Annotated in this window: 55 protein-coding genes (2 of these 55 only partly in view); 25 read left to right on the forward strand and 30 right to left on the reverse strand. The window is 63.7% G+C overall.

Annotation, left to right across the window (positions count from 1 at the left end):
• Positions 1-224 carry the 3' portion of a trehalose-phosphatase gene (gene otsB, locus MHK00_RS05530; RefSeq protein WP_250410790.1) on the forward strand. The gene continues 559 nt to the left of window position 1, outside the view, so the window shows 224 of its 783 coding nt (coding positions 560-783); the start codon falls outside the window, past its left edge; its stop codon occupies positions 222-224.
• A gap of 26 nt (positions 225-250) precedes the next feature.
• Here otsB and MHK00_RS05535 read toward each other — a convergent pair whose 3' ends face one another.
• Positions 251-1348 (reverse strand): LacI family DNA-binding transcriptional regulator, encoded by a 1098-nt coding sequence (locus MHK00_RS05535; protein WP_208853871.1) that lies wholly within the window; start codon positions 1346-1348, stop codon positions 251-253.
• A gap of 80 nt (positions 1349-1428) precedes the next feature.
• Here MHK00_RS05535 and MHK00_RS05540 point away from each other — a divergent pair, with 80 nt between their 5' ends.
• The 5 genes from MHK00_RS05540 to MHK00_RS05560 all read left to right on the forward strand — a co-directional run bounded on the left by MHK00_RS05540 (position 1429) and on the right by MHK00_RS05560 (position 5909).
• On the forward strand, positions 1429-2394 hold the full coding sequence (locus MHK00_RS05540; protein ID WP_250410791.1) for a metal ABC transporter solute-binding protein, Zn/Mn family: 966 nt from the start codon (positions 1429-1431) through the stop codon (positions 2392-2394).
• Positions 2394-3095: a metal ABC transporter ATP-binding protein gene (locus tag MHK00_RS05545; protein WP_150850867.1), complete on the forward strand. Its 702-nt coding sequence runs from the start codon at positions 2394-2396 to the stop codon at positions 3093-3095. Before MHK00_RS05540 ends, MHK00_RS05545 begins: the two co-directional genes overlap by 1 nt.
• The gene (locus tag MHK00_RS05550) at positions 3073-3987 is read left to right on the forward strand and encodes a metal ABC transporter permease (protein ID WP_208853870.1); all 915 of its coding nucleotides are present in this window, start codon (positions 3073-3075) and stop codon (positions 3985-3987) included. Before MHK00_RS05545 ends, MHK00_RS05550 begins: the two co-directional genes overlap by 23 nt.
• Before the next feature lie 11 nt (positions 3988-3998).
• The gene (locus MHK00_RS05555; RefSeq protein WP_250410792.1) at positions 3999-4835 is read left to right on the forward strand and encodes a CE1 family esterase; all 837 of its coding nucleotides are present in this window, start codon (positions 3999-4001) and stop codon (positions 4833-4835) included.
• 63 nt (positions 4836-4898) lie between these two features.
• On the forward strand, positions 4899-5909 hold the full coding sequence (locus MHK00_RS05560) for an HNH endonuclease signature motif containing protein (protein ID WP_250410793.1): 1011 nt from the start codon (positions 4899-4901) through the stop codon (positions 5907-5909).
• A 15-nt stretch (positions 5910-5924) separates the two neighbouring features.
• Here MHK00_RS05560 and rlmB read toward each other — a convergent pair whose 3' ends face one another.
• From rlmB to MHK00_RS05585, 5 genes are read right to left on the reverse strand one after another with little or no spacing between them, the layout of a single operon-like run.
• On the reverse strand, positions 5925-6872 hold the full coding sequence (gene rlmB, locus MHK00_RS05565; protein WP_005325725.1) for a 23S rRNA (guanosine(2251)-2'-O)-methyltransferase RlmB: 948 nt from the start codon (positions 6870-6872) through the stop codon (positions 5925-5927).
• A 22-nt stretch (positions 6873-6894) separates the two neighbouring features.
• Complete coding sequence (gene cysS, locus MHK00_RS05570; RefSeq protein WP_250410794.1) at positions 6895-8283, reverse strand: cysteine--tRNA ligase; 1389 nt, start codon at positions 8281-8283, stop codon at positions 6895-6897.
• A gap of 44 nt (positions 8284-8327) precedes the next feature.
• Positions 8328-8810 carry a 2-C-methyl-D-erythritol 2,4-cyclodiphosphate synthase gene (gene ispF / locus MHK00_RS05575; RefSeq protein ID WP_250410795.1) on the reverse strand — a complete coding sequence of 161 codons (483 nt, stop codon included), beginning with the start codon at positions 8808-8810 and terminating at the stop codon, positions 8328-8330.
• The gene (gene ispD, locus MHK00_RS05580; protein WP_250410796.1) at positions 8803-9552 is read right to left on the reverse strand and encodes a 2-C-methyl-D-erythritol 4-phosphate cytidylyltransferase; all 750 of its coding nucleotides are present in this window, start codon (positions 9550-9552) and stop codon (positions 8803-8805) included. Before ispD ends, ispF begins: the two co-directional genes overlap by 8 nt.
• On the reverse strand, positions 9524-10108 hold the full coding sequence (locus MHK00_RS05585) for a CarD family transcriptional regulator (protein WP_005325718.1): 585 nt from the start codon (positions 10106-10108) through the stop codon (positions 9524-9526). Before MHK00_RS05585 ends, ispD begins: the two co-directional genes overlap by 29 nt.
• A 192-nt stretch (positions 10109-10300) precedes the next feature.
• On the opposite strand from MHK00_RS05585, the gene MHK00_RS05590 reads away from it, so the two are divergent.
• Together MHK00_RS05590 and radA are read left to right on the forward strand one after the other, a co-directional pair.
• Positions 10301-10888, forward strand: a complete 588-nt coding sequence (locus MHK00_RS05590; RefSeq protein WP_250410797.1) for a hypothetical protein — start codon at positions 10301-10303, stop codon at positions 10886-10888.
• Between the two features lie 73 nt (positions 10889-10961).
• The gene (radA, locus tag MHK00_RS05595; protein ID WP_005329963.1) at positions 10962-12332 is read left to right on the forward strand and encodes a DNA repair protein RadA; all 1371 of its coding nucleotides are present in this window, start codon (positions 10962-10964) and stop codon (positions 12330-12332) included.
• Between the two features lie 3 nt (positions 12333-12335).
• Here radA and MHK00_RS05600 read toward each other — a convergent pair whose 3' ends face one another.
• Both MHK00_RS05600 and MHK00_RS05605 read right to left on the reverse strand, forming a co-directional pair.
• The gene (locus MHK00_RS05600) at positions 12336-13040 is read right to left on the reverse strand and encodes a hypothetical protein (protein ID WP_179386975.1); all 705 of its coding nucleotides are present in this window, start codon (positions 13038-13040) and stop codon (positions 12336-12338) included.
• A gap of 64 nt (positions 13041-13104) precedes the next feature.
• Positions 13105-13719: a carbonic anhydrase gene (locus tag MHK00_RS05605; protein ID WP_250410798.1), complete on the reverse strand. Its 615-nt coding sequence runs from the start codon at positions 13717-13719 to the stop codon at positions 13105-13107.
• A 35-nt stretch (positions 13720-13754) separates the two neighbouring features.
• Between MHK00_RS05605 and MHK00_RS05610 the strand changes: the two genes are divergently transcribed.
• Positions 13755-14615 carry an HhH-GPD family protein gene (locus MHK00_RS05610; RefSeq protein WP_250410799.1) on the forward strand — a complete coding sequence of 287 codons (861 nt, stop codon included), beginning with the start codon at positions 13755-13757 and terminating at the stop codon, positions 14613-14615.
• A gap of 56 nt (positions 14616-14671) precedes the next feature.
• Here the strand turns inward: MHK00_RS05610 and MHK00_RS05615 are convergent, their stop codons facing one another.
• Both MHK00_RS05615 and MHK00_RS05620 read right to left on the reverse strand, forming a co-directional pair.
• A complete protein-coding gene (locus MHK00_RS05615; RefSeq protein ID WP_080970400.1) occupies positions 14672-14842 on the reverse strand; it encodes a DUF4236 domain-containing protein in 171 nt (56 codons plus the stop codon).
• A 196-nt stretch (positions 14843-15038) separates the two neighbouring features.
• Positions 15039-17807, reverse strand: coding sequence for an ATP-dependent Clp protease ATP-binding subunit (locus tag MHK00_RS05620; protein WP_005329940.1), 2769 nt, complete (start codon positions 17805-17807; stop codon positions 15039-15041).
• Positions 17808-18026: 219 nt separating this feature from the next.
• On the opposite strand from MHK00_RS05620, the gene MHK00_RS05625 reads away from it, so the two are divergent.
• Positions 18027-19226, forward strand: a complete 1200-nt coding sequence (locus MHK00_RS05625; RefSeq protein WP_250410800.1) for a serine/threonine protein kinase — start codon at positions 18027-18029, stop codon at positions 19224-19226.
• 13 nt (positions 19227-19239) lie between these two features.
• Here the strand turns inward: MHK00_RS05625 and MHK00_RS05630 are convergent, their stop codons facing one another.
• Positions 19240-20661: an MDR family MFS transporter gene (locus MHK00_RS05630; protein ID WP_250410801.1), complete on the reverse strand. Its 1422-nt coding sequence runs from the start codon at positions 20659-20661 to the stop codon at positions 19240-19242.
• 113 nt (positions 20662-20774) lie between these two features.
• On the opposite strand from MHK00_RS05630, the gene MHK00_RS05635 reads away from it, so the two are divergent.
• From MHK00_RS05635 to crtI, 3 genes are read left to right on the forward strand one after another with little or no spacing between them, the layout of a single operon-like run.
• Entirely contained in the window at positions 20775-22211 is a 1437-nt protein-coding gene (locus MHK00_RS05635; RefSeq protein ID WP_250410802.1) for a GuaB1 family IMP dehydrogenase-related protein, read from the forward strand.
• A 25-nt stretch (positions 22212-22236) separates the two neighbouring features.
• A complete protein-coding gene (locus tag MHK00_RS05640) occupies positions 22237-23112 on the forward strand; it encodes a phytoene/squalene synthase family protein (protein ID WP_250410803.1) in 876 nt (291 codons plus the stop codon).
• 10 nt (positions 23113-23122) lie between these two features.
• On the forward strand, positions 23123-24652 hold the full coding sequence (gene crtI, locus MHK00_RS05645) for a phytoene desaturase family protein (protein ID WP_250410804.1): 1530 nt from the start codon (positions 23123-23125) through the stop codon (positions 24650-24652).
• A gap of 4 nt (positions 24653-24656) precedes the next feature.
• On the opposite strand, the gene MHK00_RS05650 is transcribed toward crtI, so the two are convergent.
• Positions 24657-25580: a hypothetical protein gene (locus MHK00_RS05650; RefSeq protein ID WP_250410805.1), complete on the reverse strand. Its 924-nt coding sequence runs from the start codon at positions 25578-25580 to the stop codon at positions 24657-24659.
• A gap of 132 nt (positions 25581-25712) precedes the next feature.
• Positions 25713-27290: a lysine--tRNA ligase gene (gene lysS, locus MHK00_RS05655; protein WP_250410806.1), complete on the reverse strand. Its 1578-nt coding sequence runs from the start codon at positions 27288-27290 to the stop codon at positions 25713-25715.
• Between the two features lie 190 nt (positions 27291-27480).
• Here lysS and MHK00_RS05660 point away from each other — a divergent pair, with 190 nt between their 5' ends.
• From MHK00_RS05660 to MHK00_RS05685, 6 genes are all read left to right on the forward strand, one after another.
• Entirely contained in the window at positions 27481-29583 is a 2103-nt protein-coding gene (locus tag MHK00_RS05660) for a PhoX family protein (RefSeq protein ID WP_250410807.1), read from the forward strand.
• A gap of 227 nt (positions 29584-29810) precedes the next feature.
• Positions 29811-31523: a carbon starvation CstA family protein gene (locus tag MHK00_RS05665; RefSeq protein WP_250410808.1), complete on the forward strand. Its 1713-nt coding sequence runs from the start codon at positions 29811-29813 to the stop codon at positions 31521-31523.
• Positions 31507-31764, forward strand: coding sequence for a cory-CC-star protein (locus MHK00_RS05670; protein ID WP_200435736.1), 258 nt, complete (start codon positions 31507-31509; stop codon positions 31762-31764). The genes MHK00_RS05665 and MHK00_RS05670 overlap by 17 nt, the downstream gene beginning before the upstream one ends.
• Complete coding sequence (locus MHK00_RS05675) at positions 31755-32696, forward strand: ArsA family ATPase (protein WP_250410809.1); 942 nt, start codon at positions 31755-31757, stop codon at positions 32694-32696. The genes MHK00_RS05670 and MHK00_RS05675 overlap by 10 nt, the downstream gene beginning before the upstream one ends.
• 49 nt (positions 32697-32745) lie before the next feature.
• Positions 32746-34044, forward strand: a complete 1299-nt coding sequence (locus MHK00_RS05680) for a C1 family peptidase (RefSeq protein ID WP_250410810.1) — start codon at positions 32746-32748, stop codon at positions 34042-34044.
• 13 nt (positions 34045-34057) lie between these two features.
• Positions 34058-35359 (forward strand): C1 family peptidase, encoded by a 1302-nt coding sequence (locus MHK00_RS05685; RefSeq protein WP_250410811.1) that lies wholly within the window; start codon positions 34058-34060, stop codon positions 35357-35359.
• Positions 35360-35371: 12 nt separating this feature from the next.
• On the opposite strand, the gene MHK00_RS05690 is transcribed toward MHK00_RS05685, so the two are convergent.
• From MHK00_RS05690 to dacB, 13 genes are read right to left on the reverse strand one after another with little or no spacing between them, the layout of a single operon-like run.
• Positions 35372-35992 (reverse strand): GNAT family N-acetyltransferase, encoded by a 621-nt coding sequence (locus MHK00_RS05690; protein WP_005325668.1) that lies wholly within the window; start codon positions 35990-35992, stop codon positions 35372-35374.
• The gene (locus MHK00_RS05695; RefSeq protein ID WP_250410812.1) at positions 35992-36882 is read right to left on the reverse strand and encodes a pantoate--beta-alanine ligase; all 891 of its coding nucleotides are present in this window, start codon (positions 36880-36882) and stop codon (positions 35992-35994) included. The genes MHK00_RS05690 and MHK00_RS05695 overlap by 1 nt, the downstream gene beginning before the upstream one ends.
• The gene (locus MHK00_RS05700; protein WP_005329912.1) at positions 36879-37553 is read right to left on the reverse strand and encodes a Rossmann-fold NAD(P)-binding domain-containing protein; all 675 of its coding nucleotides are present in this window, start codon (positions 37551-37553) and stop codon (positions 36879-36881) included. The genes MHK00_RS05695 and MHK00_RS05700 overlap by 4 nt, the downstream gene beginning before the upstream one ends.
• Complete coding sequence (locus MHK00_RS05705; RefSeq protein ID WP_250410813.1) at positions 37554-38591, reverse strand: cytochrome P450; 1038 nt, start codon at positions 38589-38591, stop codon at positions 37554-37556. It lies immediately after the preceding gene.
• Positions 38592-38596: 5 nt separating this feature from the next.
• The gene (locus MHK00_RS05710) at positions 38597-39070 is read right to left on the reverse strand and encodes a DUF3180 domain-containing protein (protein ID WP_005325664.1); all 474 of its coding nucleotides are present in this window, start codon (positions 39068-39070) and stop codon (positions 38597-38599) included.
• Entirely contained in the window at positions 39067-39552 is a 486-nt protein-coding gene (gene folK / locus MHK00_RS05715; protein ID WP_005325662.1) for a 2-amino-4-hydroxy-6-hydroxymethyldihydropteridine diphosphokinase, read from the reverse strand. Before folK ends, MHK00_RS05710 begins: the two co-directional genes overlap by 4 nt.
• Positions 39552-39932, reverse strand: coding sequence for a dihydroneopterin aldolase (gene folB, locus MHK00_RS05720; protein ID WP_250410814.1), 381 nt, complete (start codon positions 39930-39932; stop codon positions 39552-39554). The genes folK and folB overlap by 1 nt, the downstream gene beginning before the upstream one ends.
• 3 nt (positions 39933-39935) lie before the next feature.
• Entirely contained in the window at positions 39936-40898 is a 963-nt protein-coding gene (gene folP, locus MHK00_RS05725; RefSeq protein WP_250410815.1) for a dihydropteroate synthase, read from the reverse strand.
• Positions 40899-40935: 37 nt separating this feature from the next.
• On the reverse strand, positions 40936-41529 hold the full coding sequence (gene folE / locus MHK00_RS05730; protein ID WP_250410816.1) for a GTP cyclohydrolase I FolE: 594 nt from the start codon (positions 41527-41529) through the stop codon (positions 40936-40938).
• Positions 41529-43886: an ATP-dependent zinc metalloprotease FtsH gene (gene ftsH, locus MHK00_RS05735; RefSeq protein ID WP_250410817.1), complete on the reverse strand. Its 2358-nt coding sequence runs from the start codon at positions 43884-43886 to the stop codon at positions 41529-41531. The genes folE and ftsH overlap by 1 nt, the downstream gene beginning before the upstream one ends.
• A 12-nt stretch (positions 43887-43898) precedes the next feature.
• Positions 43899-44486 carry a hypoxanthine phosphoribosyltransferase gene (gene hpt / locus MHK00_RS05740; protein WP_200435727.1) on the reverse strand — a complete coding sequence of 196 codons (588 nt, stop codon included), beginning with the start codon at positions 44484-44486 and terminating at the stop codon, positions 43899-43901.
• 12 nt (positions 44487-44498) lie between these two features.
• Positions 44499-45449: a tRNA lysidine(34) synthetase TilS gene (gene tilS / locus MHK00_RS05745; RefSeq protein WP_250410818.1), complete on the reverse strand. Its 951-nt coding sequence runs from the start codon at positions 45447-45449 to the stop codon at positions 44499-44501.
• The gene (gene dacB / locus MHK00_RS05750; protein WP_250410819.1) at positions 45439-46725 is read right to left on the reverse strand and encodes a D-alanyl-D-alanine carboxypeptidase/D-alanyl-D-alanine endopeptidase; all 1287 of its coding nucleotides are present in this window, start codon (positions 46723-46725) and stop codon (positions 45439-45441) included. The genes tilS and dacB overlap by 11 nt, the downstream gene beginning before the upstream one ends.
• A gap of 82 nt (positions 46726-46807) precedes the next feature.
• On the opposite strand from dacB, the gene MHK00_RS05755 reads away from it, so the two are divergent.
• Positions 46808-47281 carry an inorganic diphosphatase gene (locus tag MHK00_RS05755; RefSeq protein ID WP_005329894.1) on the forward strand — a complete coding sequence of 158 codons (474 nt, stop codon included), beginning with the start codon at positions 46808-46810 and terminating at the stop codon, positions 47279-47281.
• 210 nt (positions 47282-47491) lie between these two features.
• On the opposite strand, the gene MHK00_RS05760 is transcribed toward MHK00_RS05755, so the two are convergent.
• From MHK00_RS05760 to MHK00_RS05770, 3 genes are read right to left on the reverse strand one after another with little or no spacing between them, the layout of a single operon-like run.
• Positions 47492-48067 carry a S41 family peptidase gene (locus MHK00_RS05760; protein ID WP_239659035.1) on the reverse strand — a complete coding sequence of 192 codons (576 nt, stop codon included), beginning with the start codon at positions 48065-48067 and terminating at the stop codon, positions 47492-47494.
• Positions 48009-49409, reverse strand: coding sequence for an FtsX-like permease family protein (locus MHK00_RS05765; RefSeq protein ID WP_250410820.1), 1401 nt, complete (start codon positions 49407-49409; stop codon positions 48009-48011). Before MHK00_RS05765 ends, MHK00_RS05760 begins: the two co-directional genes overlap by 59 nt.
• Positions 49406-50092, reverse strand: coding sequence for an ABC transporter ATP-binding protein (locus MHK00_RS05770; protein WP_086588220.1), 687 nt, complete (start codon positions 50090-50092; stop codon positions 49406-49408). Before MHK00_RS05770 ends, MHK00_RS05765 begins: the two co-directional genes overlap by 4 nt.
• 110 nt (positions 50093-50202) lie before the next feature.
• Between MHK00_RS05770 and MHK00_RS05775 the strand changes: the two genes are divergently transcribed.
• A complete protein-coding gene (locus MHK00_RS05775; protein WP_250410821.1) occupies positions 50203-50895 on the forward strand; it encodes a sensor histidine kinase in 693 nt (230 codons plus the stop codon).
• A gap of 3 nt (positions 50896-50898) precedes the next feature.
• The gene (locus MHK00_RS05780) at positions 50899-51555 is read left to right on the forward strand and encodes a LuxR C-terminal-related transcriptional regulator (protein ID WP_086588222.1); all 657 of its coding nucleotides are present in this window, start codon (positions 50899-50901) and stop codon (positions 51553-51555) included.
• A gap of 289 nt (positions 51556-51844) precedes the next feature.
• Here the strand turns inward: MHK00_RS05780 and MHK00_RS05785 are convergent, their stop codons facing one another.
• The gene (locus tag MHK00_RS05785; protein ID WP_250410822.1) at positions 51845-52672 is read right to left on the reverse strand and encodes a hypothetical protein; all 828 of its coding nucleotides are present in this window, start codon (positions 52670-52672) and stop codon (positions 51845-51847) included.
• A gap of 434 nt (positions 52673-53106) precedes the next feature.
• Between MHK00_RS05785 and MHK00_RS05790 the strand changes: the two genes are divergently transcribed.
• The 3 genes in view from MHK00_RS05790 to MHK00_RS05800 are tightly spaced (at most 37 nt apart) and all read left to right on the forward strand, a layout consistent with a single transcriptional unit that may run on beyond the window.
• Positions 53107-53403: a rhodanese-like domain-containing protein gene (locus tag MHK00_RS05790; protein WP_023019946.1), complete on the forward strand. Its 297-nt coding sequence runs from the start codon at positions 53107-53109 to the stop codon at positions 53401-53403.
• Positions 53404-53440: 37 nt separating this feature from the next.
• Positions 53441-53899 carry a MarR family winged helix-turn-helix transcriptional regulator gene (locus MHK00_RS05795; RefSeq protein ID WP_023019947.1) on the forward strand — a complete coding sequence of 153 codons (459 nt, stop codon included), beginning with the start codon at positions 53441-53443 and terminating at the stop codon, positions 53897-53899.
• Positions 53900-56680 carry the 5' portion of a Pls/PosA family non-ribosomal peptide synthetase gene (locus MHK00_RS05800; RefSeq protein WP_250410823.1) on the forward strand. It continues 1122 nt past the right edge of the window, so 2781 of the gene's 3903 nt are visible here — the first part of the coding sequence; its start codon is at positions 53900-53902; its stop codon lies off the right edge, out of view.

A 56680-nucleotide genomic window follows, 5' to 3' on the forward strand; every position in this document is an offset into this window, starting at 1 on the left:
GCACCGGAGCCACCGCCATGGTCTTCTTGGGCGATGACGTCACCGATGAGGACGGTTTCCGCGCCCTGCACCAGCCGCCAGACGTTGGCGTCAAGGTCGGCGAGGGCGATACGGCGGCCGTAGTGCAGCTTGCCGACGTCGACGCCGTCGCCCACTTCCTCACCGAACTCGCCGCCGCCCGCGCGGCTCATGTCGGCCGTCCCAACAACGGCGGCGCTGCCTAACACGCCGCAGCCTAACGAAGCGGCACCTAGCGCGGCGGCGCCACCGTCCGCCCGGCCGCGAAGCTGGTCTGCAGCACGCGCCGTAGCATCGCGGCTTCGCTCGCGTCCGAGCCCTCCGCGCCGGCGATAAGCTTGGCGAGCATGTGGCCGGCGGCCGCGCCCTTGGCCTTATTGGGCTGGACGATCGTCGTCAAGCCAAGGCGCTGCGCCGCATCAATGCCGTCGAAGCCGGTAACGGACAGCTCGCCGGGGACGTCGATGCTCCGCTCGCGCGCATAGGTCATCACGCCTAGCGCCATGGAGTCGGTGGTGCACAGGACGGCGGTGAGGTCTGGGTGGGCGTCGAGAAGCAACTGCGCGGCCGCACGCGTGGTCTGCGCATCGTTGATGTGCTGGGTAACCACGGGCACGGTCTCGGGCGCGATGCCCGCCTGTGCAAAGACGTCCATGGCTCCCATGACCCGGGCGCGCTGCACGTGCATATCGGCGCCCTGGAGCTCACCCCACGAAATGGGGCCATCGTGGCGCTCGCGCTTGAGGCGAATCGCCAGCACGCCGATCTTGCGGTGGCCGGCCTCCACCAGCGCGCGGGCGGCCGGGGCAATCGCCGCGCGGTCATCGATGCCCACGAACGGCAGGCCCGAATCCGTCGGCTGATCGCAGACCACCACCGGCAGCCCGCGGCCGCGCGCCGCCTCGAGGTAGGCGTCCCCGGCCGCCACGGAGTAGACCACAAAGCCATCCACCGCGGCCGAGCCCACCAGGCTGGCCGCCTCCGCCTCGCCCTCCGGACCGGCCGGGATGAGGGTGAGCGTGGTCTGCGCGCCGGCCGAGGCTTCTGCCATGCCGGCCAGGAAATCCACCGAGGCCATGTCCTCGAAGGCATAGGACAGGTGCTCGGTCAGCAGCACGCCCACCGAGCCCGCGCGGCGGGTGCGCAGGCTGCGGGCCGTGGGGTCCGGCCCGGGATACCCCCGCGCCTTCGCCGCCGCCAGGATGCGCTCGCGTGTTGCGGCCGAAAGCTGGTCCGGCCGGCTATAGGCATTGGATACCGTCGTGCGCGAAACACCCAGCTCGGCGGCCAGCGAGGCCAGCGTTTTGCGGGTGGGGCTGCGTTTCACCATGACCGCAAGCATACCCCGCGGCTGTATTTTCAATACATATTCAATTGACAATGGTTCCCATCAAACGCACACTGGAAACTATGCATACCTCACTTCGCGCATCCGCAGCCCTCCTCGCGGCCGGTGGCCTCCTGCTGACCGCCACCGCCTGCTCCTCCGACACCGAGGACTCGGCCGCCGAGCCGGGCGCCCAGAAGAAGATCTCCATCGTCGCGTCCACCTCCATCTGGGCCGACGTCGCCGAAGCCGTGGCCGATACCGCCTCCGGCGTGGACATCGAGGTCAAGCCCATCGTCGAGGGCAACGGCGTTGACCCGCACCACTTCGAGCCTTCCGCGGCCGATATCGCCAAGGCCGAGGACGCGGACCTGCTCGTAGTCAACGGCGGCGGCTACGATTCCTGGATTTACCAGGCCGTCTCCGACCAGGACAATATCGTCTCCGCCCTGCCGCTCACCGACCACGGCAAGCTGGCCGATGACCCCAATGTCATGACCATCGACGCCGCCAAGGCCACCGCCAAGAAGGACCCGAAGAAGGTCACCAATATCGAGGGCAACGAGCACATTTGGTACGACCCGGCAGCGCTCGACGAGGTCGCAGGAAATATCGCTGACCAGATCAACGAGCTCAATACCGATGCCAACGCCAGCACCGAGCGCGTGGATTCCCACGTCGACCGCCTGCGCGACAAGCTCAAGGAACTGCCGGGCGACCTCTCCTACGCACAGACCGAGCCGATTGCGGACTACATCATGAAGTACACCTCCGGCAAGGACGTCACCCCAGAGGGCTACCGCAAGGCCACCATTTCTGAGGGCGAGCCCACCGCGGCCGACCTCGCCGCTTTCACCAAGGCCATCAAGGAAGACAAGGTAGACCTGCTCATCTTTAACCCGCAGACCGAAACCGATACCGCCGGCCGCATCAAGTCCGCCGCGGAGGATGCGGACGTCTCTATCGTCGAAATCGGCGAAACCCCGCCGGATGGCAAAGAATTCTGGACCTACTATGACGAGGTCACCGATTCCCTGGGGAAGCTCTAGTGCTCATCCACTTCCATGACGCAGCGGTTGCCCCGCTGTGGTCCAGCCTTAACCTCGCCGTTGACCGCGGCGAGTTTATCGCCGTTTTGGGCCCCAATGGCGTGGGCAAATCCACCCTGCTCGGCACCATCTTGGGCACCCGCAAGCTCACGGCCGGCAGCGTCGACGTTAACTGCCGCGTCGGCTTCATCCCGCAGCAACGCATGTTCCCGGCCGACCTGCCCCTGCGCGCCCGCGACTTAGTCTCGCTCTCCCTTGCACACGGCGCTTTCCGACGCCGCCGCCCGCCCCGCCACCGCGTCGACGAGCTGCTCGCCGAGGTCGGCGCCACCGGCCTGCGCGACCGCCGCGTCGGCCAGCTTTCCGGCGGCCAGCAGCAGCTCATCCGCCAAGCCCAAGCGCTAGCCAACGACCCCGAGCTCATCCTCGCCGACGAGCCGCTGCTCTCGCTCGACCCGGCGCGCCAGCAGGACACCGTGGACAAGCTAGATGCGCTGCGCCGCGAACGCGGCACCTCCATCATGTTTGTCACCCACGGCATCAACCCGGTGCTCGGCGTGACCGATAAGGTGCTCTACCTCGCCCCCGGCGGCCATACCTTCGGCACGGTAGATGAGGTTATGCGCTCCGATGTCCTTTCCGAGCTCTACGGTTCCAAGGTGAACGTCTTAAACGTCGATGGGAGGCTCATCGTTGTCTAGCTTTATGGAAGACACCCAGTACCTGCTCAGCGTGGACTTTGTGCAGTCCTCGCTTATCGCCTCCGCGCTGCTGGGCATCCTGTCCGGCGTGATGACCTCGCTCATCGTGCTGCGCCAGATGTCCTTTTCCGTCCACGCCACCTCCGAGCTCGCACTTATGGGCGCCTCGGCCGCGCTGCTCTTCGGCCTCAACCTCGGCTTCGGCGCCGTGGCCGGCGCCATCGTGGCCGCCATCATCCTCGCCGTACTGGGCTTCAAAGGCCAACAAGATAGCGCCATCGGCGTGGTCATGAGCTTTGGCTTGGGCCTCTCGGTGCTGTTTTTGCACCTCTACCCCGGCAACGCGAATACCGCGATGACGCTGCTGACCGGCCAGATCGTCGGCGTCTCTTCCGCCTCGGTATGGCTCTTGGCCGCAACCACCGTGGTCATACTCGCCGCCGTCGCCATCCTGTGGCGGCCCATGCTCTTCGCCTCGGCCGACCCGGTCATGGCCCAGGCCGCCGGCGTACCCACCCGCTTCATTTCCGTCGCCTTCGCCGTGCTCGTAGGCTTGGCGGCCGCGCAGTCGGTACAAATCGTCGGCTCGCTGCTCGTCATGGCGCTGCTCATTACCCCGGGTGCGGCGGCCGTGCAGATTACCTCCTCGCCCCTGCGCGCGGTCATGTGGGCCACCATTTTCGCCGAGGTCTCGGCCGTCGGTGGCTTTGTCTTATCGCTCGCGCCCGGCCTTCCGGTCTCGGTCTTTGTTACCACGATTTCTTTTGTCATTTACCTGGTGTGCCGCCTCATTGGCTGGCAGCGCAATAAAAAGGCGGTGCGCGACGAGGTCGCCGCAAAGCGCTTCCACGCCGACTGCCACAGCACCGCCGAAGAGCACCACGCCGACTAGACTGGGCGGCTATGCACGTACACCGCCGCACCGCGGATGTGGATGGCCGCACCCGCCGCTTTCTCGTCATCACGCCGGATAACCCCGGCCCGCGCCCGAACCTCTTGCTCTTCTTCCACGGCTCGCTGCAGTCCGGAAACGTGATGCGCCGCTTTACTAACGGCACCTTCGACGAGCTTGCCGACGCCACCAATACCGTCCTCGTCTACCCCGACGGCGTCGACCGCCATTTCAACGATTGCCGCAGCATCCTGCCCGTCACCGCCCGCGCGGAGAACGTGGACGACGTTGCCTTCGCCGCCTACCTCGTCGAGGAGATGCAGCGCGAATTCGGCACCGCCCGTACCTTTGCCTGCGGCTACTCCAATGGCGGGCAGATGGTGCTCCGCTTGCTTTTCGACGCACCCTTTGCCCTCACCCGCGCTTGCATCTTCGCCTCCACCCTGGGCGAGGGCGATAACCACGCGCCCAGCAACCCGGCCGGTTACCGGCCCACTCCATTGCTGTTTTTCCACGGCACCGCCGACCCATACGCGCCCTATGAGGGCGGCATCGCCGGGCTGGATGCCGAGCGCACCCGCGGCCGTGTGCTTTCCGCCCCGGCCACCGCCGAGCACTTCGCGCTGGCCAATGGCTGCCAGCCACCCCGCGACTACCACCCCACCGCGGATGTCACCGCCACCGCATACGACGGCGATTTCCCCGTCGAGCTGTGGACCATGGAGGGCCTCGGCCACGTGATTCCCTCTAGCATGAAAACCGACCCACGCATAGGCCCAAATACGGATTCCTTCCGCGCTGTGGATAAGGTCCGCGAGTTCTTCGTCCTCGACGACGCCCAGGCCTAGTTATCCACAGCTGCGTGCCACGCACCGCGCGCCGGCGTGCACCCGCACTTAACGTGTGGAGCCGTGAACGCGCTACAGAATTTCTTGACAGGCCTGGCCGCCGGCATGGACATTATCGCCGACTGCCACGGCCTTACTAAGCGCGCGCTTATCGACGCCGGCTGCCCCGACACCACCGCCGCCCGCCTGCTTGCCCTCGCCGATACCTACTTCGGCCCCACCGCGTTTAGCCGCCTCCAGCGCGAATCCATCGCCGCGGCCCGCACCAACGAGCACAGCCTCACCGCGCTGCTGGCCATCGAGCGCCACGCCACCAAGCTGAAGAGTAAGCGCCAGGCCTGGGCGCTGCGACGGGAGCTATGTGGGATGAAGGGGGATGCGTCGGACGTCGACAAGCAGGGGCGCAAACGCGTGCGCGAGATTAAAGGCCCGCCGCAGCGCAAGCCCGGAGTCAAGCTCTACCGCCGCGCCGATGGACCGTGGACCATGACGATTACCGGCAAGTCTGCGGACATCGCGGATATGCACGCCGCGCTCGATAAGGACGCCCCGCTCGATTCGGTGCGCAAGATTTTCCAAGGCACCGCCGCGACTTCCCCCACGTCCGTGACCACCAATGTGGTGCTGCGCCTGGACGAACTCGACCGCGTCGTCGACACCGCGGGCGATGACATCACCCTGCAGCTGACCAATGGTGCCCGGATAACCGGCGCGGACCTAGTGCGTCGCGCATTCACCGCGCACGGTTATGTGACTCTGATCCACCCCGTGAAAGGCCCGGTGAACCTCTATCGCACCGAGCGGCTCGCCTCGCCGAAGCAGCGCACCATGGCCGCCGCGGAAAATCCCACCTGCCCGTGGCCGCAGTGCAATTACCCCGCCGATGAATGCCAAGTCCACCACCTCACCGCGTGGCGCCACGGCGGCGAGACCAACCCCGAAAACCTCACCATCGCCTGCCCATATCACAACGGCGTCAACGACGATGACCCCAACGCCCCGCCGCTGCGCGGCCGCCTGGCCAGGGTGGATGGAACCATTAAGTGGCTGCCACCCTGGGCGGAAAGCGGCTAGAAACCTCGCCGGAGGTTACTGGGCCGCGCGGCGCTGGCGTGCGAATTCGGAGAGCACGGAACCGGCCGCGACGGAAGCATTGAGGGACTCGACCCAGTCCGTCATCGGGATGGACATGATGACGTCGCAGTTCTCGCGCACGAGGCGGGAGATGCCCTTGCCTTCGGAACCGATGACGATGACCACGGGATCCGTCGCGCCGTTATAGGTGTCCAGCGTGTGCTCGCCGCCGGCGTCGAGGCCGACGACCTGGTAACCGCTCTTTTGGAATTGCTGCACGGTGCGGGTGATATTCGTCGCGCGGGCAACCGGCAGGCGCGCCGCCGTGCCGGCCGAGGTACGCCACGCCACGGCGGTTACGGACGCGGAGCGGCGCTCAGGGATGATGACGCCGTCGCCGCCGAAGGCCGCCACGGAACGGATGACCGCGCCGAGGTTGCGCGGATCGGTGATGTTATCCAAGATGACGAACATGCCTGGGCGTGCGTTCTCGGCCGCACGGGCGATGAGCTCGTCGACGTCGGCGTATTTATACGGCGGGATCTGCAACCCGATGCCCTGGTGCATGCCGTTACCGGTCATGCGGTCCATCTCGTGGCGTTGCACCTCGATGATGGGGATATTGCGGGTATTGCACATGGCCACGGCCTCGGACAGGCGCTTGTCATTGCGGGTACCGGCCACAATGTAGAGCGTGGTGGCCGGCACCTTGGCGTGCAGGCACTCGATGACCGGGTTGCGGCCCACGACCATCTCGGCGGTCTCTTTCTGGTGGCGGCCGGAGTTGCGGCGGTCGCGCTCCAGCTTGGCCTTGTGCTTGGCGTGGTAGATGCGGTCCTCTGCCTTGGGCGTCGGGCCCTTACCGGCCAAGCCCTTGCGGCGCTGGCCGCCGGAGCCTTTGGTTGCGCCTTTCTTATTGGTCTTGCGGATTCCCGCGCCACCGCGGCCGTGGGTACGTGCCATAATCTATGTCCTTTCGGAGTGCTTAACGCTGCGCCAGCGACCAGGTCGGGCCGTCTGGGGTATCGGTGATGGTGATGCCGGCGACCGCGAGGCGGTCTCGGACGGCGTCGGCAGTAGCGAAGTCCTTGTCCGCGCGCGCCTGGGTGCGCCGCTCCAGCTCAGCTTGTACCAACGCATCCAGCGCGGCATCCGCCCCGCTAGCTTGCGCTCCATCTTCCCACTCCAGCGGGTCAAAACCAAGTACGTGCGCCATCGCGCGGACCTGGCCAGCCAGCGTGCGTGCCTCGGCCTCATCGCCGGCCGCGAGCGCCTTATTGCCAGCGCGGACGGTGGTGTGGATTTCCGCCAGGGCCTTGGGCACCGCGATGTCATCATTCATCGCGTCTGCAAAGCCCTGCGTCCACTCGCCAAGCTCCAGATCGTCAAAGTGGCCGAGGAAGTCCTCGATGCGGCGGTAGCCAGCGGCGGCCTCGGTCAGCGCGGCCTCGGAGTACTCCAGCACGGAGCGGTAGTGTGCCGAGCCCAGGTAGTAGCGCAGCTCCACCGGGCGCACCAGCTCCAGCATATTCGGGATGGACAGCACGTTGCCCAGGGACTTCGACATCTTCTCGCCTGACATCGTCACCCAGTGGTTGTGCATCCAGTAGTTGGCGAACTTATCGCCGGCCGCATGCGACTGCGCGATTTCGTTCTCGTGGTGCGGGAACTGCAGGTCCAGGCCGCCGCAGTGGATATCGAAATTAGAGCCCAGGTAATAGGTGGACATGGCCGAGCACTCCAGGTGCCAGCCAGGGCGGCCGTCGCCCCACGGGGTGGGCCAGCTGGGCTCACCCGGCTTCGCGGCCTTCCACAGCGCAAAGTCCTGAGGCCCGCGCTTTGCGGAATCCTCGCCCTCACCCTGTTCCATCTCCTCTACCTTGTTGCCAGATAGCGAACCATAATCGGAGCCTTCGGCCTTGGTCCACGCGGCAACGTCAAAGTAGACGGAGCCATCGGCGGGGTAGGCAAAGCCGGCGTCGATAAGCCGTTGCATATAGTCGACCATCTGGGTGACAAAGCCGGTTGCGCGCGGCTCTACCGAAGGAGGAAGAACGCCCAGGGTGTTATAGGCCTTAGTGAACTCGCGCTCATAGGTGGACACCCACTCCCACCAGGGGCGATTATTCTCGGCCGCCTTGGTGAGGATCTTGTCATCGATATCGGTGACGTTGCGCACCAGGGCTACGTCATAGCCTTGGGCGAGCAGCCAGCGGCGCAGGATGTCGAAGGCGACGCCGGAGCGCAGGTGCCCGATGTGCGGTTGGGCCTGCGGGGTGGCGCCGCACAGATAGATGGAGGCGTGGCCGGGGCGAATCGGCTCGAAATCGCGTTGGCTGCGGGTGGCTGTGTCATAAATGCGCAAAGTACTCACGCCACACAGTCTAATTGACGCGTGCGCGGGGTTAGTGTGGTGGGCTAGGCGCGCCAGACGACGGCCGTGGCAACCGCCGCGCGGCCCTCCTTACGGCCGGTGAACCCCATATGGTCCGTCGTCGTGGCAGAGACGGACACGGGGGCACCGAGGATCTCGCTTAACACAGCCTCGGCCTCTGCGCGGCGCGGGCCCATTTTGGGGGTTTGGCCGATAAGCTGCGCGGCGGCATTGCCAATGATGAATCCTTCGGATTCGAGCAGTTCGCGGCATTCGCGCAGCAGTTTCGCTCCGGATACGCCGTCGTATTCGGGGCGGCCGACGCCCACGAAGGAGCCGAGGTCGCCGAGGTGGGCGGCGGATAAGAGGGCGTCGACAAGCGCGTGCGCTACCACGTCCCCATCGGAGTGGCCCTCGCAGCCATCCACGTCCTCGAAGAGCAGGCCGGCGATCCAGCAGTCCTTGCCGGCCTCGATCTGGTGGGCGTCGGTGGCGACGCCAACGCGCGGGATAATCGGGTTAGTCATGGGTCTCCTCGGTCAGGGCGTGGGCCAGGGTGAGATCGATGGGCGTGGTGATTTTGAACGCCAGGGTATCGCCTGGCACGGTCGCCACGTGCTCGCCGTGCCATTCCATGAGGCTGGCGTCATCCGTGGCGGTAAATTCGGGCTGCTCGGCCCAATAATCGAGGTTGGCTTGGCGCAGCGCGGAAAGGCGGAAGGCCTGCGGGGTTTGCACGGCGCGCAGGCGGGAGCGGTCGGGCGTGCTCACCACGGCGTCGGCCGCGACTTCCTTGATGGTATCGGCCACGGGAACCACGGGCACGGCCGCGGGGGCGCCTTCGAGCACACGCTTGGCGACGCCCCGCACCATCGCCGGCGGAGTCAGCGCCCGGGCCGCATCGTGGATGAGCACCACGGCGTCGTCGTCGGGGATTGCCTGGAGGCCGGCCCACACGGAATCGGCGCGCTCGCTGCCGCCGTGCACAAGGCGGATGGGCGCGGCGTTGGTGGTGTCTTTAGCGCCTGCGGTGTCGATGCGGCCGATAATCCGGGCTGCCTCGGGTTCCATGTCTGGGCTGACCAGCACAATGACCTCGTCCACCACGCCGGAGGCCAGCAGCGCGCGCACGGAGCGCTCCAGGAGGGTGCGCCCGCGCAGCTCGACATAAGCCTTGGGCACCTCGGCACCGAGGCGGGTGCCCTGGCCGGCGGCCGCGATGAGCGCGATGACGCGCGGTTTAGTCTTCGTCGTCGAAGGAGAGGTCATCGAGATCGATGTCGTTGTCGATATCGGTGGTGATGGACTTATCGTCTACCAATCCGGCCGCGCGGTGGCGCTCGATGGTGGCATCGATTTCTTCCATCATGGTGTCGGCCTTCTTCTCATCGACCGGCTTGGCCAGCGCGAGCTCGCCCACCAGGATGGTGCGGGCCTTGCCCAGCATGCGCTTCTCGCCGGCCGAAAGGCCACGATCCTGGTCGCGGCGCCACAGGTCGCGAACGACCTCGGCAACCTTATTGATATCGCCGGAAGCGAGGCGCTCCTGGTTAGCCTTATAACGGCGGGACCAGTTGCCGGCCTCTTCGACGTCCTCGTCACGCAGCACGGAAAAGACCTTTTCCAGGCCCTCCTTGCCCACGACGTCGCGCACGCCGACGTTATCGGCGTTCTTGATGGGCACGCGGACGACTAGGTCGGACTGGTTGATGTGCAGCACCAAGTATTCCAGCGTCTCGCCACCCATCTCGCGGGTCTCGATATCCTCGATGACGGCCGCACCGTGGTGCGGGTAGACGACGACCTCGCCGACCTTATACTCCATTGCCACTCCTTGTGTTCCCGATTTATCCCGGTTGACTAAGGCCGCCATTTTATCACGCACGGCCGCCCCGCCTGCGGATACCCCCGTATACCCCCACGGTCTACCCGCCCGGTTTGGGACTAACTGTGTACTTTATTGCCAAAGGGACTAGGCTAAAGCGTTGACAAGCCCTGTGATCGCAATTGATGGAGGATGCTCAACGTGCAGTCCCTGAAGTCCGCCGCCCGCCGCGGTGCCATTATTTCCGTTACCGCCGTCTCCGCTCTGGCGCTGGCTTCTTGCTCGGCGGGCCAGGTCGCCCAGACCGCCGAAAAGGTGGCTGCGGTCGATGGCGCTTCTGCAAGCACGGAAGACAACAAGGTTGCGGTTCGCGATGTCACCACCCTGGTAGAACCGGACGGCTCCGCTGCCCTGAAGTTCACCGCCGTAAACCAGGGCTACGACACCGATGTCATCTCCCTGGAGTCCGTCAAGGTCGACGGCCAGCGCGTCGAGATGGACAAGGCTCAGCCACTGCACCGCGACCAGTCCATCATCGCGGATTCCCAGAAGAACCTGGACGCGACCACCCAGCAGGATTCCGAGACTGTCCAGTACATCGCCACCTCCCTGAAGAACGATGACTTTGGCTACGCCGGCGACCGCCCAGTTACCTTCGAGTTCTCCAATGGTTCCATCGACGTGGACGCCACCATTGCCGCCACCCAGATGCAGTCCGGCGAATTCGACCGCGACGTCGAGTCCTCCGAGGGCTACTCCTCCGAGGCTCCAAAGAACTAAGCCGCACCGCCTCAAATCACCGCCTCCAGCCCGTTTCGGGCCGGGGGCGTTTGCGTGTTTTAGGCTAGAGGCCATGGCCAAGAAATCTCGCCCCATCCACACCTGTTCCGAATGCGGCTACGTCTCGCCGAAATGGCTCGGCCGCTGCCCCGACTGCGGGTCCTGGGGCACGTTGGAGGAAAGGGCGCCGGTGGTGGCGGGGCCTGGGACAGCGGGGACGTCGGCAAGCAAAGGCGTAGCGCCGTCGAGCCCGGCGCAGCCGATAACCAAGATTGGGGCGCAGGCGACCAAGACGGTACGCACCGGCATCGGCGAGCTCGACCGCGTGCTTGGAACCGGCATTGTGCCCGGCTCAGTGGTGCTCATGGCCGGCGAGCCCGGCGTGGGCAAATCCACGCTGCTGCTGGAAGTAGCCTCGCGGTGGGCCCAGCTCGGCCGCACCGTGCTCTATGCGACGGCCGAGGAATCCGCCGGCCAGGTCCGCTCCCGCGCCGAACGCACCGGCGCGCTGCAGGAATCGCTGTACTTGGCGGCCGAGTCCAACCTGGATGCGGTCTTTGGGCACGTGGATAAGCTCAAGCCGAGCCTTATCATCGTCGATTCGGTGCAGACCATGCACGCCGTGGGTGTGGAGGGCGTATCGGGCGGCGTGGCGCAATCGCGCGCGGTGACGGCCGCGCTGACTTCGCTGGCGAAGTCCACCGGCATTCCGGTGCTGCTGGTCGGCCACGTGACCAAGGACGGCAACGTCGCCGGCCCGCGCGTGCTGGAGCATCTTGTCGACGTCGTCTTGAACTTCGAGGGCGACCGCCAATCCAGCCTGCGTATGCTGCGCGGCATCAAGAATCGCTTTGGCGCTACCGACGAGGTGGGCTGCTTCGAGCAGACGGCCGGCGGCATTCGGGAAGTCGCGGACCCTTCCGGGCTGTTTCTCTCGCACCGCGGCACGACGCCGGATGGCTCGGCCGTAACGGTCGCGATGGACGGCGTGCGGCCGATACTCGCGGAGGTGCAGGCGCTGACAGTGGACCCGGTAGCAAAGAACCCGCGGCGCGTGGTGACCGGGCTAGATTCCAACCGCGTGCCGATGGTGCTCGCGGTGCTGCAGGCGCGCGCCGGCCAACGCACCAACGACAAGGATGCTTATGTCGCCACGGTGGGCGGCATGCGGATTACGGAGACCGCCACCGATCTGGCGGTGGCGCTGGCAACGTGGTCCTCGCTGCACGAGCAGCCGCTGCCGGCCAAGACGGTGGTCATCGGCGAGGTGGGCCTGGCAGGCGAGTTGCGGCCGGTGCCCAATGTGGAGCGGCGCCTGATGGAGGCCGCGCGGTTGGGCTACAAGCACGCGATTGTCCCACGCGGGGACATCGAGCCGGTAGAGGGCATGCGCGTGCACCAAGCCGGGACGCTGGGGCAAGCCATCGCCGCGGTGTCGAAGTAGCGCCTAGCGCAGCGTGAAGTCCTGCGGCGGCGAGGAGTTATCGCCGATCACGGTGTGGGCGAAGTAGGCCCCAGGTTCGGCCGCGGGGCGGTCGGTGCACTCGCCCGGCTTGGAGGCCTGGCGGGACCATTCGGCCTCGAATTTCACGTCCTTGCCGGCCGGGAAGGTTTGCGAGCCGGTCTGCACGGAGGCGTAGCAATCCGTATCGGACCACACGCGCTGGTTATCGGCCATCTTGTAGACCTCGAAGCGCAGCAGGTTCTTGTCCAGGTCGATCTTGCAGTCCGCGGCCGTGGGGTTGGTGACCGTCATGAAGAACTTCGGCAGCTCACCCTCCGGCACGGAGTAGTTCAGCATGGAGGTGCGCACCTGGAGGTCCGCGAGGTCGCAGGTCTTCTTGGCCGCCTCGGAGCTTGCAGGCGCAACGCTCGACGGCTCACTTTCGGCCGGCTTGCTTTCCGACGCCCCCTCAGCCGAGGCCTCCGCAGCCGTCTCCGAGGCAGCCTCGGAGGTCTCCGGGGCGGCAGAAGACGAGGTCTGCTCCGGCGTGGGCGCAGGGGCGGCGGTATCGGCCGACTCATCGCTGCTGCCCCCGAAGGCGGCCACGGCCGCCCAGATCAGCACCACGGCCAGCACGAGCACGATGATGAGCGCCGCCACGCGGCGGCGCTTGTAGATCTCTTCAGGTAGGGGCTTTTTCTGCGTCACGCTGTCAATTTTAAGCGGTGGGCGCGGGCCGGTGCGCTAAGCCCGCGCCGCGTGTCAGGCTGTACTACTTCACGCCGAGGGTCTGCAGGGTTTCCACGCTGGAGTCTTCCAGCAGGTAGCGCGCGCCGATAACGCCCAAGGCACCCTCATCCAGCAGGCGGCGCACGTTGGGAACGCTGGCCACCAGCTGGGCGACGGTCTGGCGGGTGTGTTCCCGCTCGACGTCGTCAGTCGTGGCATTCGGGCCCGCCACCAAGGCGGAGGCGGCGACCTTCTCAATAATGGGTCGCTGCAGGCCGGTGGGCAGCTCGCCGCCAGCCACGAAACCGGTAGCCGCGCCCACCGCGCCACAAGATTGATGGCCAAGGACCACCAGCAGGTTGGGTTTGAGGGCGGCGAGGGCGTAGTCGAGGGAGGCTAGGACGGCGTCGTCAAGAATGTGGCCCGCGGTGCGGATGACAAAGGCATCGCCGAAGCCGATATTGAAGACGTGCTCGATAGGGGCGCGGGAATCGGAACAGGAAATGACCACCACGCGGGGATCCTGGCCGTGAGTTAGGCCCTCGCGGTTATAAATCTCGCGCACGTCGACGGTCTCGCCGTCCAGCACGCGTTGATTTCCCGCTTGGAGGGCCTCCCATACGGCCTGCGGTTCGTGGGCAACATTACGTAAAGGCATAGGCCACATTCTAATGCCCTAGACTATCTCCCACGATGGATTCGCAAGCTCTTCTTTCCTGGTTCGATGCCAATGAACGCGACCTGCCGTGGCGCCGGCCTGGCACGAGCGCGTGGGGCGTGCTGCTCAGCGAGGTCATGAGTCAGCAGACGCCGGTCGCGCGCGTGGCTCCGGTGTGGGAGGAATGGATGCGGCGCTGGCCCACCCCGGCGGACTTTGCCCAGGCCACCCGGGCGGAGGTACTGCGCGCCTGGGGCAAGCTGGGCTATCCGCGGCGCGCGCTGCGCCTGTGGGAGTGCGCGGCGGCCATTGGCGAGGGCGAGGTGCCGGCGGACGTCGATAAGCTGCTGCGCCTGCCGGGCATCGGTGACTACACCGCGCGCGCCGTGGCCTGCTTCCACTATGGGGTAAATGTGCCGGTGGTCGATACCAATGTGCGCCGGGTGTATGCGCGCGCGGAGGACGGTAGGTTCTTGGCGCCGCAACCGTCGAAGCGGGAGTTAGCGGCCGTGGCGGAGCTGCTGCCGGCCGATAATGGGCCGCGCTTTTCGGCCGCGCTCATGGAATTGGGCGCGCTGGTGTGCACGGCGAAGAATCCTTCCTGCGAGCAGTGCCCGCTGCGCGCAAGCTGTGCGTGGCAGCTCGCTGGCCGGCCGCAGCCGAGTGCGGAGGAACAGGCACGGGCGAAAAAGCGCGTGCAAAAATTCGTCGGCACGGACCGACAGGTGCGCGGCAAGATTCTGGACGTGCTGCGCGCGGCGGAGCGGCCGGTACCGCAGTCCGAGATTGACGTGGTCTGGCCCGATGCGGCACAGCGCTCCCGGGCGTTGGCTTCGCTGCTTGCCGACGGCCTCGCCGAGCAAAACGACGCCGGCCTGTTCCACCTCCCTATTTAGGGCGTTAATAATGGCCGGCTATAATCGCAGGTCGCGATCCCGAAGGTGTGATCTGGTTAACGCCAGCGGCCGCGGAAATTGAATCCGCCTGGCAGGTTCACCCACATGCCGCCGCGGGAATTGAAGGTGACCGGCCCTACCTTGGTAGACATCGACGCGCCGGATCCGGAGACGTTGATCCAGCTATTCTTGCCGGTCTTTTTTCTTGAACGATACTGAAGTCCCATAAGCATATATTTTAGCAATTCCACTTCCACCGTTCCTACTGCGCAGTAGGTTTTGGGCATGGAAAAGATTTGACGGGAAACCGGCATCTTCTGATTGCGCGGGCTAAATGGGGTCCGAGCCCGCGGAACTGCACAGAAAAAGCCACCCAGCCTCGCAGAAAGCGAAGTGCTGGGTGGCTTTAATCCTTGCCCCGAGTTACATCGGCTGGCCGGCGCCTGCTGGCGGCGGGTTGTGGCCGTCGTCATCGGAGTCGGAACCGGAGCCGGACTCTAGGTCGGTTCCGGCGGCGGTGGAGCCGCCATCGCCTGGGACGTCCGGGGTGATGGTGTCGGGCTCGCCGGCGTCGGTGGAGTCGGCGTCGTTTTCGCGCACCTCGGCGTCGTCAAGCTGCGGCTCCTCGGTGTCCTCCGGCAGAGGCTTCGGGCGCGGGCTGAAGGTGAACTTCGCGCCCGTGTTGTCCTTGGACTCGCCGTCCCAGCCCTCGACGTCGACGGTGATGATTTCGCCGGCGCCGATTTCGCCGAAGAGGATCTTCTCAGAGAGCTGATCCTCGATCTCGCGCTGAATGGTGCGGCGCAGCGGGCGAGCGCCCAATACTGGGTCGAAGCCGCGCTTAGCCAGCAGGTCCTTTGCCTTCTGCGTGAGCTCGATGCCCATATCGCGCTCGTCCAGCTGCTTGGCCACGCGGCCGATGAGCAGCTCGACCATCTCCACAATCTGCTCCTGGGTGAGCTGGTGGAAGACGACGATGTCATCGATACGGTTCAAGAACTCTGGGCGGAAGTGCTTCTTCAGCTCGTCGTTGACCTTCTGCTTCATCCGGTCGTACTGGGCATCCGAATCGTTTTCGGAGGAACCGGTAAAGCCCAAGCCCACCGGCTTCGAGATGTCCTGGGTGCCCAGGTTCGAGGTGAAGATGAGAACGGTGTTCTTGAAGTCGACGACGCGACCCTGGCCGTCAGTAAGGCGGCCATCTTCCAGCACCTGCAGGAGGGTGTTGTAAATCTCCTTGTGAGCCTTCTCGATCTCGTCGAAAAGCACGACGGAGAACGGCTTGCGGCGAACCTTCTCGGTCAGCTGGCCACCCTCTTCGTAGCCGACGTATCCCGGAGGGGCACCGAAGAGGCGGGAAGCGGTGAAGCGATCGTGGAACTCACCCATGTCGATCTGGATGAGGTCATCATCCGAACCGAAGAGGAAGTTAGCCAGGGACTTCGACAGCTCAGTCTTACCCACACCGGACGGGCCGGCGAAGATGAAGGAACCGGACGGGCGGCGCGGATCCTTGAGGCCCGCACGGGTGCGGCGGATGGCGCGGGAGACGGACTTGACCGCCTCGTCCTGGCCGATGATGCGCTTGTGCAGCTCCTCTTCCATGTTGAGCAGACGGTTGGATTCCTTCTCCGTCAGCTTCAGCACCGGGATGCCGGTCCAGTGCGCCAGAACCTCGGCGATCTGGTCCTCGCCTACCTCGGCGATTTCCTCCAGGTCGCCAGAGCGCCACTGCTTTTCCTTCTCTGCGCGCTCCTCGCCCAGCTTGCGCTCCTTATCGCGCAGGCCGGCTGCCTTCTCAAAGTCCTGGGCATCGATGGCCGCTTCCTTTTCCTTGCGGACCTCAGCGATGCGGTCATCGACCTCGCGCAAGCCCTTCGGCGCGGTCATGCGCTTGATGCGCATACGAGCACCAGCCTCATCGAGGAGGTCAACGGCCTTATCCGGCAAGAAACGGTCATTGATGTAGCGGTCCGAGAGGGAAGCTGCAGCATGCAGCGCCTCATCGGTGTAGGACACGCGGTGGTGCGCCTCGTACTTATCGCGCAGGCCCTTCAGGATCAAGAAGGTGTCATCCAGGGAAGGCTCCTCCACCTTGACTGGCTGGAAGCGGCGCTCCAGGGCGGCATCCTTCTCGATGTGCTTGCGGTATTCCTCAAGGGTCGTAGCACCGATGGTCTGCAGCTCGCCACGAGCCAGCTTCGGCTTCAGTAGCGAGGCTGCGTCGATGGCGCCTTCAGCAGCACCAGCACCAACCAGGGTGTGGATCTCATCGATGAACAAGATGATGTCGCCGCGCTGGTTGATCTCCTTGAGCACCTTCTTCAGGCGTTCCTCAAAGTCACCGCGGTAACGGGAGCCGGCAACCAGGGAGCCCAAGTCGAGCGAGTAAAGCTGCTTGTCCTTAAGGGTCTCCGGAACCTTGCCGTTGACGATGTCGAGCGCCAAGCCCTCGACGACGGCGGTCTTACCAACGCCCGGCTCACCGATGAGCACCGGGTTATTCTTCGTACGGCGAGACAGCACCTGCATGATGCGCTCTACCTCGGACTCACGGCCAACGACCGGATCGAGCTTGCCGTCCTTAGCGGCCTGGGTGAGGTTGCGGCCGAACTGGTCGAGCACCAGGGAATTGGAACGCTCACCGGAACCGCCGGAGCCACCACGGCCGCCCGCGCCGGCACCTGCACCAGCACCCGCGCCGACCGGACCGGAGCCCTGGCCGTTAGAGGAACCACCCTCCTGCTGGCCACCCTCATAACCGGACAGCAGCTGGATAACCTGCTGGCGCACGCGCGGCAGGTCGGCGCCGAGCTTGGTCAGCACCTGGGCGGCAACGCCGTCGCCCTCGCGAATGAGACCCAACAGCAAGAACTCAGTACCGATGTACTTGTGTCCCATCTGCAGGCCTTCGCGCAGGGAAAGCTCCAGCACCTTCTTGGCGCGTGGGGTAAAGGGGATGTGGCCGGTGTGCGGCTGGCTGCCCTGGCCGATGATTTCCTCGACCTCGCGGCGGACATCCTCCAGGGAGATACCCATGGATTCCAGCGCCTTGGCGGCTACGCCTTCGCCCTCATGGATAAGGCCGAGCAGGATGTGCTCGGTGCCGATGTAATTGTGGTTAAGCATGCGTGCTTCTTCCTGCGCCAAAACGATGACGCGGCGAGCACGATCGGTAAACCTCTCGAACATGATTCCCCTATACTTTCGCTTCTAATGTGATACCCACTCTAACGCGGCAGTCCGCCGATAATTTCCGGTTTTGTTCCCAGATGCCCGCAATACCGCCAGAATCCACCCTATGCGCAGCTCACACGGGTGTACGCCGGTAGCGAACAGGGGCATGGGCATGTAATCTAGAATCGTTTTATCGTTCCCTGCCCCTCCCTACTATTAAAGGACGTCGCGACCGTGCCCCAGCTTCCTGAGTTCTTTGCCACCCAGCACAACCTGCACGAATTGGCCGTATTGGATGAGGCTCCATCGTCTACCCTCTTTGCGGTCGAAGATGGAACCACGCACCAGCAACTAAGCGTGGAAATCTTCGCGCCGGAAATTACCGGCGTGGTGGATAAGTCCACGGCACTGCATGGGTTGCATCACCCAGCCATCGCGCCGCTGGTAGGCACGGGCACCACCGCGGACGGGCAGGAATTCATCGTGCGCGAAGGGGTTTCCGGAACCCAGCTTTCTGAGCTTCCCAGTAATCTCAGCCGCGAGGAGGCCGCCGACGTCTTCGGCCCGCTGGCGGGTGCGGTGGACTTCCTAGTTTCCCGCGGCCGGGCAGACTTTGCGATGCATGGGCTGAGGGAGGCCCGGGTGGGCGTCGATAAGCAACGCCAGGTTTCGGTGCTGGCTGCGGCCGGGCCGTCCGGCGAAGAGCACGGCGATGCGGTGGCGACGTTTGAGGAGCTTGTTGCCCGCAAATGCCCGGAGTATAAGCCCACTGGCACGGCAGAGAGCGCCAAGGATGTGGTCGCTCAGCTGCGCCCGCAGCGCGACTTCGATACCGCGCAGATTCCCCGCGTGCAGGAGCCGGAGCCACGCCCTCAGCAGCAGTTTGCCCCGCCGCAACAGCCGCAACCGATGGCCCAGCCCATGGCGCAGCCACAGCAACCGATGGCGCCCGCGCCGAAGAAGAAGGGCAAGGGCGGGCTCATTGCGCTCATTACGGTGCTGGCGGTGGCCGCGATTGCTGCAGCGGCGGCGCTGTGGTTCTTCCTGTCCTACCCCAGTTGGAATGACAAAGAGCAGAACTTGGCGGATGCGTACCCGGACTTGGTGGGCTCCCGCAGCGGCCAGGACGGCTTCGATGGGGCTAAGTGTTCCTCACGCGAGCCGGAGCCTGGCCAGGAGGCCAAGATTTCCTGCGTGGGCGATGGGTTCAACTACATCGTGACCTACTACCCGAGCGTGGAGGAGCGCGATGCCATGCTTCCCGACGCCGAACCGGTCGAGCTTTCCAATGACCAATGCACCATCCAAAGCTTTGAGACCACCGCGGATGTTCCGACCTACGTGATGGCCGTGGAAGGCACCCAGTCCGCATTCCTGGTCTGGGGCGATAAGGCTGAAGAGGAGCGGCTGAACCTGCCGCTGTGCGCCTCTTAATTTGTCCTTGTTCCTATTCCCCGGAGGGTACGCGCTTGAGGAACGGAGCGAGTACGACGACCACCAGCGAAAGCGCGCCGGCAAAGAGGAAGGCCCAGTGTGCGCCATGAGCCGTCGCGGCGGCCTCGTTCATGCCTTGGGCCGCGCCGGACTTGGTGCCACGGGTCAGGAAGGTCATCAGGAAGGCGGTGCCGGCCGCGCCCGCCAGCTGCTGCAGGGTATTGAGGATGGCGGAGCCGTGCGAGTAGAGCTCATCTGGCAGGGAGGCCAGGGACGTCGTCATCAGCGGCGTCATCATAAGCGCGATGCCCAGCGCAAAAAGGATGTGCATGCCAATGACCATCCATACCGCACTGTCCTCGTTGAGCAGGGTCATCAGCCACGTGCCCGCGGCGAGGAGCAGGGCGCCGGGGATCATGAGCGGGCGGGGCCCGTGGACGTCATAGAGGCGGCCGACCATCGGCGAGATGCCGCCTTGGAGCAAGCCGCCAGGCATGACGACGAGCCCGGTGACCAGCGAGCTTACCGCCAGGGAGGTCTGCAGGTAGATGGGTAGAATATTGACCACGCCGAGCAATAGCCCAAACATGAGCAGCATGCCCAGTACCGCCACGGTGAAGTTGGGAACCGTAAACGGGCGCATGTCCAAAAGAGCGCGATTGTCCTTGGCCAGGCGCAGCTGGCGGCGGGTGAAAAGCGCCAAAGCCACGAGACCAACGATGAGGACGATGATGTCTACCAGGCCATCGCCCTCCAGCATGTTTTCCAGGGACGATACGGCGTAGACCAACCCGCCAAAGGCGATGACGGACAGGACGACGGACGGGAAATCCAGCGGGGTATCGCGCTTATCTCCCACGTTGACTAGGCGGAAATAGCCGGCGGCGCAGATGAGGCCGAGCAGCGGCACCATGGTCCAGAAGATGACGTGCCAGCTAGACATGCTCAACACGAAGCCACCTACAGTGGGGCCGAGCGCTGGGGCGACGGAAATGACCACGGAGATAATGCCCATCACGCTGCCGCGGCGCTGCGGCGGGACGAGGGTCATCGCCACCGTCATCAGTGTAGGGATCATCAAGGCGGTGCCGGCCGCCTGGAATACGCGCCCCACCAGCAGCACGCCGAAGGCCGGGGCGAGCGCCGCCAGCACCGTACCGGCAAGAAATGCGCCCGACGATGCCAAGAAGATCTGCCGGGTGGTGAACTTATCCATGAGAAAGCCGGTGGTCGGGATGACCACGCCCATGGTGAGGAGGAAACCGGTAAGCAGCCACTGGGCGGAGGTCGCGGGGATGCCGAAGTCCGCCATGATGGTGGGCAGCGCCACCGACAGGGCGGTCTCGTTCAGGATCATCACCATCGCGCCGAGAACGAGGATGGTGAGGTTGATTTTTACCTCTGCGGAAATGTGGGGATCTGGTTTCTGAGACACCCAGACAGGATACTGAGGCCGCGGGTGCGGGGAAAGTCGAGGAGTATAGTTTTAGTGTCTTCATCCGCGCGGTGAGACCGCGCCACCCGAGCCTAAAGCGAGGTACACCCCCAGTGCGTTTTCTCAACGATTCCCATCCGCCGTACGAATTGACCTACTCCGACGTATTTATGGTCCCGAGCCACTCCGAGGTGGGTTCGCGCCAGTCGGTAGACCTCACCACTGAGGACGGCACCGGAAATACCATCCCGCTCATCGTGGCCAATATGACTGCCGTGGCCGGACGTCGCATGGCCGAGACCATCGCCCGGCGCGGCGGGCTGACCATCCTTCCGCAGGACCTCTCCTTAGAAGCGGCCGCAGAAACCATCGCCTCTGTGAAGGCGGCGGACTTGGTTTATGACACGCCAATTACCGTCAAGCCGCACCACACCGTGGGCTATACCAGCAACCTTTTGCACAAGCGCGCCCATGGCGCCGCCATCGTGGTCGAGGGGGAGATGCCCATCGGCATCATCACCCCGAAGGACCTACGGGGGCAGGATAACTTCACCGCCGTCGGCCAATTGATGACCACCGACTTGGTCACGCTGCCGGTGGGCATTGACCCGCAGGAAGCTTTTACCAAGCTGCGCAAGACCTCCCGCAAGCTAGCCCCGGTGGTCAACCCGAATGGCACCCTGGCCGGAATCCTCACGAGGAAGGGTGCGGTGAGGGCGAAGATGTACAGGCCGGGCGTCGACAAGCACGGCCGCCTGCACATCGGTGCTGCGGTGGGCATTAACGGCGATGTGGAAGGCCGCGCCCGCGCCCTGGCGGAGGCCGGTGCTGACGTCCTCGTCATCGATACCGCACACGGCCACCAAGAAAGCATGCTCACCGCGCTGCGCAAGGTCAAGGCGCTGGACCTGGGACTTCCCATTGCTGCCGGCAATATTGTCACGGCCGAGGGCGTGCGCGAGCTGGCCGCGGCCGGCGCGGACATTATCAAGGTCGGTGTGGGCCCGGGCGCGATGTGCACCACCCGCATGCAGACTGGCGTGGGCCGCCCGCAGTTCTCGGCCGTCCTAGAGTGTGCTGCGGCCGCCCGCGAGGTAGGCGCCCATGTTTGGGCCGACGGCGGCGTGCGCGACCCGCGCGACGTCGCCCTCGCACTGGCCGCGGGAGCTTCCAATGTCATGATTGGCTCTTGGTTCGCCGGCACCTTCGAGTCCCCAGGTGACCTGCACAAGGATGCCGACGGCGCCTTCTATAAGGAGTCCTTCGGTATGGCGTCGCGCCGGGCGGTGCGCGGCCGCAACTCCGATACCGAGGCCTTTGAGCGCGCCCGCCGAGAAATGTTCGAAGAGGGCATTTCTACCTCCCGCATCTACCTCGACCCCGAGCACGGCGGCGTGGAGCACCTGGTGGACCGGATTGTCTCTGGCGTGCGTTCCTCGTGCACCTACGCCGGCGCCGATTCGCTGGCCACCTTCCGCAAGCGCGCCACCGTGGGCGTGCAGTCCGCCGCTGGCTTTGCCGAGGGGCAGCCACGGGCCACGAACCGCTGACAGGCTGCATGCTACGTTGACAGATATGTTGACTCGCTATGACCAAGCGGCCTCCCGCGCGGCCGCGCAGGTTATGGGGCAGTACTCCACCAGCTTCTCCCTGGCCACGCGGCTTTTGCGCGGGCGGGTGCGCGCCGATATCCGCCACCTATACGCGGTGGTGCGCATTGCAGACGAGCTTGTCGACGGCGCCGCAGCCCAAGCCCACACCGACCCCGCGGCCGCACTGGATGCCTACGAAAAGACCATTCTGGCCGCGCCGCAGCAGCGACTGCACACCGACCCGGTTGTGCACGCTTATGCCATCACCGCTCGCCGCTGCGGCTTCCACCGCGAGCACCTTGTTGCCTTCTTTAGCTCCATGCGCGCGGACCTGACCCATCGCGAATACTCCCCGTCGGAGCTGCAGGACTATATCTACGGCTCAGCGGAAGCCATCGGGCTATTGTGCCTGCAAATTTTCTTGGCCGAGGAGAACGTCTCCCCTGCCGACCGCGCCGCCATGGAGCGCGGCGCCCGCGCGCTAGGGTCAGCCTTTCAGAAGATTAATTTCCTGCGTGACCTGACTGAGGATAGCTCCACTTTGGGCCGCACCTATTTTCAGCAGGCCCCATCTGGACGGATTGATGAGGCCACCAAGTCCGCGCTCATCGCAGAGATCCGCCGGGAGCTCGCCACCGCCGCGCTCACCATCGACTTGCTTCCGGCTTCCGCGCGGGTCGGTGTGAGCGCGGCGGCGGATATCTTTGGCGAGCTCACCAATCGCCTTGCCGCCACCCCGGCTACGGCACTTGCCACTACGCGGGTGTCCGTTCCGAACCACACCAAGGCTTGGCTCGCGGCCCGCGCGGTGCGTCGTCGCGGCCACAGCAGCCAGACCTCGGCCACGGCCGAAAACTAAGGAGAACGTCATGCACGCCGTCGTCATTGGAGCCGGCATCGCCGGCCTCGCCACCGCCGCTTTGCTCGGCCGCGAGGGCTACGAGGTCACCGTCGTGGACTCGCTAGATGAGGTAGGCGGGCGCGCCGGCAGCTTCGAGGAGGCTGGCTTCCGCTGGGATACCGGACCGTCCTGGTACCTCATGCCCGAGGCTTTCGATCACTTCTTTGCGCTGTGTGGCACCTCCACCGAGGCGGAGCTGGACTTGGTGGACCTCTCCCCCGCCTACCGCGTCTTTCATGGCGATGCGCCGGTGGACGTGCACTCCGGTACCGAGGAAGTCGCCGCACTCTTCGAGTCGCTGGAGCCCGGCGCGGGCGAGAAAGTCCGGGAATACTTAGCGCAGGCCAGCGATACCTATGAGATGGCGCTCAAGCACTTCCTTTACACCACCTTCTCCGCGCCGCTGAACCTGGTGCACCGCGATATCCGCACCCGGTTGTCCCGCCTGGTGGCTCTGCTTTCGGCGAACCTGAAGCAGCATGTGGGCCGAAGCTTTTCTGATGCCCGCCTGCGCCAAATCTTGAGCTACCCGGCGGTCTTTTTGTCCTCCGAGCCGGCCGCCGCACCGGCACTGTATTCCTTGATGAGCCACACCGATCTGGTGGAAGGAGTCCGCTACCCGCAGGGTGGCTTCGCCGCCGTGGTCCAGGCCATCTACCGGCAGGCTCAGAAGTTTGGCGCCACCTTCCGCTTGGGCGAAGAGGTGACCTCCATCAAGGTCGCCAACCGTAAGGTCACGGGCGTGCGCACGAATAAGGGCACCATCCACGCCGATATCGTGGTCTCGGCGGCGGACGTGCACCACACCGAGACCCAGCTTTTACCACCCCAGCTGCGCACCTACCCGGAGCGCTACTGGGGCCGGCGCAATCCCGGTCTGGGCACCGTGCTCATTTTGGCCGGGGTGAAGGGCGAGCTGCCCGAATTAGCACACCATACGCTGCTTTTTAGCCAGGATTGGGATCCGGATTTCCGCGCCGTCTATTCCGGGCCGGAGCCCTCCCGGCCGTTGGGTGCCTCGGAGTCCATCTACGTATCCAAGACCTCGGCCACCGACCCGAGCGTAGCGCCCGCGGGCCACGAAAACCTCTTCATTCTGGTGCCAGTGCCGGCCGCGGAGGCGCCCGGGTTCGGCAACGCCTACCACGCAGAGGAATCCGAGCGCGTTGCCGCGATTGCCGACGCCGCCCTCAACCACATCGCGGCCACGGCCGGGGTGCCGGATTTGGTAGATAGGGTCGTCGTCAAGCGCACGCTCGGCCCGGCCGATTTTGCCGAGCGCTACCATGCTTGGTCGGCCGGTTCTATTGGGCCTGCGCACACGCTGCGGCAATCGGCGTTTTTGCGCGGACGCAATGCCTCGCGCAAGGTCGATGGACTCTATTACGCCGGTGCCACCACCGTGCCGGGCGTCGGCGTGCCAATGTGCCTGATTTCGGCCGAGAACATCATTAAGCGCCTGCGTGGCGATAAATCCGCCGGGCCACTCGTGCGCTAAAAACTTAGATATCCAGGAGAACTACTCGCCCGCTGCCGCTCGAATCCACGCATTTGGGCAAGCGGTTTTCCGGCTTTGAGTCATCTAAGAATTTCGGCGTGGATACGTCGCACTCCCAACCATCGACTACGAGGGAGCCGCGGGTATTTACTTCCTCCGGCTTAAAGTCGTGGTTCACGTAGCTATCTACGATCTGCATAGCTTTGGTGCAGTTCGTGCCATCGACTTGCACGTAGACGTTCTTTCGTCCCCATTGGGTATCTATCTGGCCACAGATAGTGCCTATTTTGCCGTTGCCATTGGAATCGGGCTTAGGCAGGAAGGTATCGGAGAAGTACTGACCGTTGTCCTTTACGGTGAAGTAATGCCCTTTCGCTGTGACCGTGAACTCGTCCGAGTTAGGTGCCTCGAAGGTAGCTCCTTCAATTTCTACCTTCTCCCCTGCCTTGAGCTGTTTCGGTGGAGTCAGGTCACCTGGGTCCACCACGCCAGACGGGAAGAAGCCCTCCCCCTTTTTGAAGCTGACCATATTAGCCTCCCACTGCGGCTGGTTTGGGTCTGGCATTAGGGGTGGATCTGCAAACTGCACGGTGCACCACGGCCCTTCGGAGAGTTCATTAAAGGAGCACCAGACCTTTTCATCGGGACTTTTAACTCCCCATGCCTTCGACTGCGCGTATTCGGGACCCTTCGCCAAAAAGTCCTCGGCCGAGCGCATCGTGAGACCGGAGTCATCCACTTTCTTATCTGATTCGGTGGTTTCTTCCGCTGTGGTCTCTGGAGAGGAAGCCTCCGCCGAGCTAGCTGCGGTGCTTTCGGTCATCTGTGGGCGGAATTGGGGCGCTTCCTCGTTACCGTCAGCAGAGGAACACGACGCAAGCCCGACGGCCAATACAGGTAGGGCAAGGATAGGGAGAATTCTTTTCATGTCCTGCATTTTTCCATGCGGTGGGAACCTGTGCTGACCTTTCGCAGCATGAATGTGGGAAGAAACACCAGCTGAAAATAACAAGGCCGTCAGCCCGCGCGGGCTGACGGCAAAGCGAGAGGACGCTAGGTGCTACTTCTGCTCCGGTTTAACCAGTGGGAAAAGCACGGTTTCGCGGATTCCCAGGCCGGTCAGGGCCATCAGCAAGCGGTCCATGCCCATGCCGGTGCCGGCCGTAGGCGGCATGCCCTGCTCCATTGCGGCAAGGAAGTCTTCATCCAGCACCATGGCTTCGTCATCGCCACCGGCGGCCAGGCGGGCCTGATCCTCAAAGCGCTCGCGCTGGATAACCGGGTCCACCAGCTCGGAGTAGCCGGTTGCCAGCTCGAAGCCGCGGACGTAGAGATCCCACTTCTCGGTCACGCCCGGCTTGGAACGGTGCTGACGAGTCAGCGGGGAGGTCTCGACCGGGAAGTTCTTGACAAAGATGGGGCCTTCCAGCTGGTCCTCGCACAGGACCTCCCAGATTTCCTCCACCAGCTTGCCGTGGCCCCAGCCGCCGTCCTTGGGGACGTCAAGGCCGATGACGTCGGCAATGCCCTTGAGCGTTTCAACGTCGGTATCGATGGTGACCTCCGGCTGGTCCGGGAACTTGCGCTGCAGGGCCTCATTGAGGGAGGGGTACATCTCGATTTCGGGCCACTCTTCGCCGCCAAAATCGAACTCAGTGCCATCCGCCAGGGTGACGGTGGTCGAGCCAAAGACGTCGCGCGCTACGGCCTGGATGGACTCGCGCGTCATGCGGGCGCAATCGTCATAGTCGCCCCATGCGGCGTAGGTCTCGAGCATGGCGAACTCCGGCGAGTGGGAACGGTCCACGCCCTCATTGCGGAAGTTACGGTTGATTTCGAAGACGCGGTCAATGCCGCCGACGACGGCACGCTTCAAGTACAGCTCCGGCGCAATGCGCAGGTAGAGGTCAATATCCAGCGCATTGGAGTGGGTGATAAACGGGCGAGCGGCCGCGCCACCGTGCAGGGTCTGCAGCATCGGGGTCTCGATTTCAACGAAGTCCTGGCTTTCCAGGTAGTTACGCAGCGCGCGCATGACCTTCACGCGGATCATGGCGTTCTTGCGGGCCTCTTCGCGGATAATGAGGTCGTTATAGCGCTGACGCACACGGGTATCTTCTGCCATATCGGCAAAGGACACCGGCAGCGGGCGCAGGGACTTAGCGGCCATGGTCCACTCGGAAACCATGATGGACAGCTCGCCGCGGCGGGAGGAAATTACGCGGCCGCGCACGGAGATGAAATCGCCCAAGTCAACATCGGACTTCCACGCGTCGAGGCGCTCCTTGCCTACCTCGGCCAAAGAAAGCATGGCCTGCACCTGGGTGCCGTCGCCATCTTGCAGGGTGGCAAAGCACAGCTTGCCGGTATTGCGCATAAAGATAAGGCGGCCGGCAATGGCGTGGGTTACCTCGGTCTCCTCGCCTGGGGCCAGGTAGGTCACGCCTTCTTCCGTGCCCGGCTCTTCGCCCTCAGCCACTACGCGGAAATCGTGGCGCAAATCCTTCAAAGAGATGGTGCGCTCAACGGTTACCGGGTAGGCCTCTACGCCGGATTCCAGCAGGCGATCGCGCTTCTCGCGGCGGATGCGCAGCTGCTCAGGGACATCGTTTACTTCATTATTCTTCTGCTCGCTCACGTTAGCCTAGGGTAGTCGATCCCCACCGCAGCACGCGATTTAGCCCACGCCACCTTCACCCCGGAAAAGATTTACGCATAATTCACTTCACTGTCACCTTAGCGCCAACGCACAGTTACTGAGATCCCCTTATATAAATGGCTGTCCCCGTGTCTAAACAATATTTTCGACCTTTTTTGGAGCAGTAATAATGGCGCTTAAAGGCCGCAACCTTCTCTCTAGTCTCTTTGCCTCCTCTCGTTCCAGCCTGACCTGCACCTACAAGTGCGGTAATGCTTGCTTTGGCGAGTGCGAGAACAAGTCCGATAACCCGTACTTTGCTGACCAGTTCTCCCGCCGTACCGCGCTGCGTGCGGGCAGCCTGTCCGTCGTCACCGTTGGCGGCGGCGCCGCTTTGGCGGCCTGCTCCAACCCGGATGACGCGTCTAACGAGGCTTCTTCTTCCGAGGGCAAGGGCGGCAAGACCTCTGAGGCGAACGTAGAGCTCACCTCCGCAGAGGGCATGAAGTTCGACCCAGTTCAGCCAAACGAGAAGGACGAAGTGGTCATCCCGGATGGCTACGAGCAGTCCGTCCTCATTGCTTGGGGCGACCCGCTGTTTGAGGATGCGCCGGATTTCGATGATAAGAACCAGACCGCCGAGGCAGCCGAGAAGCAGTTCGGCTTCAACAATGACTTCGCTGGCCTTATCGAGCACCCGGACGATGACAACCGCCTTATCTACGTCTGCTCCCACGAGTACACCACCGAGCCGCAGATGTTCCCCAACTACGATGCGGATAACCCCACCGAGGAGCAGGCCAAGATCGGCTGGGCTGGCCACGGCCACTCCATCGTGGAGGTATCTAAGGTAGGAAAGACCGGCGAGCTCAAGCGCGAGTTCGGCCCGCTCAACCGCCGCATCACCGCCACCACCGAGTTCACCCTGGTGGGCCCAGCTGCCGGCTCCGATTACGTCAAGACCTCCGCCGATAAGACCGGCAAGAAGGTCAAGGGCACCCTGAATAACTGCTCCGGCGGCATCACCCCATGGAACACCATGCTCTCTGGCGAAGAGAACTTTGACCAGTACTTCGCCCACGCCAAGCTGGATGACAAGAAGGCGCAGGAATCCCTGGAGCGCTTCGGCATGGAAGACGGCGAGTCCCAGCGCAAGTGGGAGCGCTTTGATAAGCGCTTCGACGTCTCCAAGGAGCCGAACGAGCCGAACCGTTTTGGCTGGATCGTAGAAATCAACCCGCTGGACCCGAAGTCCACCCCGGTCAAGCACACCGCGCTGGGTCGCTTCAAGCACGAGGCCGGCAATATCCACATCGCATCCGATGGCACCGTCGTGTGCTACTCCGGCGATGACTCTCGCTTCGAGTACATCTACAAATTCATCTCTACCAAGAAGTACAAAGAAGGCGACATCGAGCACAACCTCACCATCCTGGACCACGGCACCCTGTACGTGGCCAAGGTAGAGGGCAACTCTCCAGAGGATGAAATTGACGGCTCCGGAGTGCTGCCAGAGGATGGTGCCTTTGATGGCAAGGGCGAATGGATCAAGCTGCTGACCTCCGATACGGAGAACAACAAGTTCGAGTCCCACGTTGATGGCATGTCTGCCGAAGAGGTTGCCGTCTACACCCGTGAGGCCGCCGATAAGGTGGGTGCCACCAAGATGGACCGCCCTGAGGATATGCAGGTTCACCCAGACTCCGAGAAGGTCTACGTGGCCCTGACCAACAATAAGTACCGCGGCGCTACCGGCGAGAATGCCAAGAAGAACAAGGAAGAGCCGATGGAGTGGGCTCCTGTCAAGGAGAACAAGAACGGCCTGGTCATGGAGATTGAAGATGACCACGCTGGCGAGAAGTTCACCTGGAACCTCTTCCTGGTCTGTGGTGACCCGAAGGAAGCAAATACCTACTTTGGTGGCTTTGACAAGGAAAAGGTCTCCCCGATTTCCTGCCCGGATAACCTGGCCTTCGATAGCCACGGCAACCTGTGGATCTCTACCGACGGCAACGCCCTTGAGTCCAACGATGGCCTCTACGCCGTGACCACTGAGGGCGATACCCGCGGTGAGCTCAAGTGCTTCCTGACGGTTCCGGCAGGAGCCGAGACCTGCGGCCCCATCGTCACCGATGAGCGCGTGATGGTCAACGTCCAGCACCCAGGCGAGACCGATGACGCCACCTTTGAAAAGCAGACCTCCCACTGGCCTGAGGGCGGCAAGTCCACCCCTCGCCCGGCAGTGGTTGTGGTGTGGAAGAAGGACGGCAACATCGGCGTCGATAAGAAGTAGCCACCACCTGGTTTAAGCACCCACCGCGCGGCCCTCGTTCCTCCACTGGAACTGGGGCCGCGCAGTTGTTTTCCCTGCCGACTGCATGGAGCACTGCGCCCCAAACCGCCTTCCAAAGATAAATCCACCCGCCGGTCTCCCCCACGGGCTACTACCTATGTGAGTTATGGCATACTATCCGCACGTGTGAGACACGCCACCTGACCGCCCATGAGGAGACGCACACCATGAACTCTCTAGTCCTCGCCATCATCGGCATCGCGATGATGGGTGCCGGCTATCTGCTCTACTCCAAGTTCCTAGGAAAGAGCATTTTCCGGCTATCCCCGAACTACTCCACCCCGGCCCACACCATGGAAGACGGCGTGGACTACGTGCCCACCAATAAATACGTCCTGTGGGGCCACCACTTCACTTCCGTGGCGGGCGCCGCGCCCATCATTGGTCCGGCTGTAGCCGTCATCTGGGGCTGGGTTCCGGCGTTTCTCTGGGTCACCCTCGGCACCGTCTTCTTTGCCGGCATGCACGATTTAGGTGCGCTGTGGGCGTCGCAGCGCCACAAGGGCCAATCCATCGGCACGTTGTCTGGTCGCTACATTGGCAAACGCGGGCGCAACCTCTTCCTCATCGTCATCTTCCTGCTGCTATTGATGGTGAATGCGGCCTTCGCCGTGGTCATTTCGAACCTGCTAGTCTCCACGCCGACGGCCGTAATCCCCACGTGGGGCGCCATCGTCGTCGCGCTGCTTATCGGCCAGGCCATCTACCGCCTGAATTGGAACCTGCCGCTGGTCTCCATCGTGGGCGTTGTCGCGCTCTACGCGTTGATGATCATCGGTGACCGCGTGCCTGTGGTCCTACCAGATACGGTCTTGGGCATCCCCGCCAACGGCGTGTGGATCATCTTGTTATTCATCTACGCCTTCATCGCTTCGATGCTGCCGGTATGGGTATTGCTGCAGCCGCGCGACTACATCAACGGCCTCCAGCTTTTTGTGGGCCTGGCCATCTTGTACGGCTCCTTCCTCATTACCCGCCCTTCGCTGGCCGCACCGGCGCTGCGCGACAACGTACCGGACGGCACCCCGGGCATCTTCCCGCTGCTCTTCGTCACCATCGCTTGCGGCGCTATCTCCGGCTTCCACGGCGTGGTGGCCTCTGGTACCTCGTCCAAGCAGGTGGATAAGGAAACTGACGTGCGCTTTGTGGGGTACTTCGGCGCCGTGGGCGAGGGCCTACTCGCGCTGGGCACCATCATCGCCACCACCGCGGGCTTTAAGTCCCTGCAGCAGTGGGAAGAGATCTACTCCGAGTGGAATGCCGGAGGTGTGGAGGCCTTCGTGCAAGGCGGCGGCGCACTCATGAATGAGGGCATGGGGATTCCCACCTCCCTCTCCGGCACCATCTTGGCCACTATGGCCGTCCTCTTCGCCGCCACCACCATGGACTCGGGCGTGCGCCTGCAGCGCCTCGTGGTGCAAGAAATTGGCGAGATCATGGGCGTGCGTATCAAGGCCTTGGCCGCCACCGTTATCGCGGTGGGCTTGGCCTTCGGCCTGACCTTCTCCGCCGGTGCGGATGGATCCGGTGGCATGACCATCTGGCCGCTATTCGGCACCACCAACCAGCTCATGGCGGGCCTTTCCTTGGCCATCGTGGTGGTCATCCTGACCCACCTGCGCCGGCCAACGTGGCCGGTGGTCTTCCCACTCATCTTCGTTACCGCCATGTCACTGTGGGCCGCACTCCTCCAGCTGAAGTCCCTATTTATCAGCCAGAACTGGCTGCTATTCTGCATGGACGTCATCATCGTGGTGGCCGCCATCTGGGTCATTGTGGAGGCCGTCGGCGCCATTTCCCGCGCCCGCAAGGAGACCCCGCTGGAGTGGACCGATGATGACCTTGACGCCCCGCTGCCCGAGCATGCTCGACAAGCTTAAGGCACTTGCGGCCGGGCTCAATGAGTACTACCAGGCCCCGTATCGTGCCAGCTTTGCCAAGGCCCAGCAGCAAGAAGATGATCTCTTCATGATGCTGGTCGCCTCGGAGGCGCTCGGCATCCCCAACCCGGCCAGCTATTACACCCTGGAGCTTTTGCCGTTGGTCTATGAGGATTTCCACGCCTGGCATACCCGCATGGGAATGGATAGATCCCCGCTGGAGAATATTCAATGTTGTTAGAGACCGCACCCATCATGTTCTTTGGCGGCAAGGGCGGGGTGGGCAAAACCACCCTGGCCACCGCTACCGCGCTGCGCCTTTCCCGTGAGCACCGCGTCTGCCTGGTGTCCACGGACCCGGCGCATAACCTGGGGCATATTTTTGGTGCCTCGCTTGGCGACGCCCCCGTAAACCTCACCCCTACCTTGTCCGCCATCGAGATCAACCCTGCGCGCGCGACCGAGCAACACCTAGCGCAGGTAGGGAACTCGATGCGCCGCTTTATGCCCGAGCACCTCCATGGTGAGGTTAAGAAGCACCTCGATCTAGCCCGGCAATCGCCCGGCACACAGGAGGCCGCGCTATTGGAGCGCATCGCGGCGCTGGTCGTGGAGGAGTCGGACTTCGACTACCTCATCTTCGATACCGCCCCCTCTGGGCACACTTCGCGGCTGATGGCCCTGCCGGAGATCATGGCCGCCTATACCGATGGCCTGCTATCCCGGCGCGAGAAATCCGATAAATTCGGCTCGCTGGTGCGCGGGATGTCTAACGGCAGCGGCGCGGATAATGACCCGGTGGACCGGCGCAATCAGGAAATTCGCGCCACGCTTTTCCAGCGCCGCGAGCACTTTGCCCAGCTGCGCACCGCGCTTACCTCCCCGCGCACGGTCTTCCACATCGTGCTCACCGCCGAGCGCCTGCCCGTGCTGGAGTCAGCCGAGTTTCATGCGGATCTTACGAGCAACGGTGTGCGGGTGGGATCCATGCTGGTCAACCGGCGCACCCCGGCCGACCAAGGCGAGTTCTTGGCAGCCCGGCGCGCCACCGAGGATGAGGCGCTCGCGCTCCTGCGTGCCCAGCTGCCTGATACCCCGGTGCGCGAGGTTCCGTGGTTGCCGGAGGAAGTGGGGACTCCGGGGGCCGTCGGCAAGCTGGCGGCCCATCTCTAGCTCCACCCGCCCGCGCCGCTGTGGGCTCGGGTCTGCTAAAACCGAAACTATGACTTTGCTCACCAACGAATGCCTATCCCAGTTACGCGAGGAGGCCGCGGCCGATTCCCGGCTGCGCATCGCGCGCAACGCCATTACCAACGTCGGGGCGGCCAAGGCGGCCCTGGACCGCGACCGTATTACGGCCCTCTACCCCACCACCGAGGTCAAGCTGGATAGCTTGGGCGTATCGGACCAGAAGCGCTCGGGCCGCTGCTGGATGTTCGCGGCGCTGAACGTCTTCCGTCACCGCGCGGCCAAGGAGCTCAACGTTGATAACTTCGAGTTTTCCTTCACCTACCTGCAGTACTTTGACAAGCTGGAACGTGCCAACTTGGTACTCAACCAGCTGCTGGACAAGAAGGACGCCGGCTGGGACGAGCGCACCGTCGCCGCGGTGCTAGACCACGCGGGGGCCGATGGCGGCTGGTGGTGCTTCTTTAGCAACCTCGTAGCCAAGTACGGCGCCGTTCCTGCCGAGGTCATGCCGGAGGTGCGCTCGTCTGGAAATACCGCGGAGATGAACCGCGACCTCGCCACGGTGGTGCGTCGTGCCGCCGCCCAGGACGGACCGCGCGAAGAAATCCTCGCCCAAGCGCGCAAGGATATCCACCGCATCCTGGCCATCCACCTGGGCACCCCGCCGGAGGAATTTACCTGGGCGTATCGCACCAAGGACGAGCAATTCGTGCGCCTGCACTCCACCCCGCGCAAGTTTGCGGATAAGTACCTGCCGAACTTGGACGAGTACGTGGTGCTGGCCGATGACCCCCGATCCACCAACCCCAAGCATCGCGTGTTTAGCAGCGCCGAGGAGACCAATGTGTTGGGCGGCGCACCGCAGGAGTACCTCAACGTCAGCGCGGACGAGCTGAAGGAAATTGCCAAGCGCAGCCTGGCGGCCGGCGAGCCGGTGTGGTTTAGCTGCGATGTCAACCGCCAGTTCTCCTTCCTCAACGGCGTATGGGACGAGGGATTGGTAGATACCGATGGCCTCTACGGGATCGATTCCTCCATGAGCAAGGAGGAGCGTTTTACCTCCGGCGAGACCGCGCCCACCCACGCGATGGTGCTCACCGGCGTCGATGGTGACCGCGCCTGGCGCGTGGAGAACTCCTGGGGCTCTAAGCCGCCGCGCAAGGACGATGGCGAGGACGTGCCCGGCAAAGGCTTTGCCACGATGGCCGATGCCTGGTTTGACCAGAACGTCTTCCACATCGCCGTGCGCAAGGAGCACCTGAGCGACGCGCTTGCCCAGGCTCTTGCCACCGAACCGATTGAGCTTCCCCTCTGGGACCGGATGAACTAAGGAGAATCGAAAAATGACCGAGATTAAACCGAACGAGGTTCATGCCGCCACCGCCGAGCTCACCAGCGATGCCACGCTGCGCCTGGTACGCAATGGGGTGGCCCAGGAGGGCGTCGACAAGCTCAGCCTCGACCGTGAGCAACTGCGCAGCCTTACTCCGGTAACCAGCCATAAGCTAGATTCCTGGGGCGTGGCCGACCAGAAGGCTTCTGGCCGTTGCTGGATTTTTGCCGGCCTCAATTCCCTGCGCGGCGGGCTCATGGACAAGGCCAAGCTCAAGGACTTTGAGCTCTCGCAGACCTATATTTACTTCTTTGACAAGCTGGAAAAGGCCAATTGGTTCCTCACCGCCATGGCTGAGCTCAAGGACCGCGAGATTACGGACCGCACCGTTGCCAATCTCATGGATGATCCCATCGATGACGGCGGCCAGTGGTCCATGTTCGTCGCCCTGGTGGAAAAGTACGGCGTGGTGCCGCAGTACGCCATGCCGGAGACCGCGTCTTCCGAGGCCACGGCGATGCTTAACCGCAATCTGCAGACCGTGCTGCGCCGCGCCGCCCACCGCATCCGAAGCGGCGAAGAGGGCGCGCATGAGCAGGCGCTTGCCGACGTCTACCGTATCCTCACCGCCAACCTTGGCCTGCCGCCCGAGGACTTTGTGTGGCAGTACCGCGATAAGGACGATGAGTTCCACCGCGCGGGCACCTATACCCCGCAGGAGTTTGCCCGGGAATACCTGCCGGCGGACCTAGGCGAGTACGTGTGCGTGGTCAACGACCCGCGCAATGCCTATGGCGAGCTCTACACCGTGGAGTACCTGGGCAACGTGGCGGGAAAGCGCGTGACCTATCTGAACGCGCCTGTGGAGGTGCTGCGCGATGCCGCGCGTGACTCAATCGAGGACGGTCAGCCGGTCTGGTTCGGCTGCGATACCGACCAGCAATCCGATGATGAGCACGGCGTGTGGGCCAAGCACCTGCACGATTATGAGGCCTTTTACGGCGTGGAGATGGATCTGGACAAGGCGCAGCGTTTGCGCCTGCACGAGTCCCTCATGACCCATGCGATGGTCTTTACCGGCGCCGATATCGCAGACGATGGCACCGTCAATCGCTGGCGCGTGGAGAATTCCTGGGGCCCGAAGAAGGCCGATAAGGGCTTTTGGACCATGGCCGATGACTGGTTCGATGAGTTCGTCTTCGAAATCGCCGTGCACCCCTCCCGCTTGCCGGAGCAATACCAGGCGGCGTTGCAGTCCGAGTCCGTCACCACCCTGCCGGCCTGGGATCCGATGGGCGCGTTGGCGCGTTAAGCCTGCGGCGTGCTAGGCCTGCGGCGTGCCAAGGCGGCGCACATAGAGCATGCACTCCAAGTCGCGGTCCTCGTTGACCGCGATGGTGCGCTCGCCCACCTGAGTGAAACCGCGGCTGTCATAGAACTGGTAAGTGCAACCGTCATCGGTAAACAGGTAGACATTCTTTCCCTCGTGACGGGCTTCGAAGGCCTCGAGCAGCGCCGTGCCCACGCCGCTCACGCCGGAATTGGGGTCGGCAACGAGGAAGCCGATTTCGCCATCAATGGGGTGCTTACCCAAGTACTTGAGCAGCATGTCCTGATTGGCGGCATCGTAATCATCGCGGTGCCCACCCGGGCGCAGGTTATTAAAGATTTCCACCGCATGAACAAATGCCTTGCGCCACCACGGATATGGCAGCGCGGGCTTGCCCTTCATGGAGGCTAATAGCACGCCGAGGAAGCGGTCGCCATCGTAGGCGGCCAGGATATCGGTGGCCTTGGCGCGCTCTAAATCCCAAAAGTAGCGGCCATAGGCGCGCTCGAAGCGGCGGCTTTTGACAAACCAGTGCAGGTGCATGCCCTCGATGGCAAAAGAAATAGCCTTGGGCTCATCGCGCGGGTCAAGGTCGCGGATCTGGATATCGGTCATTAGTCCTCCGATGGCTGCTGGGAAGCGGTACCCTGCGCGCGCTGTTGCTCGCGCTCGAGCTCGGCCTTGGCTTCGTGTTCTTCAATATTATTAAACCCGATGCCCAGCGGCAGCCCGACATTATCGATGAGCCGGATGCCGCCGATTGTCGCGGCGACGAGCAAGCGGGCATCGCCCTCCTCGGGAGGGGTGCCGAGGTCGCGGCCGCGCACCTCAAGGTAGTCCGGCTCAACGCCTGCTGCGCGCAAGACTTCCGCGGCAACCTCACGGACCTTATCGGCACCGGCTTCGGCGGCATGTGCGCCGGCGGTCAGCGCGGCGGATAGGGCCGCGGCCTGGTCGCGGGAGTCGGCCGGGACGTTGGTATTGCGCAGGCTCATCACCACACCATCGGGCATGCGTACGGCGGGCACGCCCTGCACACGGACACCCAGGTGGAAATCTTGAACCGCGTGGTGGATGGCGAGGAGGAGCTCGTAGTCCTTTTCTCCGAGGAGGACGTCGGTAGGCGAAAGCGTCAGGATGAGCGCAAGGTACAGCGAGAGATCCTCGCTGAGGTCCGGCTCGAGGGCGGTCGCGGCGTCGGCCGGAGCCACGGCGATGCGGCGGCCGTGCGGCCACAAGGCCTCTGGCGAGTAATCCCACACGATGTCCACGCCCTCGGCGCGCAGGAGTTCAAGGTCCTCCTCGTGCGGGGACTGCAGGGCCACGACGGTAACCGCGCCGCGGATGTGCTTGGCCGCGCGCACCAACGCGATATGGCCGGCGTGCACGCCGTTGGTCAGGGGCACGAAGGCCACCGGGCGACCAGTCTTATGAAAGGCGCTGCCAACCATGCGGATGCGCTCAATCTCGCTGATAACGGTGGCGTTTCCCAGCTCTAGGCTCATCGGCTCTCCTCTTGTAGGGCCCACATTTCCAGCTCCTCGCGGCCGTCTACCTCGCCTAGGCGGCGGGCAACCTCCACGTAGCTGCGGCGCAGGCCGGGATCGGTGGCGCCGCGGTAGGCAGCAATGGCTTCTTGACTATCAAAGTCACTGCCTACCGGCGGCCATTCCTCCGTCGGGGCGAAAAATTCTGCTTCCCGTGCCGCAGGTACCTGTAGCCGGTGCAGCATGTCGGCATAGTAGACGCGTGCGGCAAAAGGGGCACGCTCGGCGTCCGATAATGCGAGAACATCGGCGTGAAACTCCCCGGCGATGAGTTCCACGATGGTTTCACCTAGCTCATCCAAGGTGGTTGCAGCCCACCGTCCAGAAACGATAGGGGCAAGCGCGGCTACCACACAGCCGCGAGTCTCCAGCGGATCCAAAACCTGTACGCCACGCGACAGGCAGGTGTGGACGGCAATAAGACCGCGGTGAACGTGGGGTTCCAGTAGTTCTACTGCAGCATCTAGGCGAGCATCGCCGACCGCAATGATAAGCGCCTCAAAGGAAGAAAGCTCCGCTGGATTGGAGATTTCAACAATCTCGTGGCCGGCACGCGCCATTTCTCCGGCTAGGTTGATACCAGCCGAGCTACGACCGAAGAGTGCTACCCGCATGCGTGGCGGGCGCATTTATTTATCCTTCTTTTTCTTCGCCTGGGCCAGCAGCTCGGCCACGGAGACCGCGCCCTCGCGTTTATCATCGCTGCGGCGGCGGCCGCGGGAATCGGGCTCATCGGCGGCCGCGCGGTGATGCGCGCGGCCCGCCTTCTGGCGCACCGGCTCGGACTTTTCTGGGGCTACGTGCTGGCCGGAGCCCGGGTACTCCGCACGCTCATCGCGCTGTGGTGCCGGCTGCTGCGGAATGTCCTGGGTTTCGTCATTGGCCGTGGTGGCAGCCTCTGGCTTGCGATGGCTACCGTGGTGCTCGCTGGCCGCGGACGTGCGGGTATTCTTCAGGGAATCATCGCCGCCGGTATCCCAGCGCACGGCCTGGAAACCACCAGTATTAAAGGTGGAGGCACCAGAAGTCTTGCCGGAGGTGCGCTGCGCACGGGTCTTTTCGCTGATGATGTCATTAAGCGGATTAGCCTCGGCGTGCGCCGCGGACGGCTGGTTGCCCAAGCGGCCGGCGATGGCATCAGCGGACGGGGCGCCGGAGGAGGACTGGGTGAAGTCCACATTGCCTTCCTCAGAGCCAGGGCGAGCGGCGGCCGCGGTCTGGGCCTCGAGCTGCATGATGCGGCGCGCCTCGGCGTGCAGGGCGGCCGGTTCATAGGTGAAGTCCTGGCCGGAAAGATCCTCAATCTGCTTGCGGATGGAAGCCAACTCGGTGCGGATCTCATCGAGCAATTCCTGATCCGGCAGGGGCTGGCCGTCGGCGGTGCGGGCCTGCTTAAGCTCGGCGCGGTGAGCGCGCTCCTGCAGCTCCAGCTTGGTCACGGATTCCTCGGCCTGGCGGCGGTAGCGCATCACCAGGAAGAAACCAAGCACGGCGGCCCACAAAGCGGCGATGAGCGCAATCTTAAGGGCTGCGGCAGAGCCGGAAATCAGCATGACGATGCTGGCTACAACGGCCAGCACCACGAGGACGATGAGCCCGATCTGGCCCAGATCCGGCTTGGTCGTCTTGGCGGGAGTTTTGCTAGAAGAAGAGCGCGGCTCAGTCATGCTCACTAATGTACCGCTTGTACCCCATCTGGTGGGGGCGGGGTCTCGCAGTGTCGTTCTAGCCGCAGGCCAGCGGCGGCCATCGCGAGGCCACCAAGCGCGGAGGCAATGACGCCCACGAGGTCATCAGAGGCCGCGGTGAGCGTACCGGCGTTGGGAATGACGTAGACAGCAATGCCGGCATAAATGCCACCCACGATGGCACCCGTCCATGCCGAGGCCTTTCCTACCAGCATGAACTGCGTGATGGTCATGGGGTTGAGCTGCGAATTATCCAGGCCGATGCCATGCTCGTCCTCGGTGGCTTGATCCACCTTCCAGGTCAGCGCCACACAGATGACGGCCATGAGCCACAGCGTGGCGGAGACCGTTACCGGGATTTGCAGCATGGAGCCATAAAAGCGCGTGGTGAGGATGGCCGCCGCGGCGGCAAAGAAGACCCCGGTGCCGATGAGGGCACCCAGCGAGGTCCGTGTCATAGCTCCTCCATCATGCCCAGCCGGCGAATATCGGCGCGCTCCTGCGGGTCGAGTGCTGCTACCCGCTTGGCGACGCCCTCCCCACTCAACCTAGCACCAGCATCGGCCGCCAACCACGGAATCAGCACGAAGGCGCGCTCGTGGGCATAAGGATGCGGGACGATAAGCTCCGGGTCGTCGGAGGTATAGCCCTCGATGTCGACGATGTCCACATCCAGCGTGCGCGGTCCCCAGTGGCGCACGCGCACCCGCTCGGCGGCCTCTTCAAGCTTCTGCCCGCGGCGCAGCAGTTCCTTCGGGGTCTCCTCGACATCCACGATGAGCACCGCGTTGAGGAATTCGTCCTGGTCCGTCACGCCCCACGGCGGGGTGGCATAGACGGGCGAGGCGGCAACGATCTCGCCGGCAAACTCGTCGAATACCGTGCGCAAAAGCTCCACGCGGTCATCCATATTGGAGCCGATGGATAGCACCGCGCGCATTAGAGGGTCCTCGCGTGCTTGCGGGAGCGGCGGGCGACCACGGCGACGTCGGCAAAAGTGCGCGGAATCGGCGCCTGCGGCTTGTGCAGGGTGACCTCCACAGCATGCAGGCCCTCGAAGGTGTCCATGATGGTATCGGCGACCTCGCTGGCGACGGTCTCAATGAGGTCGCGGGCGGGGCCTTCGATGATTTTCGCGGCGACGTCGGCAAGCTCGGCGTAATTGATGGTCTTGGTCAGATCATCGGTGGCGGCGGCCTCGGCGAACTCGGACCAGCAGGTAATGTCCACGATGAAGGGCTGACCGGTGCGCTTTTCTTCTTCAAAGGCGCCGTGGTAGCCAAAGCATTCTAGGCCGGTGAGCACGATGCGGTCTGCCATGTTTTACTCCTCAGGGTTGCGCGGTAGGGCGGTGGATTTCATGGTGCCGTTGCCGTCGGCGCCGTTGCTATAGCTACCGCTGGCATTGGCCCCTCCCTTGTAGCCATCGCCGGCGTTCCAAGCCGCGGCCACATCGACGGCGTCGCGGGAGACGGCGACCTCGTGCACGCGCACGCCCCACGCGCCCATCTGAGCGGAAATGGCGGTCACGGCCGCAGTCGCGGGATCGGCCAGCAGGGGGCTGGACTCCACCCCACGGTCCTCTCGGATGGCGGCGAGGAAACGCTTGCGGGAGGCTCCCACCAGCATGGGGAATTCGGCGTCGAGGAACTCCGGCAGGGCCTTGAGCAGCGCCCAGTTATCCTGCGGGGTCTTAGCAAAGCCCAGGCCCGGATCGAGCACGATATTATCGCGGCGCACGCCGGCCGCCAGCGCGTTATTCGCCAGGCGTTCGAGGGTCTCATGCACATCGCGCACCACATCGCCGCCGTGGTCGGCGCTACCGGCCGCGGAACCAAAGGCGCCTTCCTGCAGCGTGCGCCAGTGCATCAGGCACACGGGCACGCCGGCCTCGGCCATCGCGCGATACATCTCCGGATCAGCCAAGCCACCGGAGACGTCATTGATCATGTCCACGCCGGCCGCTGCCGCCGCGCGGGCCACCGAGGCGCGCATCGTATCCACGGAGGTGCGTATGCCCAGCTCGCTCAGCGCCTTAATGACGGGAACCACGCGGCGCTTTTCGACGTCCGCTTCTACCCGCACCGCACCCGGCCGGGTGGACTCACCACCGACGTCAATCATGTCCGCGCCCTGCGCCACGAGTTCGCGGGCGTGGTTGATGGCGGCATCGACGTCCAACCACTTACCGCCATCGGAGAAGGAATCCTCCGTGACGTTGACGATGCCCATCACCAGCGTGCGGTTGGTGATGCTCAGATCCGATACCGAGGTTGCCTGCTGCATGGCGTGCTCCTTCTCGCTTTCGTGGTAACCGGGGGACTTAGCTGCGAATCAGGCTGAGCACCTCGGCGCGGGAGGCAGCATTGTTCTTGAAGCCGCCGCGCACCGCGGAGGTGGTCGTCGTCGCACCCGGCTTGCGAATACCGCGCATGGCCATGCACAAGTGCTCGCACTCAATGACCACGATGACGGACTGCGCACCGAGGACCTCCACCAAGGCGTCCGCTACCTGCTGGGTAAGGCGCTCTTGGACCTGGGGACGCTTGGCGTACATATCTGCCAGGCGGGCGAGCTTGCTCAAACCGGTGACGTGCCCGTCTTTGCCCGGGATGTAGCCGATATGCGCCACGCCGTAGAACGGCACTAGGTGGTGCTCGCAGGTGGAATAAATGGGGATATCGCGCACCAGAACCAATTCTTGGTGGTCCTCAGCGAAGGTCTTGTGCAGGACCTCGGTCGGGTCCTCGTGCAGTCCGGCAAAGACCTCGCGGTAAGCGCGGGCCACGCGGGCAGGGGTTTCGCGCAAGCCCTCGCGGTCAGGGTCCTCCCCAACCGCAAGGAGCAGCTCACGCACCGCTGCCTCCGCTCGGTCTTGGTCAAAGGCGGCGCGAGCGGGAATGTGATTTTCAGGCATTAGTTATCTTCTTGCTTGTCGTCCTCGCGCGCATAGGGGTTCTTGCGGCGATCCTTCTCGTCCCAGCCGGGGGTAAACCACTGGCTGGTCTCAGCCTCAGCATCCGCGCCGGCATCCGGCTTGTGGTGCTTTCCGCCACCGGCAGCGGGGCGTGCGGCCGGACGGGCGGTTGGCTCGGAAGCCGGGGCAGACTGGGCGTCGCGGGACTGCCGGGTCGGCTGGGCCGACTGGGCCGACGAGGAGTTCGCGGATTCCTTCGCGGGACCGCTGCCCAGCTCGCGGGCAGTGTCCGGGTCGACGTAATCGCCGGCGTGCTGACCAAAGTTGAAGCCCACCTCACCCTTCGGTTCTTCGCCGGCGAGGCGGCGCTCACGGGCGGCCCGGGAGGCATCGAGAAGCGTCATGCGCTTAGGCAGCTCCTCGCCGCGCTCCTTCGCCAGCTCGACCGGGGTCTTCACTGGGGCGTAGCCAATCTGGCGCGGGAAGCGATCGTCTTCGCCTGGGAAGACGTCGAAGGCCTCGCGCGGCTCGATGCCGTCGAAGATGCGCTCCAGGTCAGGGCGGCGCAGGGTTTCCTTCTCCAACAGGGCCTCGGCCAGCTTGTCCAGGTAGTGACGGTTATTGCGCAGGATGTCATAGGCCTGCTCGTGCGCGCGCTCGAGCAGGTAGCGCATTTGCTCATCAATCTTGGAGGCAACCTCATCGGAGTAATCGATGGAGCCGCCGCCACCCATCTGGCTGAAGGGATCGCCCTGCTCCTTGCCGTACTTTACGGTGCCCAGGTCTGGGGAGAAGCCGTACTCGGTGAGCATAGAACGAGCGATCTTGGTGGCGTTTTCAATATCGGAAGACGCACCGGTGGTCGGTGCACCGAAGACCAGTTCCTCGGCCGCGCGGCCGCCCATGGCAAAGACCAAGCGGGAGAAGAGCTCGTCGCGGGTGTACATGCCCTTGTCGTCTTCCTGGGAGGTCATGGCGTGGCCGCCGGTGCGGCCGCGGGCCAGAATGGTGACCTTGTACACGCGCTCAATATCCTTGAGTGCCCACGCAGAAAGCGTGTGTCCGCCCTCGTGGTAAGCGGTGACCTTCTTCTCGTGCTCGGAGATGATCTTGCCCTGGCGGCGCGGGCCGCCCACGACGCGGTCAGTGGCCTCTTCCAAGGCGTCATAGGTAATGACGTTGCCGCCAATGCGGGCGGTCAGCAATGCGGCCTCGTTGAGCACATTGGCCAGGTCCGCGCCGGACATGCCGGCGGTGCGCTTGGCCAGCTGTGCTACGTCAACCTCTTCTGCCAGCGGCTTATTCTTCGCGTGCACGCGCAGGATCTGCTCGCGTCCGGCCAAGTCCGGGTTGGTGACCGGAATCTGGCGGTCGAAGCGGCCCGGGCGCAGCAGCGCCGGATCCAGGATGTCCGGGCGGTTGGTGGCGGCGATGAGGATTACGCCCTCGCGGTCACCAAAGCCGTCCATTTCTACCAGGAGCTGGTTGAGGGTCTGCTCGCGCTCATCGTGGCCGCCGCCGGTACCGGAACCGCGCTGGCGGCCCACGGCGTCAATCTCGTCCACAAAGATAATGCAGGGGCTATTTTCCTTCGCCTGCTTGAACAGGTCGCGCACGCGGGAAGCACCCACGCCGACGAACATCTCCACAAAGTCAGAACCGGAGATGGAATAGAACGGCACTCCGGCCTCGCCAGCCACGGCGCGGGCAAGCAAGGTCTTACCGGTACCCGGAGGGCCATAAAGCAGCACGCCGCGCGGGATCTTGGCACCCAGCTCGTGGTAACGAGTGGGATCTTCCAGGAAGTCCTTGATCTCCTGCAGCTCGTCCACGGCCTCGTCCGCGCCGGCCACGTCCTCGAAGGTATTGGTCGGCATATCCTTGGTCAGTTCCTTGGCCTTGGAACCGCCGATGCCAAACATGCCACCAGCGCCCTGCTGCATGCGGGACATGAGCCAGAAGAGCACACCGAAGAGGATGATCATCGGCAGCAGCATGCTGAGCATGGAGCCCAAGAAGGATTCCTGCGTGACATTGGTCTGGTACTTTTCGGCACCGGAATCCTTGACGGCGTTAAAGACCTGCTCAGAGGCGCGGGCCGGGTACTTGGCCACGATCTCCTGCACGCCGTCGCGCTCGTCTACCGTGATTTCGTCCTTGAGCTTGATGCGCAGGCGCTGCTCGCGGTCATCGATTTCCACCTCATTGACGTTTTTGTCTTTGAGCTGGGTCAGCGCAACGGAGGTATCCGCTTGCACGTAGCCGCGGGCGTCGTTGCTAAAGAAGGTAAAAGCGTACAGCGCGATAAGGATGAGGGCCGCAATCCCGCCGTAGCGAAGAATCTTGTTGTTTTTCATTACTGCGCGATTTTAGTTGGTGGTATAGACATCAGGGTGGAGGGTGCCCACGTAAGGCAGATCGCGGTAGCGTTCCGCAAAGTCCAGCCCGTAGCCGATGACGAATTCATTCGGGATATCAAATCCCACATCCAGCAGGTCAATATCGGCCTTGACTACCTCCGGCTTGCGCAGCAGGGTGACCACATTCAGCGAGGCAGGGTTGCGGCCTTCCAGGTTGCGGATAAGCCACGACAGGGTGAGGCCCGAATCGATGATGTCTTCCACGATGAGCACGTTGCGCCCGGCAATATCGCGGTCCAAATCCTTCAAAATGCGCACCACGCCGGACGAGGAAGTGGAGGCACCGTAGGAGGATACGGCCATAAACTCCAGCTCGGAGGGGATAGATAGCTTGCGCGCAAAGTCCGTGAGGAAGAATGCGGCGCCTTTGAGCACACAGACCAACAGGAGGTCTTGCTCAGAGTCGGCATACTTTTCCGAGACCATATCCGCGAGTTCTTGGACGCGGTTTTGCAGTTCCTCTTCTCCAATGAGGATTGCTTCTACATCGTCACCGTAGCGGTTTGCGGGAACGGCGAAGTCTTTCTTGTCGTGCACGTGTGCGCTCCTTTAATGACCAGACAATAGTGCCAGTTTGCCACCTATACGGGCTACTTCCAACCTCTGCCCCACCTGCCGCGCCGATCGCACGGCCACCGGGCCTTGCCCATGCCAGTGGGTGCACAGCTTGCCGACGTCCCCCACTCCCCTCCTTGTTACCTCTACCCCCTCGCTGACCAGCCACGCAGCGATCGCCCGCCGGCGCCGCGGTTCCGCCATCGCCGCCAGTTCGGCGCAGTCGGTGGTGGGTGGGGTGCGCAGGGCGGCGTCGTCAAGCGCGGCGTCGCCTGCTGCTTGCGCCAGCGCTGGCACCGCGTCCCCGCCGATGATGCGGCTCAACTGCGGAATGACCTCTCGGCGCAGCGCCACGCGGCGGAAATTCGTGTCCGCGTTCTGCGGATCCTGCCACGCGGAAAGGCCCAACTCCGCGCAAGTGCCCTCGGTATCGCCTCGACGCACGTTCAGCAGCGGCCGCACCACGCGGGCGCCTTCGACCTCGCTGCGCTCGCTCATGCCGGTCACCCGCCCGCGCAGCGCGCCGAGCAGCAGCGTTTCCGCCTGGTCATCGGCCGTATGCGCCACGGCCACCTCTAAACCTTCGTCTGCGCACGCGGCGGCCAGTGCTCGATACCGCGCCGCCCGCGCGGCCGCCTCCATCGACTCCGCCCCCGCTGCAGCGCCCGCCTCAACGCTAAGCACCTGCGCCCGCGCGCCCAGCGTTCGCGCCTGTTCGGCCGCGCGCTGGGCCTGCGCCCGCGAGCCGTCCTGCAACCCGTGGTCCACGCACAGCGCGAGCACGTCGTGCCCCTCCGCAACGAGCGCCGCCATGAGAGCCAGCGAATCCGCGCCCCCGGAAAGCCCCACCGCCACTGCGTGGTCAAGGCCTGCGGCGCGCACGCCGCGCCGACACGCTAGAAAGTGCGGCGAAACCCGCGGCCAGAAGGGCTTATTAGAATTCATGCAGTGCAGAAGCCAACGCGTCTTGTGCCTTGCGGGCGGCCAAGATATCGCCGTCATTCACCAGGAAGGCAAAGGCATACACGCGCCCGGAATTACCCTGAGCGGTGCCGGCCAAGGCCGAAACCCCCGTCAGCGTGCCGGTCTTGGCGCGCACATAGCCCTTGGCCGCGGAATCGCCGTAGCGCTCGTACAGCGTGCCATCGCCGCCGGCCACCGGCAGGTAAGACACCAGCGGGCGTAGGTGCGGATCCTTGACCGCGCCATTGATGAGCTGCGTCAACAACCCGGCGGTGAGCCGATTGTCCACCGAGAGCCCGGAATTGTCCTTAATGTCGACGCCCTCGACGTCGAATCCCTGCTCCCGCAGTACCTCGAGCGTGGCCTGCGTATCGCCTTCAAAGCTGGCTTCCTTGCCTCGGGACATCGCCAGCTCACGCGCAATGGCCTCAGCCATGACATTATCGGAATGGCGCACCATTTCTCGGGCGCGGTCCGCTAGCGGCGGCGAATCCACGCTCGCCACCTCCTGCGCGTTTTCCGCCACTGAGCCCATGCCTACCTTGCCCGCGCCGAGGCGATCGCCTAGCTGCTTAGCGACGTCCAAAGCCGGCTCATGACTCCTCGGCACATCCCCCGTCGTCGCGCCCAGGCGACCACCGTAGAGCATGGCCGGTTCCATTGGCGCGACGAAGCCGCCGTCCACGTTTTCCGGATCCCAGCCTGGGGCCTGCGCCTCGCCGGACCATACGGAGGTATCGATGTAGACGCCATCGACCTGCTCGACGTTTTCCGAAATCTGCTCGGCCAAATCATCGAGCTGCTCATGCGTCATCCACACATCGCCCGCGGCCTTAATAACCACGTTCTTTTCGTTCGACCCACGGTAGACCTTGGTGGTGATTTTCTCATTCTCATCCAGCGCCAACGTCGCCGCCGCTGTGGTGAGGACCTTCGTGGACGAGGCCGGGGTAAGCCGCTTATCTGCGTCGCGCTGCCACACCACGTCACCGGTTTCGGTATCGATCACCTCGCCGCCGAAAGTGGCAAGGTCTTTATTCTTAGCGAGCTCATCCAGCTTCGCGCTCAGCGCATCCAGGTCTGCCTCGCCCGGCTGTGCTGCGCTCAACGGCTCCTCAGGAGCCTCGACCGCCTGCGCCTCCCCGTGCGAGAGATCGCCGTATTCGCGCTGGAGGGTAACGCCCAGCGCAGCCGTACCTCCGACCGCTGCTGCTACCACGAGCGCGGTCGCTGACCACCAAACATGCTTTGCTTTCATTGCCTTTAACCCTAGCGCGGATCCGCAACGCGCTAGACTATGGGCAGTAATTGATACCCAATCCCCCATGGAGGACATCGCTGTGAGCGTTGAAGTAACCATTGAAATCCCGAAGGGCTCCCGCAACAAGTACGAGGTTGACCACGAGTCCGGCAAGGTCTACCTCGACCGTTACCTGTTCACCCCGATGGCTTACCCGGCTGACTACGGCTTCATCGACCACACCCTGGGCGAGGACGGCGACCCGCTCGACGCCCTGGTCATCCTGCCAGAGCCGGTCTTCCCGGGCGTAGTCGTTGAGGCCCGCATCGTCGGCGTCTTCAAGATGACCGACGAGGCCGGCGGCGACGACAAGCTGCTCGCCGTCATCGATGACCCGCGCTGGGAGCGCTACCAGGACATCAACGATGTGGAGCAGCACATCAAGGACGAAATCGAGCACTTCTTCGTCCACTACAAGGACCTGGAGCCGAACAAGGAAGTTACCGGCTCCGGCTGGGGCGACAAGGCCGAGGCAGAGAAGATCCTCGACGAGGCAAAGGCTCGCTTCAAGTAAGCGCTTCTGCCGCACGCTAACGGCGGCACTGTGAAGGTACGTTTCCGCAGACGGCGGAGACCGAAGAGGTTTCCCACCGCGCGCCGAAGCGTACCTTTCGCGTTTTCCGACTAATCACTGTCGTTCACGGTAAATAGTGGCGAAAAATTGCGTGTTTCGGGGCGTTATTTGCCGTGAACGCCAAAGGCACCCGTGGACGAAAACCGCGCCTTAGGAGCCACAATGGGAGGCAAGCGAGCCGTCGAGCTCAGATTCCGGGGTATCAGGAGCGATGGGGTCCTCGGCGAACTCCTCGCCCGTGCACGCCTTGTCCTTGGCAGTAGTGAGCATGAGCGAGCGGCTGTCCGGGTAATCCAGCACCACGTTGGCGGAGGCGTAGCCGGCGGTCGGCTCGCCGAAGGTGCGCACGTTGTCCAGGCCGCGGAAGGTCAGGAGGGTGACTTCGGCGGAGGAGGCGGCGTCGATGGCGGCAACGAGGAGCTCCGCGTTGGTCGGGTCCTCTTTGAAGGCCTCGCGGGCGCGCTGAAATTCTTCGCTCTCGCCATAGATTCCGGTATACGCTGCGGTATCCACCATCGCGGTGTTTATACGTTTTTCGCTGGTGTTGAAAGGAATATAGGGCTTGCCCAGCAGCGCCCCGCCATAGGAGGGGCCGAGGAAGTACACGGCGGCGAGCACCGCGATAAAGGCAACGCCGAAGAGTCCGCCAAAATTTTCAGCACAGTTTTCATTCTTTTCGACCTCCTGTGCGCAGCACGTAGCCGCGCAACGGTTCAACAAGGACAATGGCAAGAAGCGTGACCACCCAGCCCACCGCCAGGAAGCCGAAGGCCATAAGCAGGCGAGCGCTCACGTCGACGTCGCTTGAATCGAGGCCGGAGAAGAACATCAGCGAGGCGATGCCACCGCCGAAGAGGAAGCCGAAGAAGCTCAAGCCCACGACCGGGCCCATGACGGTCCAGGCACCGGAGCGGAACTGGAAGCCGCGCGGCACGCCCATGAGATCCAGGGAGCGGATGAGCTCCTTGTCTTCGAAGATGCCGGAGACCTGGCCCAGGATGATGGACATGGTGGTCAGCGTGAAGCCGAAGATGAGGGTTAACAAGACACCGGTGGAGATGTCCTTGAACACCACGTTCGTCCCCGGGTCTTCCTTCAGAGATAGGGCCAAAGCGTCTGCGCCCAGGGGCGCGGCAACGAGGAAGCCGGCCAGGTAGCCGAAGAAGCCGATGGCAGCGCTGCGCCGCCATGCCGGGCGGGCATTGCCCGCCACGCGCTGGCAGGCCACGAAGTGCGCGGTTCCGGGGAAGAGGGAGAAGACGTGCGCGCCCAGCTGCAGGATGAAAGGCGCGATGAGGTTGATGCTCATCAGCATGCCAAACATGACCACGACGACCATCGCGGTGGGCGGGCCCGCCTTGCCCGTGAGGAACACGCCGCCGACTGCCACGATGATGAGGAAGACGATGGCGCGCCACCAGCGGTAGGCCGCGGGCATCTGGCGTTTGGCCACGCCCAGCGGGCTCACCCGCACGCGGCGCATGCCGTACAGTGCCGCGCCGATGGCCAGGAGGAAAAGCACACCGGCCACGGCTATATATCCCCACCAGGGCAGCAGAATCTCTGTCAGATCAATGGGCCGCATCTGGAAGTCCAGCTGGGTAAAGACCGGTGCGACGAGTAGGCTAATCAGCCCGCCGAGCACGATGCCGATCACCGCCTGGAGGCCGGTTTCCACAATTGCCATGCGCTCCACCTGGCGGGAGCTTAAGCCCAGCAGGCGCAGGGTGGCCAGGCGCTGCTCCCTGCCGGACGCACCCAGGACGGCGGCCTGGGAGGTGAGGTTAAACAGCGCGGGAAGGATGAACGCGCAGGCAAAGAGAGCCAGGGCGAACCAGGGATAAAGGAAGGCCTCCATCTCGTTGCCAAAGGCCTCCTTGAGGGCGGGCGCGGCGTCCTCGACGTGCTGGGCGCGCTCCCAAAACATCCAGGTACCACCCGCAACCAAAAAGGCAATGGCGGAACCGATGGTCAGGCTCACAATCGCCAATAGAGAGACGATGCCCGTGCCCGAGCGCGCGCGAATGGATTCGCGCTGCAGGTCATAGACCAAGGTGGCGGTGTTCATCGAATCACCCCTAGGCGGCGGTCGTCGTGAATGATGCCATCGCGAATCTCCACGCGGCGTTGCATCCAATCGGCCACCTTCGGGTCGTGCGTGACCATGACCAGGCTCGCCCCGGCCTGGCGCACGATGGTGGTGAGCATCTGCATGACCTCGTGGCCGGTGGACTGATCCAGCGCACCGGTCGGCTCGTCGGCGAAGACAACGCCTGGGTTCGCCACCAGCGCACGCGCAATGGTCACGCGCTGGGCCTGGCCACCGGAGACCTGCGCCGGGCGGCGGTCCGCCAGGCCACCCAGGCCCAGCTGATCAAGAAGCTCCATCGCGCGCCTGCGGGCCGCACCCCGCCCCATACCGTTAAGCATGGCCGGCAGCGCCACGTTATCCACGTTGCTGAGCTCCGGCAGCAGCTGACCATCCTGGAAGACGAAGCCGAAGTTGCGCAGGCGGGTGCGGGAGCGGGGGGCGTCGGAAAGCGCGGAGAGCTCCTCGTCCCCGTAGCGCACGCTACCGTGCGTGGGGGTGAGCACGCCGGACATGCAGTGCAGCAGCGTGGACTTGCCGGAGCCAGACGGCCCCATGACGGCCACGAGCTCGCCCGGTTCAATGTCGAGGGAAATTCCGGCGAGCACCGGGCCGCCGCCGAAGTCCTTGGTGATGTCTGTCAGGGAAAGTGTCTGTGCCATGTCTCTCATTCCACCGTGCCGGGCCCGCGGAAAGAACAGCCCTAGCGTTGCTCTTTAAGGTAGTGCCAGCACTACCCCTGTAGTTCGGGGCACCCGATATGCTGTGAACCGTGTTCCGAAAGAAGCCCCAACCCACCACGCACGAGCAGCAGCAGGCGCAGCAGATTGCGCAGCTCACGGCCTCGCGCCGCGCCATCGCGGACGCCTACGAGGTCGAGCGCGCCCGCATCGAGCACGACCTGCACGACGGCGCGCAGCAATACCTCGTTGCCGCGAGCATGAAGTTGGGCGAGGCTCTTCTCGACGCCCCCGCTGGCCTCACCGAGCTCCTCACCGCCGCAAAGCAGGACGTGGACCGCGGCCTGAATTCCCTGCGCGCCACGGTGCACGGCATTCACCCACAGGTGCTGCAGGATCACGGCCTGGTCGCCGCGCTTGCCGACGCCGCCTCCTCCCACGGCCCCCACGTCAGCGTCTTCGCCCCGCATTCTCTACCTGAGCTCTCCGCCTCCGTGCTGGCCTGCGGCTATTTCTTCGGCACGGAAGCTTTGACGAATGCGGCCAAGCATGCGCCGGGCGCGCCGGTTTCGGTGCTGGTGACCTCGGACGATTCGCTGCGCATCACCGTGGTGGATGAGGGCCCCGGCGGCGCACAGGTCGTCCCAGGGCACGGCCTGGCGGGGATGGCCGAGCGTCTTGGTGCCTTCGGCGGAGAAATGTCTTTGTCCTCACCGCCTGGCGGCCCGACCCGGGTGGCCGGGTCCATTCCCCTTCTTCTCGATCGCGGACAGCCAGGAGTGTAAAAGATGAGCTTAAGGATTGTGGTAGCGGATGACTCCGCCATTCTGCGCGAGGGCCTGGCCGGCCTGTTGGAGCGCCGCGGGCACTCTGTAGTGGGCCAGGCTTCCTCTGCTCCTTCGCTCGAGGCTGTGGTGGATAAACTGCGCGACGACCTGCCGGACATCGTCATCACGGACGTGCGCATGCCGCCGGACATGGGCGACGATGGCTTGAAAGCCGCCGTAAATTTGAGAAACGCCTACCCGGGCCTGCCCGTCATGGTGCTCTCCCAGTACGTGGCCCCGGCCTATGCGGTGGAGCTCTTCGACTCCCCCGAGGCCGGCACCGGCTACCTTTTGAAGGACCGTGTCTCCGAGGTGCGCGACTTCCTGGCCAGCCTGGACGTGGTGGCCCAGGGCGGCACCGTCATCGACCCCACCGTGGCTCAAGTTCTCATGAGCTCCGGACGCAGCGGCTTGGGCGAGCTCACCCCGCGCGAGCGCGAGGTTCTCGAATTAATGTCCCGCGGCAAGTCCAACAAGGACATCGCCGCCGAGCTCGTTTTATCCGCCGCCGCGGTGGCCAAGCATGTCTCCAACATCTTCACCAAGCTTCGCTTAGACCCCGGCGAGGACAACCGCCGCGTCAAGGCGATTCTGGAGTACCTCTCCGCGCACCGTTAAAACGCGCACGCAGGCCTGCGCGGGGCCAGCGCCGTGTGCGTCACTTTGCCCCCATGCGACACACCAGAATCGCCGCGGGCCGCCCGTACAACGCTCACGGTAAATAGCGCGCGAACCCCCCATTTTCCGGCGCTATTTACCATGAACAACATCGGCTCCTCACACGAACCGACGATCCAAGTGCCACAGCCAGATCCGTGGCTTGCACCTGCGTGCTCTCCGCCAGAATTCGTTCTTCGACACGAAGAATCACGCGGTCCTTCGCATCCAAATTCTGAGCAGTCGTGGCCTAACTTTCTGGCCGGTGTGTGCTCTGATTCAGCAAGGTGCGAGTTTTAACCTTCACAAGGTTGAGATTCCAAAGTCGGGTCTCATCGACCATAGCGAATTCGGTGGTGTCCTCATCTGAGATGTCGACTTCGATGGTGACGGCATTGCCTGCGGAAGAAATAATAGTGTAGTTAAGCCCTTCAAGCCTGTCAATTAATGTGGTGACCGCTTCGTTTGTCGGGGTGGTCTTGCCCGACAGCGCAGTAGCAATATCAACGAGCTTCTTTTCATCGGGTGCTTCATCGCCGCTGTCGATGAAGCAATATTGTTGAATTGGCGATCCATCCTCTGCAGGGGCGATGGAATGATCTTCCGCTGAACCAACTTTCGTAACCGTAAGCCTCCCCGTGACGTCCTCAAACGCTAGCTGCTCGCGTGGACTGCGGTTGTTGCAGGCAAAGTGAATGGTGTCGCCTTCCCTCCTGGTGATAACAATCCCTGAATCACCAGTCATGTATTCGTAGGTGGGTTCGACATCTTTCTTGTAACTATGCAGGTACTCGTTGAAAACGAGTAGCGTGCCATTTTCCTGTCCGGTGCGAAGGCGGAAGCTTGAGCTATTGCTAACGCCATCGGTAAGTCGAATGCTGTTTTCTGTCTCATTATCAAAGAGTACGAACTCAGCGCTAAAGGTCCTAAGCCTCATTGCAGTGGGAGCCGTATCTTGGCGAACTTCAAATTCGAGGTTGACAATATATTCGGTGTGAGGCTCCAAGCTCACCTCGACACCGCATTCAATGGTCATGCCTTCGATTTCAAGCGTGCCTTGTCGAAGCTCTGTCCGCATGCATGTAAGACTTTACATCAAAAAATTTCCCTTTCAATTCAGATGAATGTTGAAAACGTGGTGGAGAAGACCCACCCTCGCCATAAACAGAAAGCTGTACCTTGGGCTGTACGCCACTCTAATCACGACCAAGACAGGTTCGCCTGAACTCATCTCAGTTGCCGCTGGAAATTGATGCCCCGCGCACATCCGCCGCGGATGCCAAGGACTTGGACCAAGGCATACTTTAAGCCTCGAATACAAGGGGTTTAATGCCGAAGCAGATAACCATTTGGGCTACAAGTCTGGCGAGACAAGAGCTAAAGCTGCTGGAACAGGCAGTTGCCGCAACGGGCCGAGCTCACAGTTTTTCGCCCCGCCTGGTTCCTCACGGCTCTTCTCGGACGCGGCACGCGGAGCAGCATAAGGACCTCTGCGTGACTAGGGTATGAGGCATGAAAAACGTTCAACCAACTGAAGTACCAGAAGGCGCACAGCTTATTGACGTCCGCGAAAACGACGAGTGGGCAGTGGAACGTGCGAAAGGCGCAACCCATATCCCGATGAGCGAGATTACGGGTCGCATCCAGGAAATCGACCCAGATAAGGATATCTACGTAATCTGCCACGCAGGCGGTCGCAGCATGCAGGTCTGCCAGTATCTAGAACATGCGCTGGGCTGGGACACCATCAATGTGGATGGCGGCACGGATAAGTGGAAGGCTTCTGGGCTCCCCATCGAAACGGATTAATTGGCCTTAACCAATCTTTTGGGATTATGATGATGGTATGGCTTCCACGAATAATTCTGTAATCCCAACGACCCTGCTCGAGTCCCCGTCGTTCCAATTGGAGCGCCTCCGCCGCCGCACCCGCGATGGCGTAGAGGCTGCTTTGCAGACCAAGCAGACAACGCTGCGCGAGTACTGGGTCCTTACCTGTCTGGTCGACGCGGATGCCGCGTCGCAGTCTTATCTGTCCGAAACCCTGGCCATTGACGCCTCTGACATGGTGCGTCTTATCGACGCCCTCGAGGACCGCGGCTGGGCAAAGCGCGAACGCGACCCAAAGGATCGCCGCCGCCAGATCGTCGCTTCCACCAAAAAGGGCACAAAGGCCCACAAGGACCTGGCGGTGCTGGTCGCTACCGCCGAGGACGAGGCATTGGATGAGTCCACCAATAAGCAGCTCAAGCATCTGCGAAAGTTGGCTAAGTCCATCATTGCCGCGGACGAAGAAGAGGCATAAATGGCGGGTCCCGAATCGCTCGTCCCACAGCAGTACCTTCTAGGAAGCGCGGCACCGCGGCCGCGCACGCTGTGGGACATCATTACCACCACCGCGGAAATGAACCCCGATGCCGCCGCGCTTGATGACGGCGAAATCATCACCTATTCCGAGCTCATCCACGAGGTCGAGGCATGGGCTGCCGAGCTGCACGCCAATGGCGTGCGCCGCGGCGATCGCATCGGCATTAGGATGACCTCCGGCAAACGCGAGCTTTACCTCGCCATTTTGGCGACCTTGGCGGCAGGCGCAGCCTATGTGCCTGTCGACGCCGATGACCCTGACGAGCGCGCCGAGATGGTTTTCGGCGAAGCCGATATCGATGGCGTTTTCACGGACGACGGATTCCGCTTCCTGCGGGACTCCGCGCGCCCGGACGCCCCTGCTGAGGAGACGAATGCTCCGCGCCCAGAGGACACCGCGTGGATCATCTTCACCTCAGGTTCGACCGGCAAGCCCAAGGGCGTGGCCGTCAGCCACCGTTCCGCGGCCGCCTTCGTGGACGCGGAAGCGAGCCTCTTTTTGGTCAACCACCCGCACGGGCCCTTAGGTCCTGAGGATCGCGTGCTCGCCGGCTTGTCCGTCGCCTTCGACGCCTCCTGCGAGGAAATGTGGCTGGCCTGGGGCCACGGCGGCTGCCTGGTCCCAGCACCGCGGTCTTTGGTGCGTTCCGGCATGGACCTGGGCCCGTGGCTCATTCGCCGCGACATCACCGTCGTGTCTACCGTGCCCACCCTGGCGGGCCTCTGGCCGGCCGAAGCTCTCGACAATATCCGCCTACTCATCGTCGGCGGCGAGGCCTGCTCGCAAGAATTGGTGGACCGTTTGGCCACCGAGGACCGCGAGATGTGGAATACCTACGGCCCCACCGAGGCCACCGTCGTCGCCTGTGCACAGCAGATGCTGCCGGGCCGGCCGGTGTCCATTGGATTGCCGCTTAACGGTTGGGACCTGGTGGTCGTCGATAAGCAGGGCATGCCCGTGGAAATGGGCGGCGTCGGCGAGCTGGTAATCGGCGGCGTGGGACTGGCGTCCTATCTGGATCCGGCCAAGGACGCGGAAAAATACGCACCGCTGGAGTCCATGGGCTGGCAGCGCGCCTATCGCACCGGTGACCACGTTCGCCTGGAAGAAGACGGGCTGTACTTCGTCGGCCGCGTGGATGACCAAGTAAAGATTGGCGGGCGCCGCATCGAGCTCGGCGAGGTCGAAGCTAATGTTGCGGCGCTAGATAACGTCTACAACTCGGCCGTGGCCGTGCAAAAGACTCCCGGCGGCGAGTCCGTTCTGGTGGGCTATGTTTCCCTCGAGGATGAGTCCAAGGGCTTCGATCATGAGGCCGCGCATGCGCGCCTGGCCGATACCATGCCGGCTGCACTCGTCCCGCGCATCTGCGTGATGGAGGAGCTACCGGTGCGCACCTCCGGCAAGGTGGATAAGAAGGCCCTGCCGTGGCCGCTGCCTGGAGTGGGCGTGGAATCGACCACGCTGACCGAGACCGAAAAATGGCTCGCGGAGCTATGGGTGGAAACCCTCGGTGTATCCGTGGAGGATGAGAACGCCGACTTCTTCTCGCTCGGCGGTACCTCCCTGGCGGCCGCGACCCTGGTGGGGCATATCAGGGAGCGCTACCCCACCGTGGCCGTGCGCGACCTCTACGATCACCCGCGCTTGGGTTCTCTGGCGGAGCTCATCGGCGGCGCCGAGCCGCGCCCCGCGGCTGCCGACGTCCCCATGCGCGAGGTCACCAAGGTCGGCTTTGGCACCCGCCTCGCCCAGACCTTGATTCAGATTCCGGTCATGACCCTGGCCGCATCCAGCTGGCTGGCTTGGCTTATGTTGGGCTCCACCGTGGCGGCATCACTGGGCTTCGAGTGGGCCACTGCTTTCCCGTGGTGGCTGGTCATCGCCATGCTCATTGTCTTTGTCACCCCGGTGGGGCGCATCCCTCTCGGCGGCTACGGTGCGCGGCTCATTACGGCCGGCATTAAGCCTGGAGACTACCCGCGCGGCGGTTCTACGCACCTACGCATCTGGGCGGCTGAGCGCTGGGCTAATGCCGCTGGCGCGAGCTCCCTGGCCGGTGCCACGCGCGTGAATAACTACGCCCGTGCGCTCGGAGTCAAGGTCAAGCGCGGCGTGGACCTGCACTCCCTGCCGCCAGTTACCGGCCTGCTCACCCTGGGCAAGCACGCCGCCATCGAGCCCGAGGTGGATCTTTCCGGCTACTGGCTAGACGGCGATATCTTGCACGTGGGCGCCATCGACGTGAAGGAAGGCGCCCGCGTGGGCGCGCGCTCCACGCTGCTGCCTGGCACCGTGGTGGGCAAGTACGCCCACGTGGAGGCCGGTTCCACCGTCACTGGCCGAAAGAAGATCAAGGACGGCCAGCGCTGGTCCGGCTCCCCTGCCCAAAAGGTGGGCCGCTCCAAGCACCGCTTCCCGTCCCATACGCCAAAGCGTCGGCCGTGGTGGGTGGCCATCTATGACGCCACCTCCGTCCTGCTGGCCATCCAGCCGGTCGTGGCGCTGGCGGTTGGCGCGGCCCTTGTTCTCACCCTCGTGCAGTCCACCGGCGGCGATGGCTTTATCGGCGCGATCTTCTTCGCACCTGTAGGTGCGCTGGCGGCCTTTGCCACCTATATGCTGCAGACTTGGTTGGGCGTGCGCATTCTCTCCCTCGGCATTAGCCCGGGCGTAACGCCTGTGCGTTCGGTCAAGGGCTGGCGCCTGTGGGCCATC

Source organism: Corynebacterium tuberculostearicum, from assembly GCF_022347385.1.
Lineage (GTDB): Bacteria > Actinomycetota > Actinomycetes > Mycobacteriales > Mycobacteriaceae > Corynebacterium > Corynebacterium tuberculostearicum_M.

Coding starts and splice junctions, on each gene's coding strand:
- MHK00_RS05535 (WP_208853871.1), bottom strand. CDS start 1,348: ATGGTGAAACGCAGCCCCACCCGCAAAACGCTGGCCTCGCTGGCCGCC.
- MHK00_RS05540 (WP_250410791.1), top strand. CDS start 1,429: ATGCATACCTCACTTCGCGCATCCGCAGCCCTCCTCGCGGCCGGTGGC.
- MHK00_RS05550 (WP_208853870.1), top strand. CDS start 3,073: ATGGGAGGCTCATCGTTGTCTAGCTTTATGGAAGACACCCAGTACCTG.
- MHK00_RS05555 (WP_250410792.1), top strand. CDS start 3,999: ATGCACGTACACCGCCGCACCGCGGATGTGGATGGCCGCACCCGCCGC.
- rlmB (WP_005325725.1), bottom strand. CDS start 6,872: ATGGCACGTACCCACGGCCGCGGTGGCGCGGGAATCCGCAAGACCAAT.
- ispF (WP_250410795.1), bottom strand. CDS start 8,810: ATGACTAACCCGATTATCCCGCGCGTTGGCGTCGCCACCGACGCCCAC.
- ispD (WP_250410796.1), bottom strand. CDS start 9,552: ATGACCTCTCCTTCGACGACGAAGACTAAACCGCGCGTCATCGCGCTC.
- MHK00_RS05585 (WP_005325718.1), bottom strand. CDS start 10,108: ATGGAGTATAAGGTCGGCGAGGTCGTCGTCTACCCGCACCACGGTGCG.
- MHK00_RS05590 (WP_250410797.1), top strand. CDS start 10,301: ATGCTCAACGTGCAGTCCCTGAAGTCCGCCGCCCGCCGCGGTGCCATT.
- radA (WP_005329963.1), top strand. CDS start 10,962: ATGGCCAAGAAATCTCGCCCCATCCACACCTGTTCCGAATGCGGCTAC.
- MHK00_RS05605 (WP_250410798.1), bottom strand. CDS start 13,719: ATGCCTTTACGTAATGTTGCCCACGAACCGCAGGCCGTATGGGAGGCC.
- MHK00_RS05610 (WP_250410799.1), top strand. CDS start 13,755: ATGGATTCGCAAGCTCTTCTTTCCTGGTTCGATGCCAATGAACGCGAC.
- MHK00_RS05615 (WP_080970400.1), bottom strand. CDS start 14,842: ATGGGACTTCAGTATCGTTCAAGAAAAAAGACCGGCAAGAATAGCTGG.
- MHK00_RS05620 (WP_005329940.1), bottom strand. CDS start 17,807: ATGTTCGAGAGGTTTACCGATCGTGCTCGCCGCGTCATCGTTTTGGCG.
- MHK00_RS05640 (WP_250410803.1), top strand. CDS start 22,237: ATGTTGACTCGCTATGACCAAGCGGCCTCCCGCGCGGCCGCGCAGGTT.
- crtI (WP_250410804.1), top strand. CDS start 23,123: ATGCACGCCGTCGTCATTGGAGCCGGCATCGCCGGCCTCGCCACCGCC.
- MHK00_RS05650 (WP_250410805.1), bottom strand. CDS start 25,580: ATGAAAAGAATTCTCCCTATCCTTGCCCTACCTGTATTGGCCGTCGGG.
- MHK00_RS05660 (WP_250410807.1), top strand. CDS start 27,481: ATGGCGCTTAAAGGCCGCAACCTTCTCTCTAGTCTCTTTGCCTCCTCT.
- MHK00_RS05665 (WP_250410808.1), top strand. CDS start 29,811: ATGAACTCTCTAGTCCTCGCCATCATCGGCATCGCGATGATGGGTGCC.
- MHK00_RS05670 (WP_200435736.1), top strand. CDS start 31,507: ATGCTCGACAAGCTTAAGGCACTTGCGGCCGGGCTCAATGAGTACTAC.
- MHK00_RS05675 (WP_250410809.1), top strand. CDS start 31,755: ATGTTGTTAGAGACCGCACCCATCATGTTCTTTGGCGGCAAGGGCGGG.
- MHK00_RS05680 (WP_250410810.1), top strand. CDS start 32,746: ATGACTTTGCTCACCAACGAATGCCTATCCCAGTTACGCGAGGAGGCC.
- MHK00_RS05685 (WP_250410811.1), top strand. CDS start 34,058: ATGACCGAGATTAAACCGAACGAGGTTCATGCCGCCACCGCCGAGCTC.
- MHK00_RS05690 (WP_005325668.1), bottom strand. CDS start 35,992: ATGACCGATATCCAGATCCGCGACCTTGACCCGCGCGATGAGCCCAAG.
- MHK00_RS05695 (WP_250410812.1), bottom strand. CDS start 36,882: ATGAGCCTAGAGCTGGGAAACGCCACCGTTATCAGCGAGATTGAGCGC.
- MHK00_RS05700 (WP_005329912.1), bottom strand. CDS start 37,553: ATGCGCCCGCCACGCATGCGGGTAGCACTCTTCGGTCGTAGCTCGGCT.
- MHK00_RS05705 (WP_250410813.1), bottom strand. CDS start 38,591: ATGACTGAGCCGCGCTCTTCTTCTAGCAAAACTCCCGCCAAGACGACC.
- MHK00_RS05710 (WP_005325664.1), bottom strand. CDS start 39,070: ATGACACGGACCTCGCTGGGTGCCCTCATCGGCACCGGGGTCTTCTTT.
- folK (WP_005325662.1), bottom strand. CDS start 39,552: ATGCGCGCGGTGCTATCCATCGGCTCCAATATGGATGACCGCGTGGAG.
- folB (WP_250410814.1), bottom strand. CDS start 39,932: ATGGCAGACCGCATCGTGCTCACCGGCCTAGAATGCTTTGGCTACCAC.
- folP (WP_250410815.1), bottom strand. CDS start 40,898: ATGCAGCAGGCAACCTCGGTATCGGATCTGAGCATCACCAACCGCACG.
- folE (WP_250410816.1), bottom strand. CDS start 41,529: ATGCCTGAAAATCACATTCCCGCTCGCGCCGCCTTTGACCAAGACCGA.
- ftsH (WP_250410817.1), bottom strand. CDS start 43,886: ATGAAAAACAACAAGATTCTTCGCTACGGCGGGATTGCGGCCCTCATC.
- tilS (WP_250410818.1), bottom strand. CDS start 45,449: ATGAATTCTAATAAGCCCTTCTGGCCGCGGGTTTCGCCGCACTTTCTA.
- dacB (WP_250410819.1), bottom strand. CDS start 46,725: ATGAAAGCAAAGCATGTTTGGTGGTCAGCGACCGCGCTCGTGGTAGCA.
- MHK00_RS05765 (WP_250410820.1), bottom strand. CDS start 49,409: ATGAACACCGCCACCTTGGTCTATGACCTGCAGCGCGAATCCATTCGC.
- MHK00_RS05770 (WP_086588220.1), bottom strand. CDS start 50,092: ATGGCACAGACACTTTCCCTGACAGACATCACCAAGGACTTCGGCGGC.
- MHK00_RS05780 (WP_086588222.1), top strand. CDS start 50,899: ATGAGCTTAAGGATTGTGGTAGCGGATGACTCCGCCATTCTGCGCGAG.
- MHK00_RS05785 (WP_250410822.1), bottom strand. CDS start 52,672: ATGCGGACAGAGCTTCGACAAGGCACGCTTGAAATCGAAGGCATGACC.
- MHK00_RS05790 (WP_023019946.1), top strand. CDS start 53,107: ATGAAAAACGTTCAACCAACTGAAGTACCAGAAGGCGCACAGCTTATT.
- MHK00_RS05795 (WP_023019947.1), top strand. CDS start 53,441: ATGGCTTCCACGAATAATTCTGTAATCCCAACGACCCTGCTCGAGTCC.